Source organism: Candidatus Thiodiazotropha sp. CDECU1 (genome assembly GCF_963455295.1).
In the GTDB taxonomy this organism is placed as follows: Bacteria; Pseudomonadota; Gammaproteobacteria; order Chromatiales; family Chromatiaceae; genus Thiodiazotropha.
This window is the reverse complement of record NZ_OY734020.1, coordinates 807,037-864,707: the sequence shown is the minus strand read 5'-3', so window position 1 is coordinate 864,707 and position 57,671 is coordinate 807,037. Positions and strand designations below refer to the sequence as shown.

Annotated in this window: 52 protein-coding genes and 3 tRNA genes (2 of these 55 only partly in view); 24 read left to right on the top strand and 31 right to left on the bottom strand. The window is 52.6% G+C overall.

Annotated features, from left to right (window positions below; translation table 11 throughout):
- On the top strand, positions 1 to 361 hold the 3' portion of the coding sequence (locus tag R2K28_RS03985) for a hypothetical protein (protein ID WP_316368103.1). It extends 161 nt beyond the left edge of the window; the window shows 361 of its 522 coding nt (coding positions 162-522); its start codon lies beyond the left edge, outside the window; its stop codon occupies positions 359 to 361.
- Positions 362 to 413: 52 nt separating this feature from the next.
- Here R2K28_RS03985 and R2K28_RS03980 read toward each other — a convergent pair whose 3' ends face one another.
- On the bottom strand, positions 414 to 2,390 hold the full coding sequence (locus tag R2K28_RS03980; RefSeq protein WP_316368102.1) for an alpha-amylase family glycosyl hydrolase: 1,977 nt from the start codon (positions 2,388 to 2,390) through the stop codon (positions 414 to 416).
- Positions 2,391 to 2,637: 247 nt separating this feature from the next.
- Between R2K28_RS03980 and R2K28_RS03975 the strand changes: the two genes are divergently transcribed.
- Positions 2,638 to 2,763, top strand: coding sequence for a GIY-YIG nuclease family protein (locus tag R2K28_RS03975; protein WP_442871419.1), 126 nt, complete (start codon positions 2,638 to 2,640; stop codon positions 2,761 to 2,763).
- A 197-nt stretch (positions 2,764 to 2,960) separates the two neighbouring features.
- On the opposite strand, the gene R2K28_RS03970 is transcribed toward R2K28_RS03975, so the two are convergent.
- From R2K28_RS03970 to R2K28_RS03950, 5 genes are all read right to left on the bottom strand, one after another.
- Entirely contained in the window at positions 2,961 to 3,230 is a 270-nt protein-coding gene (locus tag R2K28_RS03970; RefSeq protein WP_316368101.1) for an anti-sigma factor family protein, read from the bottom strand.
- A complete protein-coding gene (locus R2K28_RS03965) occupies positions 3,227 to 3,850 on the bottom strand; it encodes a sigma-70 family RNA polymerase sigma factor (RefSeq protein ID WP_316368100.1) in 624 nt (207 codons plus the stop codon). The genes R2K28_RS03970 and R2K28_RS03965 overlap by 4 nt, the downstream gene beginning before the upstream one ends.
- Positions 3,851 to 3,901: 51 nt before the next feature.
- Positions 3,902 to 4,270 carry a DsrE family protein gene (locus R2K28_RS03960; protein WP_116475990.1) on the bottom strand — a complete coding sequence of 123 codons (369 nt, stop codon included), beginning with the start codon at positions 4,268 to 4,270 and terminating at the stop codon, positions 3,902 to 3,904.
- A gap of 463 nt (positions 4,271 to 4,733) precedes the next feature.
- Positions 4,734 to 7,733, bottom strand: a complete 3,000-nt coding sequence (locus R2K28_RS03955) for an nSTAND1 domain-containing NTPase (protein WP_316368099.1) — start codon at positions 7,731 to 7,733, stop codon at positions 4,734 to 4,736.
- Positions 7,734 to 7,764: 31 nt separating this feature from the next.
- Positions 7,765 to 10,476: a patatin-like phospholipase family protein gene (locus tag R2K28_RS03950; protein WP_316368098.1), complete on the bottom strand. Its 2,712-nt coding sequence runs from the start codon at positions 10,474 to 10,476 to the stop codon at positions 7,765 to 7,767.
- A 776-nt stretch (positions 10,477 to 11,252) separates the two neighbouring features.
- Between R2K28_RS03950 and R2K28_RS03945 the strand changes: the two genes are divergently transcribed.
- Together R2K28_RS03945 and R2K28_RS03940 are read left to right on the top strand one after the other, a co-directional pair.
- On the top strand, positions 11,253 to 12,026 hold the full coding sequence (locus R2K28_RS03945; RefSeq protein WP_316368096.1) for a hypothetical protein: 774 nt from the start codon (positions 11,253 to 11,255) through the stop codon (positions 12,024 to 12,026).
- Positions 12,027 to 12,102: 76 nt separating this feature from the next.
- The gene (locus tag R2K28_RS03940) at positions 12,103 to 12,918 is read left to right on the top strand and encodes an alpha/beta fold hydrolase (RefSeq protein ID WP_316368095.1); all 816 of its coding nucleotides are present in this window, start codon (positions 12,103 to 12,105) and stop codon (positions 12,916 to 12,918) included.
- Between the two features lie 113 nt (positions 12,919 to 13,031).
- On the opposite strand, the gene R2K28_RS03935 is transcribed toward R2K28_RS03940, so the two are convergent.
- The 8 genes from R2K28_RS03935 to R2K28_RS03890 all read right to left on the bottom strand — a co-directional run bounded on the left by R2K28_RS03935 (position 13,032) and on the right by R2K28_RS03890 (position 20,724).
- On the bottom strand, positions 13,032 to 14,006 hold the full coding sequence (locus R2K28_RS03935) for a toll/interleukin-1 receptor domain-containing protein (protein ID WP_316368094.1): 975 nt from the start codon (positions 14,004 to 14,006) through the stop codon (positions 13,032 to 13,034).
- A 1,273-nt stretch (positions 14,007 to 15,279) separates the two neighbouring features.
- Complete coding sequence (locus R2K28_RS03920) at positions 15,280 to 16,389, bottom strand: zonular occludens toxin domain-containing protein (RefSeq protein ID WP_316368093.1); 1,110 nt, start codon at positions 16,387 to 16,389, stop codon at positions 15,280 to 15,282.
- A gap of 275 nt (positions 16,390 to 16,664) precedes the next feature.
- The gene (locus R2K28_RS03915; protein ID WP_316368092.1) at positions 16,665 to 18,077 is read right to left on the bottom strand and encodes a hypothetical protein; all 1,413 of its coding nucleotides are present in this window, start codon (positions 18,075 to 18,077) and stop codon (positions 16,665 to 16,667) included.
- A gap of 84 nt (positions 18,078 to 18,161) precedes the next feature.
- Entirely contained in the window at positions 18,162 to 18,311 is a 150-nt protein-coding gene (locus R2K28_RS03910) for a hypothetical protein (RefSeq protein WP_316368091.1), read from the bottom strand.
- Between the two features lie 2 nt (positions 18,312 to 18,313).
- Positions 18,314 to 18,538, bottom strand: coding sequence for a hypothetical protein (locus tag R2K28_RS03905; protein ID WP_316368089.1), 225 nt, complete (start codon positions 18,536 to 18,538; stop codon positions 18,314 to 18,316).
- Between the two features lie 2 nt (positions 18,539 to 18,540).
- Positions 18,541 to 18,861, bottom strand: coding sequence for a single-stranded DNA-binding protein (locus R2K28_RS03900; RefSeq protein WP_316368088.1), 321 nt, complete (start codon positions 18,859 to 18,861; stop codon positions 18,541 to 18,543).
- Positions 18,862 to 18,878: 17 nt separating this feature from the next.
- Positions 18,879 to 19,910, bottom strand: a complete 1,032-nt coding sequence (locus tag R2K28_RS03895; protein WP_316368086.1) for a replication initiation factor domain-containing protein — start codon at positions 19,908 to 19,910, stop codon at positions 18,879 to 18,881.
- Between the two features lie 484 nt (positions 19,911 to 20,394).
- A complete protein-coding gene (locus tag R2K28_RS03890) occupies positions 20,395 to 20,724 on the bottom strand; it encodes a helix-turn-helix domain-containing protein (RefSeq protein WP_316368085.1) in 330 nt (109 codons plus the stop codon).
- A gap of 412 nt (positions 20,725 to 21,136) precedes the next feature.
- On the opposite strand from R2K28_RS03890, the gene R2K28_RS03885 reads away from it, so the two are divergent.
- Positions 21,137 to 22,111: a phage integrase gene (locus R2K28_RS03885; protein ID WP_316368084.1), complete on the top strand. Its 975-nt coding sequence runs from the start codon at positions 21,137 to 21,139 to the stop codon at positions 22,109 to 22,111.
- A 36-nt stretch (positions 22,112 to 22,147) separates the two neighbouring features.
- Here R2K28_RS03885 and R2K28_RS03880 read toward each other — a convergent pair whose 3' ends face one another.
- From R2K28_RS03880 to R2K28_RS03860, 5 genes are all read right to left on the bottom strand, one after another.
- Positions 22,148 to 22,720: a hypothetical protein gene (locus R2K28_RS03880; RefSeq protein WP_316368083.1), complete on the bottom strand. Its 573-nt coding sequence runs from the start codon at positions 22,718 to 22,720 to the stop codon at positions 22,148 to 22,150.
- 41 nt (positions 22,721 to 22,761) lie between these two features.
- Positions 22,762 to 23,202 carry a hypothetical protein gene (locus R2K28_RS03875; protein ID WP_316368082.1) on the bottom strand — a complete coding sequence of 147 codons (441 nt, stop codon included), beginning with the start codon at positions 23,200 to 23,202 and terminating at the stop codon, positions 22,762 to 22,764.
- A gap of 240 nt (positions 23,203 to 23,442) precedes the next feature.
- Positions 23,443 to 23,518, bottom strand: a tRNA-Lys gene (locus R2K28_RS03870).
- Positions 23,519 to 23,559: 41 nt separating this feature from the next.
- Positions 23,560 to 23,635, bottom strand: a tRNA-His gene (locus tag R2K28_RS03865).
- A 402-nt stretch (positions 23,636 to 24,037) separates the two neighbouring features.
- Positions 24,038 to 24,114: transfer RNA gene (locus R2K28_RS03860), tRNA-Pro, on the bottom strand.
- A 165-nt stretch (positions 24,115 to 24,279) separates the two neighbouring features.
- Between R2K28_RS03860 and folD the strand changes: the two genes are divergently transcribed.
- Positions 24,280 to 25,140 carry a bifunctional methylenetetrahydrofolate dehydrogenase/methenyltetrahydrofolate cyclohydrolase FolD gene (gene folD, locus R2K28_RS03855; protein WP_316368081.1) on the top strand — a complete coding sequence of 287 codons (861 nt, stop codon included), beginning with the start codon at positions 24,280 to 24,282 and terminating at the stop codon, positions 25,138 to 25,140.
- Between the two features lie 86 nt (positions 25,141 to 25,226).
- Here folD and cysS read toward each other — a convergent pair whose 3' ends face one another.
- A complete protein-coding gene (gene cysS / locus R2K28_RS03850) occupies positions 25,227 to 26,615 on the bottom strand; it encodes a cysteine--tRNA ligase (protein ID WP_316368080.1) in 1,389 nt (462 codons plus the stop codon).
- Positions 26,616 to 26,970: 355 nt separating this feature from the next.
- Here cysS and R2K28_RS03845 point away from each other — a divergent pair, with 355 nt between their 5' ends.
- From R2K28_RS03845 to hybE, 7 genes are all read left to right on the top strand, one after another.
- Entirely contained in the window at positions 26,971 to 28,092 is a 1,122-nt protein-coding gene (locus R2K28_RS03845; RefSeq protein WP_316368079.1) for a hydrogenase small subunit, read from the top strand.
- Positions 28,093 to 28,101: 9 nt separating this feature from the next.
- A complete protein-coding gene (hybA, locus tag R2K28_RS03840) occupies positions 28,102 to 29,073 on the top strand; it encodes a hydrogenase 2 operon protein HybA (RefSeq protein WP_316368078.1) in 972 nt (323 codons plus the stop codon).
- Entirely contained in the window at positions 29,070 to 30,209 is a 1,140-nt protein-coding gene (gene hybB / locus R2K28_RS03835) for a Ni/Fe-hydrogenase cytochrome b subunit (RefSeq protein ID WP_316368077.1), read from the top strand. Before hybA ends, hybB begins: the two co-directional genes overlap by 4 nt.
- Before the next feature lie 286 nt (positions 30,210 to 30,495).
- Positions 30,496 to 32,199, top strand: coding sequence for a nickel-dependent hydrogenase large subunit (locus R2K28_RS03830; protein ID WP_316368076.1), 1,704 nt, complete (start codon positions 30,496 to 30,498; stop codon positions 32,197 to 32,199).
- A gap of 24 nt (positions 32,200 to 32,223) precedes the next feature.
- Entirely contained in the window at positions 32,224 to 32,781 is a 558-nt protein-coding gene (locus R2K28_RS03825; protein WP_316368075.1) for a HyaD/HybD family hydrogenase maturation endopeptidase, read from the top strand.
- A 207-nt stretch (positions 32,782 to 32,988) separates the two neighbouring features.
- The gene (locus tag R2K28_RS03820; protein ID WP_316368074.1) at positions 32,989 to 33,261 is read left to right on the top strand and encodes a HypC/HybG/HupF family hydrogenase formation chaperone; all 273 of its coding nucleotides are present in this window, start codon (positions 32,989 to 32,991) and stop codon (positions 33,259 to 33,261) included.
- A gap of 195 nt (positions 33,262 to 33,456) precedes the next feature.
- The gene (gene hybE / locus R2K28_RS03815; protein WP_316368073.1) at positions 33,457 to 34,044 is read left to right on the top strand and encodes a [NiFe]-hydrogenase assembly chaperone HybE; all 588 of its coding nucleotides are present in this window, start codon (positions 33,457 to 33,459) and stop codon (positions 34,042 to 34,044) included.
- Between the two features lie 35 nt (positions 34,045 to 34,079).
- On the opposite strand, the gene R2K28_RS03810 is transcribed toward hybE, so the two are convergent.
- Positions 34,080 to 35,687 carry a methyl-accepting chemotaxis protein gene (locus R2K28_RS03810; RefSeq protein ID WP_316368072.1) on the bottom strand — a complete coding sequence of 536 codons (1,608 nt, stop codon included), beginning with the start codon at positions 35,685 to 35,687 and terminating at the stop codon, positions 34,080 to 34,082.
- A 355-nt stretch (positions 35,688 to 36,042) separates the two neighbouring features.
- Between R2K28_RS03810 and R2K28_RS03805 the strand changes: the two genes are divergently transcribed.
- The 5 genes from R2K28_RS03805 (at position 36,043) to R2K28_RS03785 (ending at position 38,894) form a co-directional block, all read left to right on the top strand.
- Entirely contained in the window at positions 36,043 to 36,360 is a 318-nt protein-coding gene (locus tag R2K28_RS03805; RefSeq protein WP_116444717.1) for a c-type cytochrome, read from the top strand.
- Positions 36,361 to 36,523: 163 nt separating this feature from the next.
- Positions 36,524 to 36,904, top strand: a complete 381-nt coding sequence (locus R2K28_RS03800; RefSeq protein ID WP_316368071.1) for a c-type cytochrome domain-containing protein — start codon at positions 36,524 to 36,526, stop codon at positions 36,902 to 36,904.
- Positions 36,905 to 37,075: 171 nt separating this feature from the next.
- Positions 37,076 to 37,645 (top strand): peptidylprolyl isomerase, encoded by a 570-nt coding sequence (locus R2K28_RS03795; protein ID WP_442871418.1) that lies wholly within the window; start codon positions 37,076 to 37,078, stop codon positions 37,643 to 37,645.
- A 38-nt stretch (positions 37,646 to 37,683) separates the two neighbouring features.
- Complete coding sequence (locus tag R2K28_RS03790; protein WP_116444714.1) at positions 37,684 to 38,172, top strand: peptidylprolyl isomerase; 489 nt, start codon at positions 37,684 to 37,686, stop codon at positions 38,170 to 38,172.
- Positions 38,169 to 38,894, top strand: a complete 726-nt coding sequence (locus R2K28_RS03785; protein WP_316368070.1) for a UDP-2,3-diacylglucosamine diphosphatase — start codon at positions 38,169 to 38,171, stop codon at positions 38,892 to 38,894. The genes R2K28_RS03790 and R2K28_RS03785 overlap by 4 nt, the downstream gene beginning before the upstream one ends.
- Before the next feature lie 33 nt (positions 38,895 to 38,927).
- On the opposite strand, the gene R2K28_RS03780 is transcribed toward R2K28_RS03785, so the two are convergent.
- From R2K28_RS03780 to R2K28_RS03770, 3 genes are read right to left on the bottom strand one after another with little or no spacing between them, the layout of a single operon-like run.
- On the bottom strand, positions 38,928 to 39,650 hold the full coding sequence (locus tag R2K28_RS03780) for a hypothetical protein (protein WP_316368069.1): 723 nt from the start codon (positions 39,648 to 39,650) through the stop codon (positions 38,928 to 38,930).
- Positions 39,635 to 40,453, bottom strand: a complete 819-nt coding sequence (locus R2K28_RS03775) for a ferritin-like domain-containing protein (protein WP_316368068.1) — start codon at positions 40,451 to 40,453, stop codon at positions 39,635 to 39,637. Before R2K28_RS03775 ends, R2K28_RS03780 begins: the two co-directional genes overlap by 16 nt.
- Before the next feature lies 1 nt (position 40,454).
- Complete coding sequence (locus R2K28_RS03770) at positions 40,455 to 41,699, bottom strand: glycerate kinase type-2 family protein (protein ID WP_316368067.1); 1,245 nt, start codon at positions 41,697 to 41,699, stop codon at positions 40,455 to 40,457.
- Between the two features lie 272 nt (positions 41,700 to 41,971).
- On the opposite strand from R2K28_RS03770, the gene R2K28_RS03765 reads away from it, so the two are divergent.
- The 4 genes from R2K28_RS03765 to R2K28_RS03750 all read left to right on the top strand — a co-directional run bounded on the left by R2K28_RS03765 (position 41,972) and on the right by R2K28_RS03750 (position 45,097).
- Positions 41,972 to 42,901, top strand: a complete 930-nt coding sequence (locus R2K28_RS03765; protein WP_316368066.1) for a hypothetical protein — start codon at positions 41,972 to 41,974, stop codon at positions 42,899 to 42,901.
- Between the two features lie 5 nt (positions 42,902 to 42,906).
- On the top strand, positions 42,907 to 43,908 hold the full coding sequence (locus R2K28_RS03760) for a hypothetical protein (RefSeq protein ID WP_316368065.1): 1,002 nt from the start codon (positions 42,907 to 42,909) through the stop codon (positions 43,906 to 43,908).
- A 122-nt stretch (positions 43,909 to 44,030) separates the two neighbouring features.
- On the top strand, positions 44,031 to 44,579 hold the full coding sequence (locus tag R2K28_RS03755) for a Slp family lipoprotein (protein ID WP_316368064.1): 549 nt from the start codon (positions 44,031 to 44,033) through the stop codon (positions 44,577 to 44,579).
- A gap of 8 nt (positions 44,580 to 44,587) precedes the next feature.
- Positions 44,588 to 45,097, top strand: a complete 510-nt coding sequence (locus tag R2K28_RS03750) for a Slp family lipoprotein (protein ID WP_316368063.1) — start codon at positions 44,588 to 44,590, stop codon at positions 45,095 to 45,097.
- 45 nt (positions 45,098 to 45,142) lie between these two features.
- Here R2K28_RS03750 and tsaB read toward each other — a convergent pair whose 3' ends face one another.
- Positions 45,143 to 45,820 (bottom strand): tRNA (adenosine(37)-N6)-threonylcarbamoyltransferase complex dimerization subunit type 1 TsaB, encoded by a 678-nt coding sequence (gene tsaB / locus R2K28_RS03745; RefSeq protein ID WP_316368062.1) that lies wholly within the window; start codon positions 45,818 to 45,820, stop codon positions 45,143 to 45,145.
- 267 nt (positions 45,821 to 46,087) lie between these two features.
- On the opposite strand from tsaB, the gene R2K28_RS03740 reads away from it, so the two are divergent.
- Entirely contained in the window at positions 46,088 to 46,846 is a 759-nt protein-coding gene (locus tag R2K28_RS03740; RefSeq protein WP_316368061.1) for a PEP-CTERM sorting domain-containing protein, read from the top strand.
- Positions 46,847 to 46,901: 55 nt separating this feature from the next.
- On the opposite strand, the gene R2K28_RS03735 is transcribed toward R2K28_RS03740, so the two are convergent.
- A complete protein-coding gene (locus R2K28_RS03735; RefSeq protein WP_316368060.1) occupies positions 46,902 to 50,051 on the bottom strand; it encodes an efflux RND transporter permease subunit in 3,150 nt (1,049 codons plus the stop codon).
- 518 nt (positions 50,052 to 50,569) lie between these two features.
- Here R2K28_RS03735 and R2K28_RS03730 point away from each other — a divergent pair.
- The gene (locus R2K28_RS03730) at positions 50,570 to 50,968 is read left to right on the top strand and encodes a hypothetical protein (RefSeq protein ID WP_116448723.1); all 399 of its coding nucleotides are present in this window, start codon (positions 50,570 to 50,572) and stop codon (positions 50,966 to 50,968) included.
- A 37-nt stretch (positions 50,969 to 51,005) separates the two neighbouring features.
- Here the strand turns inward: R2K28_RS03730 and R2K28_RS03725 are convergent, their stop codons facing one another.
- From R2K28_RS03725 to R2K28_RS03705, 5 genes are all read right to left on the bottom strand, one after another.
- A complete protein-coding gene (locus R2K28_RS03725) occupies positions 51,006 to 51,803 on the bottom strand; it encodes an esterase/lipase family protein (protein ID WP_316368059.1) in 798 nt (265 codons plus the stop codon).
- 25 nt (positions 51,804 to 51,828) lie between these two features.
- Positions 51,829 to 52,806, bottom strand: a complete 978-nt coding sequence (soeC, locus tag R2K28_RS03720) for a sulfite dehydrogenase subunit SoeC (protein ID WP_316368057.1) — start codon at positions 52,804 to 52,806, stop codon at positions 51,829 to 51,831.
- Positions 52,807 to 53,164: 358 nt separating this feature from the next.
- A complete protein-coding gene (gene soeB, locus R2K28_RS03715) occupies positions 53,165 to 53,887 on the bottom strand; it encodes a sulfite dehydrogenase subunit SoeB (RefSeq protein WP_116446742.1) in 723 nt (240 codons plus the stop codon).
- 368 nt (positions 53,888 to 54,255) lie between these two features.
- Complete coding sequence (gene soeA / locus R2K28_RS03710) at positions 54,256 to 57,168, bottom strand: sulfite dehydrogenase subunit SoeA (RefSeq protein WP_316368056.1); 2,913 nt, start codon at positions 57,166 to 57,168, stop codon at positions 54,256 to 54,258.
- 160 nt (positions 57,169 to 57,328) lie between these two features.
- Positions 57,329 to 57,671 carry the 3' portion of a glutathione S-transferase family protein gene (locus R2K28_RS03705; RefSeq protein ID WP_316368055.1) on the bottom strand. The gene runs 260 nt beyond the window's last position, so the window shows 343 of its 603 coding nt (coding positions 261-603); the start codon falls outside the window, past its right edge; its stop codon occupies positions 57,329 to 57,331.

Here is a 57,671-nt window from a genome sequence, read left to right as displayed (position 1 = left end):
AAAGCAAGCAACAGCACCCAAGAAAAAGGCCGTATCGAAAAAAGCCATCCCACGAGTAAAAAAACAGGCCCCCAATCAGTGGCTGCTAAAAGGGATATCCGAAGAAGCGAAGCAGTATGCCCTAAATGAGGCCAACCGCCAGGGCGTCACCATCGGCGAATGGATCGAGCAGTTGATTTTTGACTCCCAGGAGCCAGCAGCCAGTGAACAAGATGAACCTGCAGAAACCTATATTGCAGAAGAGCAGGATGAGATCACCGGGGCTTTATATGCCATTGAGCAACGCCTGGACCGGATAGAGGATCAACGGGGTTTCTGGGCCCGTTTTTGGGAACAGGTCATGAAACAGTCTGAGCGCTGATAATGTCGGAAGTCCAAGTTGGATAGCAATCCCTGCAAAATCCCCCAGCCGATCAGGTAGTAAACACCCTGACTTGAAAAGGGGCCAATGACAACCGCACTGAGCCCGCATCATTCTGTTCCAAGCGTGCACCCTGTTGTGGCGGCGCGATCTCCTTCACCGAGTCCAGATCCATCCAATACCAAGAGAGGTTATAACCCGTAAAATCGTGCGGCCCGATGTTGCCGACCACAACAATCTGGTTGTCAGCGCCCAATGGGACACCCCGGGTGCGGCAGTAGACAAACACCTTGGCTCCCTGATTGCGATCGAAATCGTTATGGAAATGGATAAACGCCGTTTCGTTGCGGGTGAGTGCCGGGTGTTCGGTGCGCAGCGCGATCAACTCTGCGACCTTGTTCCACAAATCCCGGTTATTGGGAGAGGCATCGAGGCGCTGCCAATCCACCGGATCGGACATCTTCAGGCGCCAGTTGTGATGGTCGAGGTCGTGCACATCCCCAAACTCATCACCGGCCAGGATCATCGGTATCCCCACCGAAGTCAGCAACAGGCAGAAGGCGCTGCGCAGGCGCTCCAGGGCCAGGCCATGGAGGAAACGCTGCTGATCGTCGGCGCCTGTCTCCAGATGATCGGTGACCCAACGGATATCGTCCACCGTACCGCGATAACCCCGCTCATCCAAAAGCGGCGCTAATAGATAATTCATGATGCGCTTTTCGTCATCGTTCTCCACGTCGTGGGATGTCAGGTAGTTGACCGCCTGGGAGAGATCATAAAAACCGGGCTCGGCCTGACGGGTCCAGTCATTCCAGGTCTGGTCGCCGGCTACCATCCAGCGCATGCGCTCCCGCCGCGAGGGCTCTCCCCATGCCGTATGCAGATCACCGGAAAAGGTGCGCCGCAACTCATCGCGAAAGGCGAAATTCCACATGGAGTCGGTGACCTTGCGGCCGTTGGGATTGTGCGGCCGCTGATGGGTGATCACCGCCCGTCGCCAGGAGTCCTCGGCGATGATGAGAAAGGGGCGTCCGGGAAAGGCCTGCTGATGGACATGCCAGGCATGATCGCGAAACCGCTGGGTGAACTCCCAGTGGTTGATACCCTTGAACTCATCGATCCTGAAACCGTCGGCATGGTACTCGGTGATCAGGTACTCCGCCATGCGCAGCTGAAAATCCCAGGTCGGCCTTAGACCCTGTTGATCAGGCCAGTAGCGGAACAGCTTGGCGCCATAGTCATCGCCCCGATGGGAGCGCTCCTCATCCTCGTTGGATAGGAAAAAACGATTATAGTCGAGCTGCGCCAGGGGGCAGTTGCGGGCGTGGTTCATCACCACATCGAAGATCACCCTAATCCCCCGCCGATGGCACTGCTTGACGAAGAACTTGAGCTCCACCGGCAACCCCATGTCGATATCGGGGGCAAAGAAGAAGCGGGTGCCATAGCCCCAGTTGAGGGTATCCGGCGAGTCCTGCACCGGCAGCAGCTCGATGGCATTGATGCCCAGGGCCTTGAGCCGGTCGAGATGGGCGAACACCACCTTCTCGAAGGTGCCGAGCCCCACCTGGCGCGCCTTCTCCGGCGCGCTCTCCATCCAGCGCATGGGCATCTCGTAGATCACCATCTGGTGGTTGTTCTTCAGTTCGTTTCCCGGGATGAACTCATCCTCCCAGCTGAACGGCTGCTGCCAACGCCGGCCGTCGCGGATCTGGAAGATTCCCCGGTAACCGCCGAAGCGGGTGATATGGACCGCATAGGGGTCGGCGATGGGGCTGTCGACCGCGCCGTCCTTGATGAACTCATACTCGTAGTCGCCGTCCACCAGGCCCAGGGCGTCGAGATCGATCTCGAACCAGCCCGGCTCATTCGCCACCGCGGTCAGCGTCTCACGGCGCCAGCCATCAGGGTCGTAACAGTCCCGCTGCAGGATATCGGCGAAACGCAGCTCGAGCTGGCTGCCGGGTGGTGCAGGTATGCGCAGTTGAGTGACTATTCCAGCGTCGTTACGGTCGTTATAATTAGGCATGTTGTCCATTCATCCCTTGTTCAAAAAGTTGGCTGTTCAGAAAAATATGCGGGTGGCTGTGAATGATAAAATAGCACCAACCTGTTTAAAGTACATACACAATGTTGGATACCTTTGTAATATCTTTTTCAAATAAGCCATCTCTCAAATAACTGAAGCTACCAAAACAACAACCAAGCTGATCTCTTAATTATGATTCCGTCATTCCGGCGCATGCCGGAATCCAGGAAACAGCCAGGGAGCTGGCATGAAAAGACAACCGTGCGTGTATCTATTGGCCAGCAAACAGAATGGAACCCTATACATAGGTGTGACATCAAATCTAAAAAAGCGGGTTTGGAAGCGTAAGAACAATCTAGGGCCTGGAAGATAAAGACAATTGAAGAGCTAAATCCACACTGGCGAGATTTATATCCAGACCTGATCTGAAGAGAAGTACTCTTCGCTGAAATATAAACGATCGACAATCCTTTGGCAGATCTGGATTCCGGCATGCGCCGGAATGACGGTATCAGGAAAGTCCGTCTAAAAACTCTACGAAGGAGCCTAAATTAAAATACAATGATCTTTTTAAAATCCGTCAATCAGATCCTTCAATCGCTTTTTCATCTGTTCTGGCGGTGACGGCTCTTGCTTCGCCCTCAGGCGTTCATTGATCTTGCGCTCCATCTCCGCCCTGGAATAACAGCTCTTGCAGTGACTCAGGTGGTGCTCGATCTTCGCCCGGGTTTCCTCGTCATGCAATTCACCGTTGATATAGGCGTAGACGTGATCAAAGGCCTCGAGGCAATCGCTGTCGATGATCCCGGATTCGTGGTCGGTATGGTCATGTTTTGTCATCTCGTGGACTCCATGAGTGAATCTTGGCTGACCAATCCCGCGTCGATCGCATGCAGCCATAGTTGTTTTTGTAACAGGGTGCGGCCCCGGTTCATCCGTGAGCGGATGGTGCCCGGGGAGACCCCCAGAACCTCCGCCGCCTCATCGTAGGCGAGCCCCTCCAGGTTCACCAGGATCACTGTTTCACGGAACGTCTCCGGCAGTGCTTCCAGGGCCTTGATGATCTCCTCGCCCAGCAGGTCGTTGATGAACGCCTGCTCGGGATTGGCCCACCAGGTGAGAAATTCATCCGGCTGCTCCATCAACAGGGAGGCAATCTCCCCGTCGCCGCAGCCTTCGGAGAGAGCGTCATAACTCGCTGTATCGGGACCTGCTTTCTTTTTTCGATATTGGCTGATGTAGAGGTTGCGCTGTATGGCGTAGATCCAGGGACGGAAGCGGTCACGCTGCTGCAGCAGGTGTAGCGACTTCCAGGCCTTGGTCACCGCCTCGGCGACCAGGTCCTCCGCATCGGCGCGGTTGTTGGTCAATCGCAGCGCCATGGCGTAGAGCGAGGACATGCAGTCGTCGACAGCCTGGCTGAACCAGGCCTTGGTTTGGTTTTTTTCGTTGTCGCTCATCTGTCTATGGGTTCCAGTGCCAGCTACCCTGGCACTGGAACAAAGCATAGCCTAAAAGGTCAGGGTGGAAGCCCCTTCACTGACCACACCCAGCATCGCGGTGGAGCCCGCCAATTCCGCACCGGGGATCAGATTCTCGGGCTCATAGCCACGCACCTTCGCGCAGGGTGGGCAGACCATAATGGCCCCATCATGATCAAGCACATTCTGCATCATCTCCGTCACCGGCGGATCGAGGGGATTGGGACGGGCATGCTCCGCTGCCCCCTTGCGCGCCCAGTCCGCCCCGGCGCTGACCAGAAACATGGTCACCTTATAGCCGGAGGCGATACCACCGTTCGCCACACTCCAGGCCACGGATGCGCGTTCATCGTCACATCCACGGGTTACTATTACCACGAGTTGTTTTTGTTCGGTCATTTTAATGTCCTCTTCTTTGGTCTTAACGGTTGGTGGATAGTCACACCCTTTCCATGTTGGTTTGTTTGCTTTCCTGCCGGTGTTACAGGTCAAGACGCGGGGAGAGTGGAAATAGGTCCCGAGAAAATGAAATAAAATTAAATCGGTTTGAGACCTTTTTACAAACAAACAGTTATCGTTAATGACGGTTTGTGTGGAGAGTCTCTCAAGTACATTGCAGTGACCAACAAAATTAGTCCATTGATGCTTATTCACCTTTAGGTTCCCAACCCCCCAGGCCCCACATCCGGGCTGGCAAGATGGATCGGGATGACGGTGGATTCATCGGGGAAATACCTGATAACGATTGCTGTGTGGCGTGTTTGACATGCCCTTTTGGAAGCAGATTGGACGGCCTGATTTTGCGACCAGGGGGCTTCGCCCCCTGAACCCCCCAAAGGGTAAAAGAAAAGAGTATAAAGGGTTATGGGTCCTGGGCGAGACGAAATCCCAGGAAGTCGAACCGTACGACTGGGTTGAACCTGACGCGGTAGGCGGACCGCAGGCTCCTCGGAACGCCGTTCCAGGAACCGCCACGGACCACACGCCGGCCACAAATTACCTGCTCACTCTCAAGCCAGGCCGAGCCATCGGACGGCGCATTCTGGTAATCATCATGCCAACAATCCTGGGTCCACTCCCAGACATTGCCCGCCATATCGTAAAGGCTAAAGGCATTCGGTTCGAAGGAACCCACTGGCGCTGTCTGTTTGCCATCCCATTGGCTGCCGCAGCCATCGCAGTTGGCCCAGACCTTATTATCCTGACGGATATCATCACCCCAACTGTAATTCGTGGTGCTGCCTGCCCTGGCCGCGTATTCCCACTCCGCCTCGGTGGGCAGCCGGTAGCGCTTGCCGGTCTGTTGCGAGAGCCACTCGGCATAGGCCACCGCATCCGCCCAGGTTACATTGATCACCGACCGCCGATCACGACCCCAACCTTCATCATCGGGAAGCTCACGACCGGTGGCATTGGCAAAGACTGTATAGTCCGCAAAAGTCACTTCGTATTTTCCCAGGTAAAAAGGCTTGATCTCAACGTGATGTTGGGGCTGCTCATCACTGCCAGCATCGCTATCATTTTCGGGATCAGAACCCATGTCAAATTCACCCTCCTCAATCTCGACCATTTCTGGCGCTACCTGTGGATAGAGCGTCAATTCCAGCTCTTTTGTACTCCCGGCATGGCCGGTTAGGGTTTCGCGCTCCGACTGAAAATAGCCATCCCTCTCAATGCGTAACCAGTAATTCTGATTGGGTTCCACGAAAATTGATCGGAACCACCGAACTGAACCGTCAGCCAACGTCGAACGCTCCTTACTGACAAACAGTCGATAATCGTCAATGGCCTTTCCCTCCGTATCGACAACAGATATTTGCAACTCGTTATGGGTCAGCTTTACATAGCTGAACGACACCAACAGGACAACTATCATCAAACCCAGAAGGGCCAAACCGCCCCGCTTCCAGCTCCGCGCTTTCTGCTCTTGTGAATAGGTCCGACAGCGATCGATGAACCTCACCGCCAACTGACTTGGCGAGACCGGATTACCCTCAAGCCAATGCGCCATTTCGACCCAGCGCTTGTTTTTCATTAAAAACTCCGGCTCTATCTGCCGCCATTTCTCGGGCTTATCCTGGTACTGCTCCTGTTCGTTGGCATATCGGGCCGCCTCCTGCTCCAGGCGCTGGCGGATTTGATCGTCCTCCTGTTTATCTTTCAACCAATCCTTGAGTTTGGGCCAGTTTTCGATCAGGGCTTCGTGGGTCAGTTCGAAGTAGGTTTTGTCACTCGCTTTGTCGTGGGATTTGAGCAACAGACGGGCGTTGACGAAGGCGTCCAGGATTTCGTCCATTTCGGTATCGTCCGGTAGTTCACTGCGATCCCGACGGCGGCTGGTCGGGACACCGCTGCCCTGGTCGACCAGATCGAGAAACAGTTGTCGGATAAGCGACTCTCTTCGTTGCCGTAATTCGGTAGCGAGCCTGGATTGGTCTGTCAAGCCGCCATAGGTGTGATCCGCCTTGCTCTTCAGCGAACCTTTGATGCCACCCACCTCTTCGGTATAGACACGGCTTGTGAGTGTCTTTCCGCATCTGTCCCACAGCTGTTCCAGGGCATCCTGCAGCAGCGGCATGGCACCCGGCCGGTTGTGCATGTCGCTTTGTATCAGGGCCAGAAGCGCAGGCTCTACCGCCTTACCGTTTAACCTGGCTGGCTGCTCTACGGATTCACGCAACTCGTCGGGGGTCATGGGGGTAAGGAGTTTGTGATTCTCACTGACCAGTGCCGCCAGCCTTTGGTCGAAGGCGCACTGGCCGTAAAAATCGTCACGCATGGTGACGATGAAGAGCAGGCGGCCGGGGGTTTGCCTTGCAGCGAAGAAGAGATTGCCGACAAAGGGCAGCAACTGATTTTGATGGTACTTTTCAAGGTTACGCTGGGCCTCCTCATCACCGCTTGCCGACATTGTCAGCGGCTTCAGCAGCTCCTCGAACTGATCGACAAGCACCGGCAGGTAGGCATCTCCCTGCAGGGCCGCAGCGACTTCGTCACTGAGAAATCTGTGCTCGCCATCCACCGGTTCCCGCAATTTGGACTCAATTTCTGCCACACTCCATGGTGAGAAGCGCTGTCTGGTGGCATCATGCTTGATCAATTCCAGCGCAAGGGCATGGAGGGGACGAGTACCGGGCTTGAATATCAATGGAGGATGAACCCATCGGCCGCAATCATCCAACATCCCTTTTTTGACGATGCCGGCCATAACACCGGCTCTTGCCAAAGAGGATTTGCCGGTACCCGAGGGACCGATGATGGCAAAAAAGCGGGGATGACCCGGTTGAGTGACCCGCTCCCGCAGGCGAGCGAGTATTGAGTCGGTGATCGATCTCCGCCCGTAGAAATTATCGGCATCATCCACATTGAAGACACCGATACCCCTATAGGGACAGGGACCAGTCTCACCCTCGAGAGGCAAACCGGGTTCCCTACCCTGCAGACCACTGATCAAACGGCGCCAGGCATCCTCTTCATCCACCGATGTTTTGAATTGAACCCAGTGACGATTCATTATCCCTTCGGGTAACTCACTTTCACCCGGCTGGGTTTTCACCCCAGGCAAAAGCACGGGTATAAGCCGAAACTCACTTCTCTCTCTGACAGCCCGGTTTATGGCTGTACGAACCTCTTCATGTTGCCAGGGATTTAATCTATCAGAACCGACGAAAACCAGGCAGTGGGAACTGCCACGCAATCCTTTATCCAGGGCATCGGACCAACTCTCCCCAGGCACCAGGCTGGCATTGTCATACCAGACCTTGTAGCCCTCCCTGTCGAGCCGCCTTGCGATCTGCTCGACCTGATCCTGATCGGGGCTGCTGTAGCTTAGGAAGATTTGCTTTACATTTATATCAACCATTTTTTATGTGTATCGTCTTCTTCAAGCCCAGTCACTCTATTTTACCAAGCTTCAAAAACATCCGATCAAATATGTGTAGATGAATCAACGCGAATATCGCAAGAACCGGGCTGGCAATAAGCGTTATACCCAAGCGACGCAGGGTGTCTTTGTAGTTGAATAATGCGATCACCCGTTTTCCCTTGCGCGCCCCCAACAGGGCAGTCGCCAGATATGCCACAACCATTCCACCGACCAGCATAAGGATCTTGGAACGGGTCAAGCTCTCAGACACCGAACCAAACAGGCTTTCAAGCGGTTTACACTCAAGACAGGTGAGCAGCCAGTAAAGCACGCCCAAAACAAGACCAATGATTGCAACCCATGAGATGACATTTAATACCGGATGCAACTGCCAGACCTTGAGAAACAATTTGGATGATACCTTCAAGTGCTTCATCAGCTTCTCATACATCGGATGCTTGTTCTGAATCATACCCTGCTCTACTTTGAGGAAGTCCCAGTCACTTGGCGGGCTGTTATCCTGAGAAATCCCTGTTAGACAATGCGCCTCATGTCCCATTGCCCTGTAACCGCTGGTCATCAATGCATAGGCCTCGATATCCGAAAAAGAGTCAAGATCGGTACGCATACCAGCCAGCAGGTTCTGTATATCCTTGCGTATTCCATGTTCAGTCACCGGCGTTTCTCTCTGCAGTGGTTTATCCGCCAGCTTTTCGCAAGTCTCCCAATCCATGTTAACGCCATCCAGTCCCTGCTTGAGATGGAAGTAGGCGAAACTGCGAAGCAATGAAGAGCGTTTTCTTGCCTTTATATCATCGTATTGCGCATTTCGAACCCTGTGCATAAGGGTACTGTTGGTGCGCAACAGGGGCCCCAGTATGCCGCCACTTGGATCCTCTTCGGTATTCAGCTGCCCACTCGCGTCACTGACGATGAGTACATTGCAGTCCTGTTCGAGAAGCCCGGCTATGCCCTGATTGTCATAGACGCCGCCATCCACCAAACGAATCACTGTATCCGGGTAGAGTCCGTCCATGGTGATCGGTTCAAACAAACCCGGCACACAGGAAGAAGCGCCCACTGCATCGCCCAATCTGACCTGTCGGTATTCCGGTGGTGCATCACTACTGTAATGTAGGCGACGGTAACGGGTATTCTTGTCAACTTCCTGACTTACCTGAACTGGCGACTCCCCCATCCAGGTGACAGTAAACTGCCAGTTATGTCCCGAGTTCAAGGTTGTTGCGTTAAGAATCAGTTCGGGAATTTTGCTGTCACGCTTCCAGTTATGTTTTTTGGGTACAAATGTACCCGGACTGTTTTCAGGGGGATCAACACGATAGTCATTGATATGGAGGTCTCGCTTGTCCTCTATTTCCTCCTCCTTGGCATAGAAATACTTTTCATATAACTCCCCCAACCTGGTTGTACGCGAGTAGGTGGGAGACCAAATCATTTTAAAGTTGGGAAAGGGATTTGCCAGGATACGTATACGTGGATTTTTTTGTACTCCAGCCAGAAAGTCAGCGGCAATCTTCTTTACCAGTATGATGTAGTCATCCCGCGACACCCGATCATGGGGAGTATTTCCCTCATTTCTATCGAAAAGGCGTCTCAACTCCAGATAGTAGTGCGCCCCGATAATCGATCCCCCCGACACGCAGGAGATGACCTCGACATGACGCAGCAGATCGAGCTCCGCCAACTTCGCCAACACACCGATGTGGTACAGTGAAGCCCGGAAACCGCCACCCGATAGCGCGAGACCTATCTTACCCTGAAAGATGGAGCGAAGACCTGTAGCATTGTTCCCAAGGAAGTCGATCAAGGCCTTCCAGCCGTCTGTCCGCTCCAATTCCGGACCGTGAGGACTGGCGCCAGTCTTTATCTGAACCAGATGCACCAGCTGTTTGGCGGTTGTAAAATATTCCCACTCAGAGATCTCAGGCACTTTTCGCGCCTTGGCCAGCCAATTTTTAGTCTCAGCGTACTCCTCGAGTCCCAGCGATGCCTCCGCCAATGTCACCAACGGCCAGTAATCATACTTTCCAAACTGCTCTTTTGTCTTGAATTTAGCTGACAGAGCATCGATGATGTCGTGCCTGATCTTGTCCGCCAACTCTCTGTTAACTGTTGCAATGGGCGAGGTAATCCCAATCTCGTTGGCCTGCTCCTGCTCGAGGGTGGCAAGCAGTCCCAGTGCAAAGGCAGCGTTGATTGCCGGATAGTAACCGTTGTTTGCATTCTCTGCCTCGGCCTCAGTGAGTTCATCTCCACTTTTTTCCTTCTTTAGGGCTGCCTGCCAGGCCACGTAACCCGCTCGATAATAGTTAGCAGACATGGAGAGATGCTTCCTGGCACCTTCCACTTCCCACATGCGTTTGTAGATAGCCCCGGCCAGCCCAAGCACCTCGGTATCTTGAGTTTCTGATAGATCGAATGCTCCCTTCAATATATCAATTGCCTCGTTAAGCGCCGTTTCCCGATTGAGGTGAAGATCCTTATAGGTTGCCAGCGCCCTTTTCCTTGCCACCTGCTGCTTCTGCTTGTGATCGCCAAGTCCGTTCTCCACCATACGGTCAAGCAAACGTCTCGCAAGACCAAATTCGCTATCCTTGATAAGTTTACCGGCAAGATCAAAACTAAAAGCGTAAGGTCTGTCTTCACCTTTAAGAATGGTAGTTACATCTTTTATTCGTGATTCTTTTTCATCCTCGCACTTCTCTTGCCGTTCTTCCATTATCCTCTCCTGATGATGACTACCATGTTTCACAATTTAGATTATTGTATTTCTTCTCAACATATCGGGTATTTATGCAGCCTGAATTTTTTCCCGATCCTTGTCTTCAACCTTAAAACAGACAGAAGGCTCAGCTAAGAAACATGACAAATCTGTGCAATTGAATGCAATCCCGGATATATTCCCAGCCACTGTTGACAAAACGCCCTTGCAGAAGCAGCAATAACCTAGACCACAAGTTGGCAGCGTTATCAGTTGGCAAGGAAATTGGTGATCTGTTCTGACATCTCCGGTGTGCGCAAATATCAGTATTAATAGAATAGACACAATTCTGAAAACCGGAAGGCATCTGATCGTTGCCAGTTCCAGGCTCATAACATGATCAAACAAATCCGTCTCTGGGGTAAGCTACCCATCTATCTTGAATATCACTGATTTTGCACTGTAAAACCGATGCCTGGAAAGGTCATTTGCACCTTTTTGCAACTCCATCCAAATTGCATACAGCCTGATAAACCGAGCTCTTCCTATCACTTCCATATGCAGGATATCCTGCTATTCTGATAGTGGGTCGTTAAATATTCAAAGCAATACCCAAGTCAGATGAAATCGTATTCTTTCTCAACGGACACCATCTGATCAACATCCGCAATCAACCATTTCTGCTGTCGTTTGATGGAATTTAATAAAAACAAGGGGGATAGATCATGTCTTCTAGAGCGCAATCGCTTACTGCCGTTTGCCTATTAGCTATCATCATTAGTGGCTGCAGCTCGATGACGCTGCCAGGGTTTCTCAAAAGCGAACTCATATTCGACAAGCGCTGTGCAGAACAACAGTTTACCGACAAGGATGGTAATCAACACACGGTGACCGATAATGAAGGCGAGGTATCAACCGGCTATATCAAGGCGCTGCTCAGCGGCCATGCGAAGATCGACTCTTTCCTCGATTGTGCACTCGCAAAAGCCCCCGAGTATGAAACCAGGCTCTACCGTGGTCATGTACTGCTCTCCCTGCTCGCAAGCTATGGCGCCTACAACCTCGCCGTGGGCCAGTACGAAGAGAGCATAGGTGATGCCATCACCCTTCTTACCCATATCAGGGAGGCCGAAAGATCCCTGCGCGTCGCCAGCAGCGAGGTCAAACCTGACGACTCCACCCTACCCTATCAAGGCAGCCCCATACGCTTAAAACGCATTTCGAACCTGCTTGAAGTGGCGCTTTACGCGGAACGTCCAAGCCTAAGGCGAGCCAGAAAAGATGTCAGGAGCCTGCTCGGTGGCATCGCATCCGGCGCAGCACCCTCAGTATTGCAATCCGGTGTAGAAGGCGCCATGAAGGGAATAAGCAAATCGATCCATCTCCGGTTGTATGGCAAGGCCTATCTGGAAGACGCTCGAGAAGATCTGAACAGGTTTGAGGATGGGTCTGTATTACCTGAAGAGGAGGATTGGCAGAACAGGTCGGAGATGATCCAGGATGCCTGTAACCGGATTCTGGTGTTTGCCCAGCTGGATAGATTCGACTGCATAGCTGATCCCGGCTGATATACACTCAGTGGCGTCAAAAGAGGTTCTCGGGATATATCAATTCAATAATTTGTAATCTTCATCGCTACTGACCATGCCCTATGCAAGATCATCCCAGTTCCAACTCTACTACCAACAACAGGGTAGGGGCTGCCCGGTACTTTTTCTGCCGGGTACCGGCAGCGACCTGCGCTGCAAAGCAAACATATTCAACACCTGCCTGGCAGATAGATTCGATATCCTTGCCATCGATCACCGTGGAACGGGACAGAGCGACAAACCGGATATCCCCTATAGCATGGAGCAGTATGCCCTGGATGCAGCAGCCGTCATGGACGCTGTGGGCTGGCAAAGCGCGCATGTCATAGGTGTCTCTTTCGGTGGCATGGTTGCTCAGGAACTGGCCCTCCGAAGTCCGCAGCGGATCCGCAGTCTGGTATTGTGTTGTACCACCAGCGGTGGCGCCGGGGGATCATCCTATCCGTTGCATGAACTCACCCGGTTTTCACCCGATGAACGATCACGCAAGATGCTCGGGATAAGGGATACACGCTATAACCAAGCCTGGCAGGCCGACCACCCCGAGGAGACAAAACTCAAGTTGGCTGAAGAGGCGGCAGACGCCACCCCTTTCATGAAAGAGCCCGACGGAATCATTGGGGTCACCCGCCAGATTGAAGCGCGCAGTCATCACGATACCTATGAGCGTTTACCTGCCATTCGGATACCCACCCTTGTATGCGGTGGGACATACGACGGACAGGCCAAACCTGAAGCAGTCAAAAAAATGCACCAGCAAATACCCGGGGCGGAATTGCATTTTTTTGACGGTGGACACAACTTCCTTGCCGAAGATCCGAATGCCTATCAACTTATCGCTGCAACCCTTGAGCGTATCTGCTCGGAATAAAGACAGCGATCAGCCAAACCGAAACAACCGGGCAAGAGAGCGTTAATTAGGTAACAAAGAAACATAAATGCCAGGGTCGCCAGCTTGGGTGCAGTGTCAGGCTTGGATGAATACTATTTCAGACGGGTCAATGTCTCGTAGACTTTGTCACCCGAATCGGATTCCACGAACCAGCCCATCACCTTGTCGTTGGTCTTGGAGAGAGAATATTCACCGTAACCGACACCTTCCATGGTGATCCTGAATTTTCGCGGCATACCTGGAATGAATTCGCCTTCTCCGTTGCCGTAGCCCGGACTGCTGATATAGAAACGCTGACTGTCTATCGACTCAACCACATACAGAGTACCATCATTTACACTAACCCATTTGCCAGCGATCGGAGGTGGCGAATACTCCCTGTCCGCCTGCGCGGCTGTGCCAACCTCAATCTCCTTATCCTCAGACACTTGTATTTCATTTACGGATTTGGAATCGTCTGCGCGACGATCCTCATCGCCCGCCACCTGCGGTGCTTTATTACCGGGCATCAAGCCGAAGACGATGACTCCCATCACCAGACCGGCCAGGATGAACCAGGGCCAGGCTTTCGACTTTATGGGCTCGGGGGGCAGTGGACCCGGCCGATTCAGACCAGGCTCGCGCTCTAGTAATGCTACCAGTCCACGCAGGTCATGTTGCCAGCGTCCCTGGCGGTCTGAAATATCGTACATTTGCTTGCCACGCAGCCAGGCAACGTCTCCCAGGTCTAGCCCGGGGTCCAGGGTTCCACCGTTCATGGTTATCGGGATAATAGTAACGCCAAGCTCGTGCGCACGCTGCAATTCAAGCGCCACGTGATTAACCGGATCATCCTGCCGTTCTTTCCAGATGCGGCTCCAGTGTTGACCGATCACCAGAACCAGAACAGCGGAGGACTTAAGATTGGAATCGATGGCTTCCTTCCATTCGGTACCACCGGCGATATCTTCCACATCCCGGAACACAGTATGTTCGCCAAATTCCTTTTCCAGATCATCCTCCAGTCTCGCGACATAGCCTGGAACATCATCCCGACGATAACTGATAAAGATTCTTTTTTCTGACATGACGTTCGTCAACCGTCTGCTACGATACTGATATACGAGTATAGAGCATCAATGCAGGCACACCTGGAGAACTGAACAGCCGGAAGAAGTAGACCGACCATCACGCTTATCTGAAATAGTTGCACCATGACCTGCTTGTCTATAGCCCCAAGGACGAGCGCCACGGAGGTGGATACAAAAACAATTCAAACAATGTGAAGGCTTTTTAACGCAGAAGAAAGAAGTCGGTATTTTATTTGAAACGGCCACACCTTTCGATACTTCCCGCCTGATGACGGAACTCGTCGCCTGAGCCAGCGAGTCGCAAGGGTAAAAGCAACTTCACCCGTTACCGCTTATCAAGGCCTCCCCTGGATTCTGCTGTTAACCCATTGAGAAACTGGTGGGCCATGTAGGATTGCTTTGCTCGACTGTCGAACCTGGCTTGTTTGAAGTCGTAGGTTCGAATCTCCCCTGTAGAAACAGAAAACCCGAACGCTTAGGTTCGGGCTTCGATATATGTGATTGGTGGGCCATGTAGGATTACTCGGCTGCGCCTCGCCCTTCGGGTCGTATTCGCTAAGCTCATACGTTCAGCCTCGCTTTGCTCGGCTGTCGAACCTGGCTTGTTTGAAGTCGTAGGTTCGAATCTCCCCTGTAGAAACAGAAAACCCGAACGCTTAGGTTCGGGCTTCGATATATGTGATTGGTGGGCCATGTAGGATTACTCGGCTGCGCCTCGCCCTTCGGGTCGTATTCGCTAAGCTCATACGTTCAGCCTCGCTTTGCTCGGCTGTCGAACCTGGCTTGTTTGAAGTCGTAGGTTCGAATCTCCCCTGTAGAAACAGAAAACCCGAACGCTTAGGTTCGGGCTTCGATATATGTGATTGGTGGGCCATGTAGGATTCGAACCTACGACCAATGGATTAAGAGTCCTATTTTTTACTACTCACTATTCTTCATTGTTAATCAAAACAATAGTTTATTAATATTTACTATTCATGATTGTTCACTATTACTCACTTCTGTCGTCGTTCCGTCGTCATCGAGACATGGATGGAGAGAGATCGTATTTCCTTTTGTCAATACGATCTCTCTCGACCCATTAAGAAAATGTATACTAATAACCATAGTGATCTTTTATTGTAAATGATAATCAGTACTTATTTGTTATATGGTAGGTGAAAGAATGCTTTTTTGGATATATACGATAACTATTTGGATTATCACTTTTTTTGCTATCGTGGTGATTAGATTCGACTTGAAAGAATGGTCTAAACGAAAAGATTGTAATCTACAGCACAGGGATTGAATCCTTAACAAAACCACTTATCATTCCTTCTTCTTCATCATCTCGTTGGCACATAATATATCCATCGTAATTATTTCCAGTTATTTTTATTAGGCACTGATCGAGCGGTGTAACGGAATAACCTAACGCATACAATTCGAGTGGATTAATAGTTACTTCTGATCTTCCATATACGATTTTTATCAAATACTGAATTTTAGGGTATATACCGTTATTAAATGATATATATATACTACTCGCACTTGATAGAAGCGTTTCAATATTTTTTATTTGTTTATTAGATTGTCTTGGCACATCATTTGTTACCTTCTCATCTTTTTTGTTAATGTTCACTACTTTTGCTTCTGATCCTTCATTTATATTATATTGTTTCGCAACTTTCCCTATTGCAAATATCACAATGGGTATAGCAAGAATGACGAACAATATCATTGCCTTTATTCTCCACCCACTTAGAATACTGAACCGTTTATCTGTTCTTGTTTCGTCACCTGCCTGGCCTGTTAATGACTTTGTGTGACTCGTATACAACGAATACACATCCTCTTTGAACGAACCATATAACTCATTATCTCTTTTATTGGCTGGATAAGGATACTTAACTGGCCCAAAGAACACATCCACCCTATATTTTTTATTTGCACCAATCTTTGAAAGTTTAACGACCCTGTAGGTTGTTTCTATTAATGCGCGAGGAAACGTGGCCATTTGGCCTATATCCTGCGTGATAAGTACGATTTCTGTACTATGACCATCATTTCCCACTTGATGCCTGTGCTCTGATAGAAAGTTTCGTTCTTGTTCAGGAATAACATTTGCCTTCAGTCCTGCCGGCCAAAGCTTTTGCACCTCATCCAGAACTATAATAGAGCCAGGCTCAAATACTTCAGCCCACCAATTAATATTCTGCTTAATGTCTTCGATATCAAAACAAACAGGTGAAATACTAAATTGCCTTTTACATTCCGCTTCATTCATCGGAATGTTCGTATATACTTTTCTCGCTTTTTTTAAGGCCGGTATTATTACATGCTTCACAACACCGTATGATTTGCCATGACCTGGCATCCCCACATACGCAGATATGCTCATTTTACAAAATCCTTCTTAATACAAATCGTGAAACGTATGCTGTAGTAAATATTGTAAAACCGTGTTGGAACTGTAGCATTTCCAGCCAATACGAGACCTCTGCCGGTATAGTATATACAGTCTGGAAATCGAGAAATGTTGGATATGGTATATAGTCTATTAAATCTGCTATACCAGTTGTTATAAAATTAAATACAATTCTTGCAAGATTCTCTAGGCCCTCTAGCAACCAAGTAAGTCCACATGTAATATCGTTCCAATTACATTCATTCATATTACGCACTCACGAATATCTTAAATCCTACAACAGTCCATACTACAAGCATAATAACTGTAAAAATCGGCCTGATCATCTCACCTAACTGACAATGTATATCAGTAGATAGATACTCTCCATTCAGCGGAAATATAAATCCAAAATCTACACATTGGCTTGGTGATAATTGAACTATATTTGTTATTGACATTAATCCAGATATTAGTTGTGAATTATAAATCCGCTCATATAACTCTGATAATGACTCTGAAAATGTAGGTGTTGATTCATGCTCTGGTAATACTTGAATATTTGATGACAAACAATCCAAGTAGTCCGGTTGCGTGGGATCACATGGCCCTGTAACTGAATTCATCGATTGTTGGAACGTTTGGTCCTCAATCGCTCCTGTTGTTTGTTGCTGTTCTTGAATTAATTGATCTAATCGTTGCGTAATCTGGTTTGCATTTGAATTATTATTGTTAGTCAAATCAGATGTTTGTTCGTTTACCTGGTTGATTATTTGATTTGTACCATCACGAACAGCTCTCTCGACCTGTGAGAAATTATCCTGGAGCGCCGTATCTATGGCACCTGCCAGTTCGATAGGATCTGTTTGTTCAACTGTTGGTATGGTTCCATCTTCATTCGGCGTTATTCCTGGATCATCGTACGGGTTACCGTTTTCATTTCCTCCATTTTCGACCAAATCAGGTGATGTTGGTGGTTGTTGAACACAACTTGTAGAAAAATTTAGTGGATCTACATATGTATACTCGATTTCATATCCTGTAGAACATGAAGTATTTGCTACAGCAAAATCAAGGCAGGTTTGATAATCTGAACAATCCGGGCCAGTTTGTGTATATCCAGGGCATATAGCTGTAACCTCAATCCAGCTTCCATCCTCACATTGTTGTAGTTCTGGCCTGTCACAATTATCTGGCCACCCGTCTAGTACAATTGGTGAACCGTCAGAACATACCTGATCTGCTATACATTGCTCAGGATAAATCAAAACACAAATATCATTATTTCGATCGTATGAGTAGTACTGTGGGCACTCGATCACATATGTCTCGCTGAATACTACTCGTATTTCGTATGGCTCTATTACATCTGGAGTTTCTGGATCATCTCCACCGCCCGTAATTGTACAATATCGCCTCGGATATTCGTCATCAGCAGTTTGACAGGTTGTACCATCGGCATATTCGTGGACATGAACATCTACCCAAACACCATCAATTGCGGGTGTTGCGTAGGATCCGCCTGTTGTGACATCTGCCCAACTACCAGGGAGTGCTTGCGCGGGATTGTTTGAATCTGCGAACGGCTCGCATGCAAAAACCAAGGAGGGCACTATCATTAATATTATAAATAATATTTTCATAGCCTGTGCACAAAAAGATACCCAATCGTTATTCCACACATGAGGAATGTCCAGTGATATAGATCTAACATCTCTCTGATATCCCTAAATAAGTTAATGGGGGCCAACGGCCCCCGTTTTTTTCTAGGCTGTGCGAATCGCCTGCAGAAGCATTTTTGCACCGCGGTATGCGATGTAAAAAGTTGCGACTGCAACAGCGACGGCTGCGAGCCCTGTGATGATGGTGGCGTAATCAACTGCTCCCGTAATTGTTGCTACTGTTGCTGCGTCCATAATTAGGACCTCCTGATAAAATGTAATAGTTGAGATAATCCCCAGGCCATTCCCCATGGAACAATGAAGACGACAAACCCAGAGACGAAATACGCAGTTGCGATCGCTGGATCGATCTGCGCAATGTCAAACGGAATGGTTGCAATTTGCTGTTGCCATCCCGTCGAACATGCTGGCGAACCGTCGGCGAGTTGTGTAATTGTTCCCTCGCAGACGATCATGTTCATCGTTATGCTGCCTTTTTGTCCGCGACGATCAATTCACGAGCTGCCTTAATTGCTTGTTCCCAGGGAATCAGCCTGGTGAAAACATCAAATCGTGAATATCGTACCGAGAGACTATCGGGAGCGAGCGTATACTCTCCTACTGCGTAGGGATTAACTGCATTTCCATTTTTTGGAGGAAACAGTTCAATTCTCTGAGGATGTGGATGTGGACCATTTGGACCATGACAGTAAGCCCAGCCCTCCTGGACCTGATAGGTTCCGCTCTTGTCTCGTTTCGTTTTGGTTATCAATTGATCCGACTCTACACTGATTTTGATAAACATAGTTTTTACCTCTGACGTTATGCCGCGACCATCGCGGATTGATTTAATCTTCGTGGAAACCCTTCCACACACAGCTGTTGTATTATTTTTTCTGGGTCACCTATAACCTGACTCATCACATGGAATAATTTGCCATAGCACAAACGCGCATAATGGACGAGCGTTTCAAACGTAATTTTGGTTTCTAGTTTGACTCTATCAACCCGTGCTGGTGTTACGTCTGCGATCCATTCCAGTGGTGTGTATGAACCAGTTAAATATTCAACAGGATTACGTATCATGTCTGTGGTTAGAGGCTTTTCTCGTGTGCGACGAAACTCAACCTCATGTCTGACCCATTTCGATTTGGAATCACCTAGTTGACGCCCCTTTTCATATGACCGGAGCATTTTTCCGTTTTGACGTTTACCAACATAGAGGGTAAGACCGTTTTCCCATAGGTCTCGATTTAACCATGGTCCTATCTGAGATACGTTCGGATTTTGACCGCGATTCTTAAACTCTCCATCTATATACTGTTGTTTCATCCAATGAACAGAATGACTACCCTCGTAGTCATCATACGCAAGGTCGACGCGAGAGATTCGTGCATTGACCTGATCAAGCCACGTTGCCCATTTTTCTCTGTCGATCCATGCACATGCCTTACCTGTGAATTCAACAAATGTTCGGCCGTTGTTTCCACCTGTAGCTATTTTTCCTACCGTTTCACCAGCAATTGTTAAATCACCACTGTGAGTGAATCCGTACAAACCCCGGTCTGATTCTGAAAAACCAAGTTCTGGAATCGCATCTACGAATAATTGCGCTACATTTCGAAGTCTCGTATCTCCGTAACCCTCAACTATTCCCTCCACCAGGGTGAAACTAAGATAGTCAACAAAAACTGTTTCCCCTCTGCGCCTCTCGAGTTGCCGAGAGAGTTTCAGGCGCGGCACTCTGATCGGAACGACTACGTCCCGTATTACCGTACGGGACAACATTTCCGCCCCCTCAATTGCATGGGGGGGAGTGAATTCATTAGTACACTCTGAAAATTCTGATTTCATGAGTGAATCATCAATGGGGAAAACACTATCGCAATGGTCACAGTATTCGAATGGTTCTACACTCGTACGTAGATGAGTTGAGCCACAGGATGGACATTCAACTATTTTCATTTATGTATTCCTCGCATAATCGGCTTACTATGGGATGGGATAGGAAATGCTGAGACAATCTAATATTTATATTTGTATCCGGCGTAATACCTACCAACCCAGAACTACAGCGAGACGCCATCATCGTGTTCGCAATTTCGATAGCGAGGATTTTGGATCTACACAGGCGGATGTCAGGATTTCGACGAATCATCAGGAATCACAATCGATGCTATATATTTGACGGGAACGTTGAGGTTGGTCGATGTGCCGTCAACATTTGATAGCTGATACCACCGGTCTCCGTTTAGCTCGTACTCGCCATCAACGACGAATTTCTGTCCGCCCAGTGGTTCTATCGCTACAACATCACCAACCTGATATCGTGGTTTCATCACTGTCCCTGCTCCCGTATCTGTTCAAGATACGCTGCTACGTCGACAAGACGGCGACGCCCCACCCTTAATGTTGGTATGTGACCCCGTGCGACCCAGGCACGTACTGTTGCCAAACTTACACCTGTCGTTTCTGCGAATTTTGCTTGAGTCATTGGAAAAAATTTGATGTCCTTCACCTGTTTCTCCTGGAGTAAATTTTTTATCAACACTACTCCAGAATGACACACATTTTTATAAGTCAAGCCCTGACCGAAACCCCCGTCTATATTTTTTTGCCTCCCCATTTTTGTTGTGAAAACTGGACTAATTTCCATCAGATCAAACATGCTATAGTTACCTGTGCGCTTTCATAATAGACAAGGAAAGATATATATTAATTACTATAGGTAATATTTATTACATACTGTTAATAATTACCAATCCATTATACTTATATCCACATAATTATGACTAATGAATATATAACTAGAGCTGGTTTCCGCATTAAAGCATTTAGAGGAATGACTGGAATGAACAGGCCAGATTTTGCGAACCTTACCGGTACTACAACATCAGCTTTGACTTACTTCGAAACCGGTAGGCAGAGAATCACGGAAGAGTATTTCGAGAATCTTTGTATGAAATGGCCTGAACTCTGTTTGTGGTTTGTAACTGGAAGGACACGTGAGGATCTTGGTCAAACAAAACCAGATATTGATAAAATATCTGCTTTAATTAAGGCGTCAATGAGCAAGAAGGATGATCAATAAATCAGCTAATGGATGGCTAGTAGACATACAGCCAGGTGGTCGATCGGGAAAGCGCATACGGAAGAAATTCAAAACAAAGGCTGAAGCAAACAGATTTGAGATCTATATAAAAGGCAAACACCTGGAGTCAAAGGAATGGAATCCTGCAAAAGACAAGCGTAAATTAAGCGAACTCATTGATATCTGGTGGAAAACTCACGGACACAATCTCAAAGACACTAAAAATCGGAAGAGATGGTTACTCCAGATCTGCAACGAAATGAAGGATCCTAAAGCCTACGAATTATATGCAAGTAATTTTCTTACTTGGCGATCTCAGAGAATCCAGGAAGGTAACAGTGCAGCGACTGTTAATAATGCCCTCGCTTATTTGCGGGCAATGATAAATGAACTTAAAAGAATCAATGAATGGAAAGAAGAAAACCCATTCGCAAATGTTAGAAGAATCAAAATCGATGATACCGAACTTAGTTTTCTAACAGATGACCAAATTATTGTCCTCCTTGAAGAACTAGACAAATCCACTAACAGTAGTGCTCGAATAGTAGCAGAGATCTGTCTTTCAACAGGCGCCAGGTGGAGCGAAGCAGAAAATCTGAAGAAATCCCAAATTGGCTTTTTGAAAGTTACTTTCAACAAAACTAAGAATGGAAAAAGTAGGACACTTCCAATATCCGATTGCCTCTATAAAAAACTTTCGACTATTGACAATAATCACAGACTCTTTGAAAGCTGTTACTCTGCTTTCAGGAATGCCGTTGAGCGAGCTCGTATTGAGCTACCGCCTGGTCAACTCTCCCATGTCCTCAGACACACATTTGCTAGTCGTTTTATGATGAATGGTGGGAATATTCTGGTTCTACAACGAGCTTTAGGTCATTCAACTTTACAGATGACTATGCGTTACGCTCATTTATCACCTGATCACCTTGAAGAGGTTGCTAAGCTGAATCCGTTGACCTAATTATTTTTGATTAAAAGATTAACTGTTTCTAAAGCACTATGCCGCACAGGTCTTTTTTTCAAACTGGTCTTTATAGTCGTCTAGATCTTCGTCCATCTCATTAATTTGCTCTTGCTTCTTTTCAACCTTCTCAATCAGTTTAGTAATCTTAACGATTTTTAATAAGAAGCCAACAGCAAGTAGACCCGGTAATAAGAAATACCTAAGTGCCCTGGTATCTGAACGAAGTATATCGTGTAAAACCTCAAATACATCACTTGCTATTCTGCAATATTCTTTATGATCTGCCTGATCAATTTTTTCTATTATAGATTTAAATCTAGCTTTACGTTCTTCGTCTTTGTGAAAATTGAATATAAACTTCAAATAATCGATTACTTGAAATGAACCAGTAGCACGAATTGCATTGTTTATCAATTTAATAAGTGTCAAATACTCATCAGAGTTTTCATCTAATTCACCACGCATTGCCAACAAAGACAATTCATCCCTTAATTTATATAATTTGAATCTTTGTTGATTTTTTAAAGCTGGTTGCAAGAAGTGATAATTAATAAGCATAATCAACCACAGCGACAAACACGCGATAATGAAATTAATCGCTAGCATGATTATCTCCTTTCTTCTGACTACACAGTGAGCTTTCGTATTTAGTCATTTTCACTACTATGATGAGTTTCTAGATGACTCAATTCCCCGCTCTCTAATCCATGTATGAGTAGTTGTCTATGCTCAGCAAGATCTTTGATATGAGTTCTATAAACGCGCTTCTGAATGAGGTTCGTATAGCCACAATACGCAATTACAGCAGTGAATGGAACAATATAGAATGATTCACTTGCTAAAAAGTTCCCAATGCCATACAACAAACCTTCCACAGATTCTGCAGGTAATTTGTACGTTATATAAAATATCCAACATACAACACCAAAGAGCACCAAGCCTACAAGATTACCGGTTTGAGCAAGATCATATAGCGCATCTATAAACCTTATAGCGACATCTGCCCAACCTTTTTTACTACTTTCTTGTGTCGGCTCTTGGATCCTAGAATCCTTTCTGCCCCGATTTGACGCCTTTTTCTTTCCCACAAATCATCCTATCCCTTTCATAACTTGATAACAATTATTTTTAATCAAGTCAATAATTTAGACTATAGCAAAGATCATAAATAGCATTTTGAATCTCGTCTAAAAGTTGTTTTTTGTAACACAAATATGATTCTGACGATATAATTATTATTTCGTTGTCAATCCGTCGTCTTTTTTTAATTCGCCATCTATCGCTATCCAGATAAATGTTTATTATTTTTATTTAAATCAGTTATTTAATGGTGGGCCATGAAGGATTCGAACCTTCGACCAATGGATTAAGAGTCCACTGCTCTACCAACTGAGCTAATGGCCCATTAGCTGATGAGACACCCGGTTATCGGGTGCTTGCATAAATGGGGTGGACGATGGGTCTCGAACCCACGACCGCCGGAATCACAATCCGGAGCTCTACCAACTGAGCTACGTCCACCATTAAACTTTTCAACCCGGCTGTGAAACCACAACCGATCCTGCAGACTTGGCACGCCCGGCAGGACTCGAACCTGCTACCCTCGGCTTAGCTTACCAACTACGTCTTTCGACGCCCCCTGTTCGGGGTTTGTGGTCTGGACTATCTCTTCACCGTCTCAGGTGTCGCACGTATAGTCTCTACGGATCCCTCGGCTGCAGACTCGCCCATCCATTCTTCCGGGTTGGCCTAACCAGAGGTTTCCTCGGGATTGCCATCAGCACCACCTGTTAAGGTTTCCCCGATACAGTGCGATCCACTTTATGGGTTCGTTTCCCCATAAAGGCTCCTAATCTGCACACCTCTCCCGGTGTGCGCTCAAAGGCCGATGCTCTATCCAAATGAGCTACGGGCGCAGAAAACTGGTCGGGGTAGAGAGATTCGAACTCCCGACATCCTGCTCCCAAAGCAGGCGCGCTACCAGACTGCGCTATACCCCGAAAAATCATCCCAAAAGTATATCCCTACACCCTGGGTGAGCAAAGGGGGGGAATAATACTGGCGAAGCCCCGCGAGGTCAATGGCGACGGGCACTTTGCACTGACAGTGGGGCCGGCTTTCTGTATCATCCGATCCCTAGTTTTATTGAGACCCCGGGAATCCCGATGAGTGCGCAGATTTTAGACGGCAAGGCCATTGCGGCCGATCTCAGGCAACAGATCAAGCAGGGTGTGGATGAACGCGTGACCGCGGGCTTGCGCCGACCCGGTCTCGCGGTGGTGTTGGTGGGGGACAACCCCGCCTCTCAGGTCTATGTCAGGAATAAAAGAAAGTCCTGTGACGAGGTGGGATTCCACTCCGTCTCCCATGATCTCCCGGCTACCACCACCCAGGATGAACTATTGGCACTGATCGACCAATTGAACGGGGATGAAGCCATCGACGGCATCCTGGTGCAGCTGCCCCTTCCCGAGCAGATCGACGAGGAGGCGGTTATCGAGCGCATCCTGCCCACCAAGGACGTGGACGGTTTCCACCCCTACAACGTGGGTCGCCTGGTATTGCGCATGCCGCTGCTGCGTTCCTGTACCCCCAAGGGGATCATGACCCTGCTGGCGAAAACCGGGCAGAAACTGGAGGGACTGGATGCGGTCATCATCGGTCAGTCCAACATCGTCGGCCGCCCCATGGCCCTGGAACTGCTGGCGGCCCGCTGCACCATCACGGTCTGTCACAGCCGCACCAAGGATCTGGCGGAGAAGGCGCGTAACGCGGACATCCTGGTGGTTGCCATCGGCCGCGGGGAGTTTGTACCCGGCGACTGGATCAAAGAGGGAGCCATCGTCATCGATGTGGGTATGAATCGGAATGACGAGGGCAAACTGGTGGGGGACGTGGATTTCGCCGCGGCCAGCCAGCGGGCGAGCTGGATCACCCCGGTGCCCGGTGGAGTCGGACCCATGACCATCGTCACCCTGCTGGAGAACACCCTGCAGGCGGCGGAGTTGCATAGCTCAGCAAAGTAGCGACATCATGGTCAAACGGCGCGGCAAGCCGCACCCTACGATCCTGGCTAACGTGTAGGGTGCGCCCTTGGGGTGCACCGATAAGCTTATCCCCTGCGCCATGTGGTGCCTTGTGGTCCGTCTTCCAGGATGATGCCGGCTGCTTGAAGTTCATCGCGAATACGATCGGCCTCACCCCAGTTCTTCTCTGTACGGGCATCGATGCGTGCCTGGATCATGGCTTCGATTTTCGTGTCTGATAGGGTGTCATCCCCGGCTTGCACACCACCCCGTAAGTAGTCCTCAGGGTCTTCCTGCAAAATACCCAACATCTCGCCCAGTTGTCTCAGCACGGCGGCCAGGGCCGCGGCGGCATCCGCATCACTCTCTTTCAAACGATTGATCTCGCGCACCAGATCGAACAGCACCGCCAGCGCCTCCGGGGTGTTGAAATCATCATCCATGGCGTCACGGAAACGACCGACATAGTTTTCACCACCGCTCGCTGCCTTTTGCGGCAACCCCCTGAGTGCGGTATAGAAGCGGGTCAATGCGGCACGGGCATTGTCGAGGTGCTCGGTGTCGTAGTTGAGGGGTGAACGATATTGGCTGGTGAGGATAAAGTAGCGCACCTCCTCGGCTCGGTAGTGTTCCAGGATCTCTCTGACGGTAAAGAAGTTGCCCAGTGATTTGGACATCTTCTCGTCATTGATACGCACGAAGCCATTGTGCATCCAGTACTTGACGAAGGGATGGCCGGTCGCCCCCTCGGATTGGGCGATCTCGTTCTCGTGATGGGGAAAGGTGAGGTCCGCACCCCCGCCGTGGATATCGAAGCTGTCACCCAGGGCCTTGGTGGACATGGCCGAACACTCGATGTGCCAGCCGGGGCGTCCGCGACCCCAGGGTGAATCCCAGGCCGGCTCGTCGGGTTTCGCGGCCTTCCACAGGGCGAAGTCGAGAGGGTCCCGCTTGGCATCACCCGGCTCCACCCGGGCGCCGGCCCGCAGATCCTCGATGGATTTGCCGGAGAGCTTGCCGTAGTCGCTGAAACTGCGCACATCATAGTAGACATCACCCTTGTCCACGGCGTAGGCATGGCCATTTTCGATCAAGCGGGAGATCATCGCCAGGATCTCATCCATGTGCTGGGTCGCCTTGGGCTCGTCCGTGGGCCGCAGCACATCCAAGGCATCGGCATCCTCATGCATCGCCTGTATGAACTCCTCGGTGAGCTCGGTGAAAGGCACCCCCCTCTCATTCGCCCGGTTGATGATCTTGTCATCGATATCGGTGATATTCCGGATGTAGCTGACATCGTATCCACTTGCCTGCAGATAGCGATAGACCACATCGAACACCACCATTACCCGCGCATGCCCCAGGTGACAAAGATCGTAGACCGTCATACCACACACGTACATGCGAACCTTACCGGCCTGCAAAGGCTGAAAGGTCTCCTTGCGGTTGCTGAGATCGTTATAGAGCTTGAGCATAGTGGGTCACATCAACTGGAGAATAAGTGCCGCGCATCTTAGCGAAAAGCGGCCCCTACCACAAAGCGTGGCAGTCAGTCCGTTCAGCAACCACAATGGTGCAAAAATCCCGGCACATAACATACTAAATCACTTGGATAATAACCCTAACAAGTGTAAACCTTCTTTCCAGTACGGAAATAATATTGTAATTACCGCTGCCACATTTTCATGTGTGTTCAATTCTCCGAACCTACTAAGCCAATGAAAACATAAAACAAAATAATTCCGGCACAAAAATTGCGGATTTTATTGACTTGTCTCTTACAGACTGCAGTACCCAGATCGCCTCATCAATATAACCGGAGACTGACAGATGGCAGCCCATGATTTCGACTTTTCAGCAGTGGAGAAACGTCTCGGCGTCTCTCGCAGGACCTTTCTCAAGTTCTGTACCGGTGTGGCAGCCTCTCTCGGTCTGTCATCCAATGCTGCTATGGCCATGGCGCAAGCGGTAGCCGACCCGAAAAGGCGCCCGCCGGTCATCTGGCTTCACGGCCAAGAGTGCACGGGGCCCAGCGAAGCCCTGTTACGCTCCGAGCAACCCTCCCTCGAACACCTCATCCTCGATCTCATCTCCCTCGACTATCACCAGACCCTCGATACCGGGGCAGGCCATCAGGTTGAGGAAATTAAAAAGAAGGTGATGGCGGAGAACAAAGGCAAATACTTGCTGGTGGTGGAAGGGGCCATCCCCACCGCCAACGACGGTATCTTCTGCAAGATCGGCGGCGAGACCATGGTCGACATCACCCATGAGGCGGCGGAACACGCCGCTGCTATTGTCGCCTTCGGCTCCTGTGCCAGCTGGGGCGGGGTGCAGTCGGCCTCACCCAACCCCACCGGCGCGGTGGGCGCACCCCAACTCCTGGCCGGCAAGACCGTGGTGACCATCCCCGGCTGTCCGCCCAACCCGGCCAACTTCATCGGCACCGTGCTCTATTTTGTCACCTACGGCAAGCTGCCCCCCATCGATGAGAAGGGGCGGCCGAAGTGGGCCTACGGCCGGCTCATCCACGAGAACTGCTACCGCCGCCCCCACTTCGACGCCGGCCGTTTCGCCAAGGAGTTCGGCGACGAGGGCCATCGCAAGGGCTGGTGTCTCTACAAGCTCGGCTGCAAGGGTCCCGAGACCTACAACAACTGTCCCAGCCTGGAGTTCAACAACGTGGGTGGCGGTGTCTGGCCCATCGGTGTCGGTCACCCCTGCTTCGGCTGTTCCGAAGGGGGTGTCGGTTTCAGCAAACCCCTGTTCAGCCTGGCAGACGTGAAGACCCATACCCCACCCAACATGTTCCCCGGCATCGAAGACCGGGAGGGTTCCACAGGCATCTCCTCCGGCGCAGCGGCCATTGCCGGCGTCGCCGTCGGTTTGGCAGTGGGCGCCACGGCGATGGCGTCGAAGAAGCTCGACGGTAAAGAGAAAGACGGGGAGTAAGGGGGTCACATGAAACGCAGAGACTTTCTCAAGGCCTCCCTCGGTAGTGGCGCCGCCCTGCTGGGTGCCGGCAACGCCGAGGCGCGAGGCAACCTGGAGCCGGCGGATGAAGCCATCGGCATGCTCTACGACTCGACCCTATGCATCGGCTGCAAGGCCTGTGTGGCGAAATGCAAAGAGGTCAACGACATGCCGGCGACGCCATTGGGCGATGAGACCGCCTGGGATGCCGCTCACGATCTCTCGGCCGAGACCCTCAACGTAATCAAGGTCTACACCGAGGGTAAGGGCGATCAGAAGGATGCGGTGAAAGACGGCTACGCCTTCGAGAAGCGCAGCTGCATGCACTGTGTCGATCCCGGTTGTGTATCAGTCTGCCCGGTGACCGCCATGCGGCACGATCCGAAGACCGGCATCGTCACCCACCACCCGGACGCCTGCATCGGCTGCCGCACCTGTATGGTGGGCTGCCCCTACAACGTGCCCCAGTTCGACTATGACAACCCCTTCGGTGAGATCCACAAGTGCCAGATGTGTAACCAGGCCGGGGTGGAACGCATCGACAACGGCCAGATGACCGGTTGCGCCGAGGTCTGCCCCACCGGTGCCACTTTGTTTGGCTCGCGCAAGGCGCTGATGGAAGAGGCCAAGCGCCGCATGACCCTGAAGCCGGGTGAGACCTACAACTATCCCCGCGGCGATGTACGCAATCCGGAGAGCCATCACGAGAAGGCGGTGCCTGAATACCAGGACCACATCTGGGGCGAGAAAGAGGCCGGCGGCACCAACGTGCTGCACATCTCCTCCATCCCCTTCGATCAGCTGGGCATGCCACCCCTTGAGGAGCGCTCCTACGCCTCCATCTCGGAGACAGTGCAGCACACCCTCTACAGCTACATGGCCCTACCCGCCATCGCGCTGGCCGGGCTCACCTATGTGGTGCGGCGCAACACCGACGACGGGGAAGGAGACGACTCATGAGTGTATACCAACCGCTGAAACGGCCGATCCTCACCCTGCCCTTCCTGGTGTTGAGCGTCATCGCCGTGATCGGCACCTACTACCTGGCCCAGCGTTTCATCCACGGCATGGGCATAGTCACCAATCTCAACGGCGGCTACGCCTGGGGAGTCTGGGTGGTCTACGATGTGGTGGTGGGCACCGCCCTGGCCTGCGGCGGTTACGCCCTGGCCATCACCGTGTATGTGATGAACAAGGGCAAGTACCATCCCCTGATGCGCCCCGCCCTGCTGGCCAGTCTGCTTGGCTACGGCCTGGGTGGTGTCGGCGCCATGATCGACATGGGCCGCTGGTGGCAGTTCTACAATATCTTCACCCCCTGGCACATGAACTTTAACTCGGTGATGCTGGAGGTCGGCCTCTGTGTCGCCACCTATATCCTGGTGCTCTGCATCGAGTTCGCCCCCACCCTGTTGGAGCGGTTCGGCGCCAAAGGGCTGGTGAAGTCCCTGAACAAGGTGCTGTTCATCTTCATCGCCCTCGGCGTGCTGCTGCCCACCATGCATCAGTCCTCTCTCGGCTCCATGCTGATCGCCATGGGCTACAAGGTGCACCCACTATGGCAATCGCTGCATCTGCAACCGCTGCTGGCGATACTCACCGCCCTGACCATGGGCTTTGCGGTGGTGGTCTTCGAGGCCTCGTTCAGTGCGGTCGGCTTTCGCCGTCCCTCTGAAACGCCGCTGCTGGCCGGCCTGGGCAAGGGGATTGTCGGACTCATCAGCGCCTACCTGATCGTTCGCTTCGGCGAAATCCTCTTGAACGGTAAGCTGGGGCTGATCTTCGCCGGCGACCTGGGTAGCCTGATGTTCCTGCTGGAGACGGTCCTGTTCGTCTTCCCGCTGGTGGTATTGAGTTCAGCCAAATACCGCGGCCATGGCCCGCTGTTGCTCTGGGCATCAGTCTCGATGCTCTTTGCCGGCTCGCTCTACCGCTTCAACGCCTTTCTGATTACCTACGATCCTGGCCCGGGTTACAGCTACTTCCCCTCCACCCCGGAGATCATGGTCACCGCCGGTATGGTGGCCCTGGAGATCATGGCCTTCCTGTTCGTGGTGAAGAAATTCCCCGTGCTACATGACGCAAAACATGCGTAACAGTGTGGTGCGACCCATAAATGATACCTATCAGAGGTCCACAAATGTCCCAAGACAAGGCGCAGTCCGCCATTAATGGCCGCCCCCTTAACAAGGAGTGCAACGCAGTATTGGGACATTTGTGGTCCTCCCTACGGGCGCGACGAGAAGCCGTCATCTACTGCGTTGCGTCTCTTGGAAAGGGCATGCCATTCCCTGCGAGACGCGCCTTGCAGCTAACGGCTTCTCGTTGCGCTGATAGGCATCATTTATGGGTCGCACCACACTTAATTGAGGAGATTCCCAAGTGACGACAAGAATTACTGTTGACCCGATAACCCGTATCGAAGGCCACCTGCGTATCGATGTAGAAGTGGATGACGGCAAGGTGAGTAAGGCCTGGTCATCCGGTCAGATGTGGCGCGGCATCGAGAAGATCCTGGTGGGTCGCGATCCCCGCGAGGCCTGGACCTACACTCAACGCTTCTGCGGCGTCTGCACAACGGTGCATGCCATCACCTCGGTCAGAGCGGTGGAGAACGCCCTCGACCTGGAAGTGCCGGTCAATGCCCAGCTGATTCGCAATATTATCCAGACCGCCCATGCCATCCAGGACCATATCGTACACTTTTATCACCTCTCCGCGGTGGACTGGGTGGATGTGGTCTCGGCCCTGGACGCTGATCCGGTGGCCACCGCCAAGCTGGCGGAGAGCCTCTCCGACTGGCCCCTGAACGGTCCCCATGAAATGAGGGCGGTACAGGAGCGGCTCAAGACCTTTGTCGGCAGCGGCCAGCTCGGTCCCTTCGCCAGCGGTTACTGGGGTCACCCGGCCATGAAGCTGCCACCTGAGGTGAACCTGCTGGCGGTCGCCCACTACCTGCAGGCCCTGGACGTACAGAACCACGCCAACAAGATCGTCGCCATCCTCGGTGGCAAGAGCCCCCATATCCAGAACGTGGCAGTGGGCGGCGTGAGCAACTCCATCGGCCACGATGCCCCCTCGGTGCTCAACATCGAGCGCCTGATGCTGATCAAGGGCTTCATCGACAAGCTGGACCAGTTCGTCAAATCGACCTACCTGGTGGATGTGCCGGCGGTGGGTGCCTTCTACCTGGACTGGGCCGGCATCGGCGGTGGTGTCAACAACTACCTGACGGTACCCGACTGTCCCCAGGACGCCAAGGGCACGGTATTCGATCTGCCCGGCGGCTACATAGAGAATGGCGACATCAACAGCATGAAACCGATCACCACCTTCAGCGACGCCTACTTCCGCGACGGAGTGGCGGAGAGTTCCAAGCACGCCTGGTACACCGGCGGCGACGCCCTGCACCCCTGGGTGGGCGAGACCGAGCCGGAGTACACCGACTTCCAGGATGAAGGTGCCTACTCCTGGGTCAAGGCCCCCACCTTCTACGGCAAACGGGCCGAAGTGGGTCCACTGGCCGATGTGCTGGTGGGTGTGGCCAGCGGTCATGCGGGCTATACCAAGTACCTGGATCAGGCCATGGGCACCCTCAAGGCGGTCTCCCAGAACCCTGATATCCCCCTCTCGGCGGTCAACTCCACAATCGGCCGTCATGCCGCCCGCGCCGTGCGCTGCGCGGTGATGATGGATACCCTGCATGATCAATGGCAGAGGCTGGTGGACAATATCGGCACCGGCGACCTTGACACCTTCAACGCCCCGGTCTTTCCCAAGGGCGAGGTCAAAGGCGTCGGCTTCCACCAGGCGCCCCGTGGCACCCTCTCCCACTGGGTAGTGATTGAGGATGCCAAGATCAAGAACTACCAGGCGGTGGTGCCCAGCACCTGGAACGCCGGTCCTCGGGACGCCAACGACGAGATCGGCCCCTACGAGTCATCCCTGATGGACAACCCGGTGGCAGATCCTGAGAAGCCGTTGGAGGTACTGCGTACCGTCCACTCCTTCGATCCCTGTATCGCCTGCGCCATCCATATGGTCGACACCGAGCAGCAGGAGATCGTGCGGGTCAAGGCACTCTGAAGATTGCAGCCTGGGAGTTCCTGAATGGAAAAAAGTGTAAAAAAGACCCTGGTGATCGGCATGGGCAACGTGTTGATGCAGGATGAAGGTATTGGCGTCCGCGCCGTTGAGGAGCTGGTGAACCGCTATCACATCCCCACTGGTGTGGAGGTCGTCGATGGCGGCACCACGGGCATGGAGTTGTTCGAACCGATGCGCCAGGCGGATAACCTGATCATCGCCGATGCGGTGAATACCGGCGCACCCTATGGCAGCCTGGTACGCATCGCCAACCATGAGATTCCGGCCTTTTTTCAGACCAAGCTATCCAACCATCAGCTCGGTGTCTCAGATCTGCTCGCCCTGCTCACTCTCAAGGGTGAGACACCGGAGCAGGTCACCATCGTCGGCATGGTGCCCCACTCCCTGGAGAACCGGCTGGGTCTGACTCCCGAGGCAGAGGAGGGACTGCAGGCCATGGTGCAGATGCTGGTGGACGAGTTGGCTTCGCTGGGCATAGCACTCGAATCCCGCTCCCAGGCACGCAGTGGGCACTGGAAACGGGAGGCCGAGTTCGAGGCCGCAGCGGGTTTGGCAGGATGAAATGATTCACCGCGAATATTTTATGACAACGTGTAGGGTGGGGCCCTGCCCCACCATTAAACCCGAAATAGGCGTAGGGTGCGGCTTGCCGCACCATTGTGCCCCGATGTTCGGATTTTTCGGTGCGGCAAGCCGCACCCTACGTGTGAACCATTTGCGTTTATTCGCGTTCATTTGCGGACTCATTGAATTAAAGAAGAAACAGCGATGTGCGTAGGCATCCCCGCCCAAGTGATCGAGGCAGGTGATTTCGTCGCCCGCTGCCGCACCCGCAGTGGGGAGGAGCAGATCAATATGATGCTGACCGGATCCCAACCTGTGGGGACCTGGTTGCTGACCTTTCTTGGCTCCGCACGAGAGGTGATCAGCGAAGAGGATGCACGCAATATCGATAAGGCCCTGGATGGACTCAGCGCCATCATGAGCGAGAATAAGGACATCGATGTGGATCACTACTTTCCCGGCCTCGGGCAGCCCTGAACCGGAAGTGTTTATAAGGTACGTAGGGTGCGGCGAGCCGCACCATTGTGCCCCGATGTTCGGATTTTTCGGTGCGGCAAGCCGCACCCTACGCGTGTAGTGTGTAGGGTGGGGCCCTGCCCCACCCTACTTAAGGAATGGACGATTTTTTTTGCAGGGCAGGGAGTGCCTAAACGAGCCACAATGAGCACCGATATGACTGACCTGAAAGCACTAACCCAACAGATCGAAGATGTTTTCCTGCGCATCGAGCAGGAACAGATGCAGGGAATCCCCCTGCTCAATCCCATGCTGAAGGTGAAGAGCGTAGGTTTCCAGGAATTTGAGGGACGTGTTGTCGGCGTCATCATCACCCCCTGGATGATGAATTTGATGATGTTTCCTGGCGAAGACGAGGACTGGAGCGATATGGCACTGGGGCACAAACAGCCCCACCGTTTTCCCGCCAACCAATACAAGTTCATGGTCAACGAGATTGACGGTATCGGTTGCTGTCAGACCCATTCCCTCTACTCCCCCATGCATGAGTTCGTCGATCAGGAGCATGCAGAGGCGGCTGCGAGAAGTTTTATGCAGACCTTGATGGTCGAGGTCGAACAGCCGGACGAAGATCCCTATGACGAAGAGCTGCTCGGGCGAATATTGCGCGGAGAGGAAGAGGCCGATATCGACGTCGACGGTTTTGCCGTTGCCGAACAGACATTAGACAGCGGAGAAGAGAACCAGGAGTCGCCGATATCACGTCGGGAATTATTACGTAGTATCTATCATCGGGAGACCTGACCCGGCTTTCGCCGGGCGGTCCCGATTCTACCCCATCAAACCTTGAACTGATTGACCATCTGATCCAGCTGAGCAGAGATCTGGGCGACCTCTTCACTCTCTTTAAGTGTGCGGCAGGTCCCCTCGGCTGTCTGGTGGGATACCTCATTGATGGCAATGATGTTCTTGTTGATTTCACTGGCCACGGAGGTTTGTTCTGAGGCTGCGGTGGCGATCAGGGAATTCATCTCACTGATAGACTCCACCGCGTTGGCAATCTGCGCCAAGGCATCGCCCGCTCGGTTGGAGTCGGTAACGCTTTGGTCAGCCTCTTTCTTACTGCCATCCATTACCTTAACCGCCTGGTTGGAGGCCGATACCAACTGCTCGATGATATCCTGAATCTCATGGGTCGCTTCCTGGGTGCGTTGCGCCAGGTTGCGTACCTCGTCAGCCACCACGGCGAAACCGCGACCCTGCTCACCGGCCCGCGCCGCCTCGATAGCCGCGTTCAGGGCAAGTAGATTGGTCTGTTCGGCGATCGCGGTGATCGACTCAGAAACCTGGCCGATGCTTTGCGTACCCTCAGCCAGTTGGCGCACAACCACAGCGGCATCGTCGACCCGCTTGGCCAGACGTTTGATGGAGTCGGATACTTGGGCCACCACATCGCTGCCGTCTCCCGCATTGGATCTCGCCTCAACCGCCGCATGTTCCGCGCCGGCCGCATTTTTCGCCACCTCTTCAGCCGCCAGGCTGAGTTCACCGATAGCTACCGTCAGTTGGGTGGTCTCTTTTTCCTGCTGATCCACCCCATCACGGGTGGTCTTCGTGACCGTCGCCAGCTGTTCGGCGGAGTTTGCTAATCCATCCATGGTTTGAGCCAGATCGGTGATCGTCGGTTGAAATTTGTCCAACATGGTATTGACGGCGGTACCAACCTGATGAAACTCATCATTCGCGCCAAGGGTCACCCGCGGACGTAAATCGGCATCGGCGCCGATCTGCTCCATGGTGCTGCGTAGACCATACAACGGCTTGATCACGACCCTGCGCATGATCATATTGATAATGAAAAGTCCGACCAGTAGCACAAGAAAGTTGATCGCGGCGCCGACCAGCAGCTCGTGATCGATCGCCTTATCCCGCTCTCCCAGAGAGAATGTCAGTCTGCCCGCACCAAGGATCGTCCCTTCCGGCAACGCATGGCAAGTCAAACAGTTGGTGCCATTTCGGTCGGATACGGCGGCAAAGGGTTCGATAATGGTGACAATCCGCTCCCCTTTGATCTCCTCCACTTGAACAATCTGCTCACCATTCAAGGCACGCTTATCAAGGTCGTCCAAGGGCTTCTCATGATCGAATCCTGCGCCAAACGTCTTGTTTACCGCCTCTCCACGCAGCATGCGCACTTCCAGTACACCGTCACGTTTTTCGATCTTCTGTTTCAACATCTCCCTGTTGCCCATGGTCCCGGTAAACATCATGGCATTCATACTGTCGAGGTAACCATGCAGCACATCAAATATCTGATTCTCCGTCAGTCTTAGCAAGCGATCCTTTTGCTGGTGTGCAGAATAGATGGTTACAACTGACATGATGAGTATAAAAATCAGGGCCATCGGGGTCAGAATCTTCCACTGCACCGAGATGTACTTACTCATGGTCAAACCTTCTCTCAAATGAAACAAACTGGGTATCTGTCTCTATTTCTCGGCAACATATGGAAACTCTTGAGTAAATTTACTGATTTTCAAGCAAATATCAGGGCGGGACAGAAACTTAGAGGATTGATAGCGGATTTTTTTACGCCATCCGCATAACAGAGTAAAACAGAAGACTATTCATACCCAATAATGGCTCCACATGCTATTTGATATGGGCCTTCACCCTGTCATCAATGAGAGTGCTAAAGAATCCGGGGCGTCTCCCGACACAGTGTATGTGGACTAAATAGGGTCAGCTACCGGTGTTTTTGCACCCGGTATGACCGGTATGAAACTGTTTTGGAGTTTTCTGATGCGCAAAATCGCAATTGCTTCAATGATTCTGGCAACACTCTTCACCCATGGCGTAATAGCTGACCAGACCCTGGCCATGCGCTCGGGTTGCCTTGGCTGCCATAAAGCCGATGCGAAGCTGGTTGGACCGGCCTTCAAGGAAGTCGCTGCTAAATACAGCAGTGAAGCTGGTGCTGTTGACCGACTCGCAGCGAAAGTAAAAGCAGGAAGCACACCCGGTGAACCCCTGGTTTGGGGTAGTGTCGCCATGCCACCTAGCCAGGCGAGTCTAGATGATATAAAGGGTGTAGTTAGCTGGGTAATGACCCTTAAATAGGCGTCGTCTTTGCCCCGATGGACCCTTCTGCATATCAGGGGTATGCAGGCAAAATTATTCTTCCTTATAATGGAAGCAGTACTTTAGGTTGGACATACCAAGTGGATTACTGTGCGGGTTAAAACAGTCAATCCTATAAATAGATTCATTAAGGAGCTCTTCAATGTCTAGTAGCACGACTCTCTTACTTTCATCGACACTCTGCGCCTCCCTTTTGGTGGGCTGCAGTGCCGGGCCGGCGCCGGTAAGTTTCAAGTCAGAGGTCAAACCGTTGGTCGACAAATATTGCACAGAATGTCATCTATCCGGGGGGGCAGGAGCAGAAGCCAGCGGTTTTATCACCGCGAGCTATGCAAGCCTGATGAAAGGCACCAAGTTTGGCCCCGTGGTGGTGGCCGGCGATCCGCTCTCCAGCTCGTTTTACCGCCTGGTTGCCGGCAAGGTCGATCCGTCGATTCGCATGCCCCATGGCAAGGAGGCGTTAAGTGAGGTGGAGATCGCCGTGATCGAAAACTGGATTGCTCAGGGGGCCGAAAACAACTGACCTCATATACCTCCTTACTCAGCACCTAAAAAGCCATGCCGGCGCGCATGGCTTTTTTATTTCCTGTAGTAACCCCCTGACCGGTACTGCAAATAGACCCATCCCCCCTTTTTAAGCCGCCAGCGAACCGTTATGATGCACCGACTGGAAAGTGCTAACCATGAGGATTCCATGAAAAAAACACCACTTACCCTACTCCCATGCCTGTTGTTAATGGCCTTTTTATCCGTCAACGCTTGGGCTGACCAGGTACAGGTATTGATGAAGACATCGATGGGCGAAATCGAAGTGTCACTAAACAAGGAGAAGGCGCCAAAAACCGTCGAGAACTTCGTCCAATATGCCCGGGATGGCTTCTACAACGGCACAATCTTCCACCGCGTCATCAAAGACTTCATGATCCAGGGCGGAGGTTTCACCGAATCCATGGATAAGAAGCAGACCCGGGACCCGGTGGAAAATGAAGCAAACAACGGCTTGAAAAACAGGCGCGGCACCATTGCCATGGCGCGAACCTCCGCACCCCATTCCGCGACAGCCCAATTCTTTATCAACCATAAAGACAATGGCTTTCTCGATTATCCCGGGCAGGACGGCTGGGGTTATGCTGTATTTGGTGAAGTCACCAAGGGCATGGAGATTGTAGACACTATCGCCAAGCAACCTATCGGAGTTACCGGAGGTATGCGCAATGTTCCCAAGTCTCCCATCATCATCGAGAAGGTCACTGTTCTCGAGTAAACCATTTTACACTCAAGCTACTGCAAACAGGATATTTCATGATCACATTGACAACAAATCTCGGCCCCATCGTCATTGAACTGGACGAGGCCAATGCCCCGAAAACCTGTGACAACTTCAAACAATATGTACAGGATGGCTTTTTCGACGGCACAATCTTTCATCGGGTCATCGATAATTTCATGATCCAGGGAGGTGGCTTTCTGCCCGGCATGATCCAGAAACAGACCGGTGAGCCGATTGAGAATGAGGCCAAGAACGGCCTGTCAAATGAGATTGGCACCATTGCCATGGCGCGAACCATGGAACCCCATTCCGCCACTGCGCAATTTTTCATCAATGTGGCGAATAACAAATTCCTTGACCATCCGGGTCAGGATGGCTGGGGCTACTGCGTTTTCGGCAAGGTCACCAGCGGTATGGACGTGATCAACCAGATCAAAGGGACAGCCACCACCACCCAGGCAGGACACCAGGATGTGCCGGTGGAGGATATTGTGATCGAGAAGGCTGAAATCTCTGAGTGACCCAACAGCTGTTTATATCTGATCTGCACCTATCCATCGAGCGGATGGATCAGGTGCAGCTATTCCTTCGTTTCCTCACAGACCGGGCCCCAAAGGCGGACCATCTCTATATCCTGGGTGACCTGTTCGATGCCTGGGTGGGGGATGACTATGAAGCACCACCGATTCCAAGCATAAAGCAGGCTATGCGACGACTCAGCCAATCCGGCACCCGGTTGTGGTTGATGCACGGCAATAGGGATTTTCTCATTGGGGATGACTTTTGCAGGGATACCGGGGCCACCCTGTTGCAGGATCCTACCCTGGTGGATCTGTACGGCAGTCCAACCCTGCTGATGCACGGCGATCTGTTGTGTACCGACGATCAGGCCTATATGGAATTTCGCCGGGAAATACGTGATCCGGAGAATATCAAGCGCCTGCTCAGCCAATCGATTCAACAGCGATTGACCCTGGCAAACAGCTACCGGGCCAAGAGTGGCGAGGCCAAATCACTGAAACCGGAATCGATCATGGATGTCAATCAGGAGACTGTGGCGTCCTATTTCGTGGAATATCAGACGCAACGTCTGATCCATGGCCATACCCATCGTCCTGCGGACCATGTCATCGAGCTCGCGGGCCAGCGCCATTACCGGCATGTATTGGCGGAATGGCACCAGGATCACGGTGAGATGCTTTGCGTCACCGCCGACGGTTTCAGCAGAGAGATATTCGCCTAGCGGCAATCCCTGAGCTGACCCAGGCAAAACCAGTCAACGCACGCCGCTCATCGGCACTTGCTCATAGTCCTCGGGCAAACGAAATAGATTGGAACTGACTCTATGCTGGCTGGAGTAATCCAGCAACCTCTCCTGAGTACCATCTTGATCCCACACCCGGATCGGTAGTCCTTTCTGCAATAACAGGACGGGGGCGAAGACATGAATGGCATCGTCACATACATCCCGATACTCGGCGGGGATGGCGTCCAGGCTCAGGTAGTGCTGATTTGCCAGGAGGGTTAAATAGTCCCCATACACCGCCAGCGCGTCTGTCATCAAACCTGGCGCCAGGATCACGTTGCGGCAGGTAGTATCATTCACAATCAGTCGCCAGTGTTGCGGTTTACTGCCGCCGATGTCAGGGCCATCGAAGTCGACCACCTGTTCGACCCTCAGTCTCATCTGCTGCGGGATTTGCACGCGGTTGGGTTGCGGTTGGATAACCAGAATCGATCGCTCCTCCGGGGTCACGCTATAGATCGTCGCTGCCTCTCTGTCGTAGAGGATGTAACCCCTATCCTGCCCTTGCTGCTCAATACGCAACATGCTCGGTGTGACCAGTAGCCGGCTGGTCACCTCACTCCCGTTCGCATCACGCACAGCAAACTGCAGGAGTCCGGCCTGGCGCTCATCAGCAAGCACCTCCTTTCCCGGTAACAGCACAGATAACAGCGCCATCCAGGCCAGGTAAACCCTGATCAGCCCTCTGTACATAACGCCTCCAGGCGGTTTAGCTCCCGTTTGCTGAAACCTGCCTCCCGCCTCGCCTGGTGATGCAGCGGGCAGCGGATTTCACCGTTCAGAAAATTCTCAAGCAGGTCAAAATAGGCCTGTTCCGGATCCAACTCCCGCTGTTGACAGAGATAGTGGAACCAGCGGCTGCCGAACTGAACATGCCCAACCTCTTCCCGCAGAATGATCTCCAGCACCGCTACCGTTTCATGATCACCAATCGCCTTGAAACGGCGCATGATACCCGGTGTCACGTCCAATCCCCGGGCCTCGAGCATACGCGGCACCAAGGCCATTCTGATCAATGGATCGTGGGCCGTCCTCTGCGCCATCTCCCACAAACCGTTATGACCTGGAAAATCACCATACTCCGCTCCACCGGCATGCAGCCGTTCACGCAGCAGACGAAAATGGTGGACCTCTTCCCGTGCCACCTGGATCCAATCATCATAAAAGGCCCTGGGCATCTCCGGATAGCGTTGTACCGCATCCCAGGCCAGATTGATGGCATTAAACTCAATATGGGCAATCGCGTGAATCAGCGCCAGACGACCCTGCTCACTCCCCAGGCCGCGCCTCGGCAGCCGGCTCGGATGGACCAACTCAGGTGCTTGCGGACGTCCCGCCTGAGTGATTGACTCGCAGGGAGTCCAACCTGCTAGTACCAGTTCGCCGGCCAGCCAGGCATTCGCCGTCAATTCGGTAAGTCGCAGCTTCTCATCCACCGATTCTGACAACAGACAGCCCCTGGCTGACTGAAAAAGACTCTGTGCCTCTATACCCATTTCACTCCCGCAAACCAATTACAAGGTCCATCACATTCGTGCCAGTGGGGCCTGTAGAGATAAGGTCACCACTGACCTCCAGCAGGCTTCCCGAATCGGCATTCGCCAGGGATCGATCGACCTCCATGCCATGCAAAGCCGCACGGGATACCGTACCACCATCCACCAGCGCCCCGGCGTCTTCAGTCGGTCCGTCGCTACCGTCGGTGCCTGCCGCCAATAGATAACAATTCGAGCTGCCAGCCAATTCACGAGCCGCAGCCAGGGCAAGGTGCTGATTCCTTCCACCCCGGCCTGGCTCAGAGGGCAGGTTAACCGTGGTTTCACCCCCCCATATAACAATACCCGATGGCCCCCGCAACAACTCTTGCGCCAGTGACTTACCTGTTGCAGCGGCATCTCCAGCGAGAAACTCATCCCGCAGTGACACCCTATAGCCCAGTTTGGCGGCGTGATCGGCAGCAGCCTCTCGGGCCAACTGCAGATTGGCGACTATCGCAATCTTCGGCGGCTTTGCTGGCATGTCAACCTGCCGCGCCTCCACCCTGTCCAGTCTATCCTGGAGCCAGGATGGCAGGGTCAGGGCGCTCAGACGCCCTGCCAGACCCCCATCCGGGGTGAGCAGTCCTGATCCGATTGCAGCCGGATCGTCACCCGGCACATCTGAAATAGCCAATCCCACCACCCTGGGCTGATCCAGATAAGCGAGTAACCCACCCCCCTTAATCCGCGACAGCGCCTTGCGTATGGTGTTCATCTGCAGGATATCGAGACCGCTGCCCAACAACCAGCCATTCACCCGGGCCAGATCGTCCAGGCCCAGGCCATCGATTACCACTTCTACCAGGCTCGATGCCCCACCGGATATCAGGAACAGCAGTGGCAGCCTGGCATCGCTGGCTATGAAATCCAACAGTTTTTGACCGCCTTGCAGGCTGGTTTCATCCGGAATGGGATGTGCGGATTCATGCATCAAGCAACCCTGTTGACGGCACCATGCCTGGTCGATATGCCCATGCTTGGAGATGAGCAACGTCTGAGCTATCTGTCGATCCAGCACATCGTAAGCACCCCATACCATAGACTGGGCGGCCTTACCGATGGCGATCACCCTCAGCGGACCTGGAAATGGGTTCTGCTTCAACCAGTTCGATACGGATTCCCGGCCCTCCACCCGTTTCAAGGCCGCTTGATAGATCTCTATCAGTGACTCGCGATGGTGTGCCTCGTGTTCCACTGTTGACATTTACAATCCCCTCGGAAGTGGCAGAAAGTTGCAGGATTTATGGCGAGGTCCACTTGGCTGGGTTACACTGTGGCACACAAAAATCGCGGGCTCACAGTGGCCAAATATTGCAAGTGATTGATTCAAATAGCGGAAACGACCTACAGCATTTTTTAGATATGCCATGACCGAGGATCTTTTCGCCAACTGAACAACACCTGTGCAATCCACCCCATTGAGCTCACCGCATTAAGTGACTGATAACGAGAATCTATATTGCCGGGAGCAGAGCGTTGGGAAGCATACAGTTACGTCGAAACTTCAGCCGTAATATCCTGATACGGATGATACTCCTCTCTGCTGTGATTGCAGCACTCATTGTTTGGAAGTACGAATTCATCAATGATGTCTATTTCCGCAATCAACTCACCAGCACCGGGCTGATCATCAATGGCACCATCGTTGGGCTGTTCGCGATCGGTATACTGCGCATGATCACCATCTTCCTCCACTATGCGGCGGAAGAGAATGCCCTGCTCCGTTTCCTGCGCAACCTGCGCGAAGGTGAGCAGGACCCGCTGAACCGGATTCATAAGAAGGCCATCATCGCCAACCGCTACCGGACCATGCTGGGATTGCACAAGGCAAACTGCCCAATCAACCATGGTTCCCTGGCATCCACCTTGGTCGCCAATGAGAGCACCCGCAACAGCCTGCCTAAATTCATCAATAACATCCTTATATTGACCGGCGTCTTCGGCACCATCGTCTCCCTGTCCATTGCCCTGATCGGCGCCTCCGATCAACTCGCCACCTCGATCAATGTGAGCGGCATGGGTATGGTGGTCCACGGCATGTCCACAGCACTATCTACAACCATAACCGCGATTATCTGTTTTATCTTCTTCGGCTATTTCCATCTCAAACTGGGTGATGTGCAAACCAACCTGATCAGCGCGGTAGAGCAGGTTACTGTGAATGAACTGATCCCCCGGTTCCAGGTTCAAACCGACAGCGCCCTGTATGAATTCACCGGTCTGGTGCGTTCCCTGCAGGAACTGGTCAACCAGATGGAGCGGTCCCAGCAGACCTTTGAAAGCGTGGAGCAACGCATCCTTGAGACCCTTCAGGGATATGAAGAGAAGAGTGAGGCGCTGCATAACGACATGGCGGAGATAAAACATGTCTTGAAGGTCGGTTTCCGCCTGCACGAGGATGATTGATACTGATGGATAACGACTTCATCGATCTCCGTTTCAATCAGCAAGGCAATCAGGGGGAAGACAGTTTCTGGCCCTCCTTCACGGATATCATGACCGTTATCGTGATGATTTTCCTGCTCGCGATGGTGATCCTGTTGCTGCGTAACATGGAACTGCTAAGCCAACTCAGGTTGTCCATAGCTTCCGAGCAGGAAGCCATGGAACTTGTACGTACAACAGACCAGGAAAATGAGACCCTGGAAGAGCGATTGATTGCCCGTGAGCATGAAATCACCATGTTGCGCATGCAGCTGATGCAGATGACTGAACGATCTGAAGAACAGGAGGCTGCCATTTCCAGCCAACGCTTTCAGATCACCAATCTCAGTCGCGAGCGAGATGAGATCGATCGTAAGCACAAACTGCTGACACAAGAGCGTGAGCTGTTAACCACTCAAGTGACACGCTTGAACCAGGAGACCAGCCGATTACAAAACCTGATCGCTGAGTCCAATCGTAATATTGAGAATCTCCAGCTCGACTTGGAACAGGCCAATGCCCGCCAGGAAAGTACACAGCAGGACCTGGAACAGCTGCGGTTAAAACTGAGCGAAAAAGACCAGGAGCTACTCGCCGCCCTGACCCGCAACCAGGAAGCGGATGAGCAGCTGGTCGATCTAAAACAGGACTACTCAAAACTCGAGATTCAGTACAATAAACTGTTACGACCGGCTCGCACCGCCAAAGGTAAAACAGTGGTGGAGGTGCGTTATACAAAATCCGGAAAATACTTCCGCATTGATTACAAGGGACCAAGCGACACCAGGTTTTCGTCAATATCCCGCAAACAGCTGGAAAAAAATCTCAAGCGCCTGAAAAAGCAGGACAACAATCTCTACGTCAAGGTCATCATCCCCAAAAACAGCGGATTGTCATATAACGAAGCCTGGTCGTTCACCAATCATATGCACCAAAACTATGACTACTACTATCAGGAAGAGGCAGAGAAGGAGCGTATAGTCGAGTAGACCCACATAGTCATAACCCTATCGGCCTTACCAGGCTCAATCATCAGACCGGCTATTATTTGAAGGAATTTAATCAAATGAATAGAGTCATATTAAGATAGACACTGGATTGCCCTGGACAGATGATTTACACCAACAAAAGATGCGACAGACTCCCAATCCTAAGCATCCTCTGCCTACTTCTGTTCGCAGGGTGCGCCTCCAATGTCCCAAAGGTCATCGGCACCCCCCCGGCGAGTAATATCCAGGTAGACGAAGTACAGCAGCGGCAGCAGCAGTTCATAGACGCCAAAATACGTTGGGGTGGCGATATCATCTCGGTTGAAAATCTGGCAACGGAAACCCGGATTGAAATTCTTTCCCGTCAACTCGACGATGAGGGTAAACCCAAACAGGAGAGTCGCAGCATCGGCCGCTTTATCGCTCGTATCGAGGGTTACCTGGAGCCGGAAGAGTATCCGAAGAACCGGGAACTCACCGTCACCGGCACTATCCAGGAGGTGGTGGAAAAACCGGTCGGAGACTATCCCTACCCCTACCCGGTGGTTGCGGTAGAGGCCTATTACCTCTGGCCGGAGGATAAGGTCTACGCCCATCCCTACTACTACGACCCCTTCTACGACCCCTTCTATTATCCCTACTGGCGTAGATACCCCTACTACTACTGGTAATAGACTCGATGCGCCGGTCTCGAATCCTGATTCTAGCGGCACTGTTGCAGGCCTGCAGCAGCCAGCCGGTGATACCCGTCGCTGACCGTACAGTCACGCCCCAGCAGGCCTCCTCCTCGCAACCGAACCCCGACGCCCCTCTCCTGCAATGGGGGGGTGTCATTATCGAGACCCGAAATCTGCGCGATACCACCGAGATCCAGATTCTGGCCTATCCCCTTGACGAGAATGGACGTCCCGATACGCAAGCGAACTCCATAGGACGTTTCATTGCGCAACAACCAGGTTATCTCGAGTTGGTGGAGTATGGGATTGGCCGACAGGTAACGGCGACCGGTAAATTCTCGGCGATCCGTCAAGGTCTGGTTGCCGATAGTGGCTATCCATTCCCCATATTGCGGTGTGATGAGATTATGCTCTGGCCTGAGCGCAAAGCCAGGTCGAAACCACGTATACACTTCGGTTTTGGCGCCAGCTCGGGAGGCGGGGGTTTTGGTGGTATAGGTATAAGCTTCTGAAATAGAAGGACAAACACCAGTGGATTGCGAGACTTTACCCCGAAATCACAGCTTGTTGGCGACCTGATTGCGTAGATAGACCGGGAGGGCATGCTCTGGAGCAACCGCCAGACCTGCCTGGTAATCCGCAGCCGCCAGCGATGCGATATCCCGGGCGCTGCAGTAGATCTCCGCTTTGAAACCCAGCAGCGTGCCCCGTAGGCGCTGCTCCAGCTGTTCGCTGTAGGCTCCCCACCCGGAACCAACCCCGTACCACTCGTCATCATGAGGAATCTCCACCTGCTGCGGGGATCCGACCTGTTCCGGAATAGCGGGCACGGCAAGCTCCTTTTCTCCTACCCTGTAACCGGCCCAATAGAGCTCCCCCATTCTGGCATCAAAGGCAGTGAGCAGTTTGCGCTCCCCCTTCTCCCGATAGGCCCTTTGCGCCAATGCCGCCAGGGTCGATACTCCCACCACCGGCAAGTCCGCCGCAAAGGCAATTCCCTGAATCACACCCGTCGCAATCCGCACACCGGTAAATGAGCCAGGGCCGCGGCCGAACGCCACAGCATCCAGGGATGCAGGAGTCAGATTTGCCTCCCGCAGAAGATCATCAACCATCTCCAGGATCAATTCACTGTGTCCACGGGGCAAAATTTTGTAACGTATCGATATATCGCCACTGAGATAGAGTGCGGCTGAGCAGGCCTCGGCGGCCGTTTCTATTGCGATCAATTTCATCTTTTCTGGAAACTCTTACACCCCAAAGTTAAATACTGAGAATTTATGTGACTATTATTCCTACAGTGGTCCGCACATACCCCATAACTCATTATAATTAATGGAATTAATTCAGAATCGCGCAGGTGTCGGAATAGTTTACAGCCTGGTTTCACTGAAGCAATAAAAATGCGTAACTATCTGAATAATAAATATAATAAATTTTTGGCACGGAATCTGTATTAATACAGGGCAGGAGCATTAAATTTATATTTTCGAGGATTCATCATGAACATCAAGCAGACTTTACTCAAGACCAGTGCCATCTTAGCACTCTGCGCCTTCAGTAGCACATCAAGCGCCACCATCCTGAGTATTGGGGACATGGCTTCCTTCAGCTTCAGCAGCCAAGATCTCTTCGATTATTCTGCTGATACCGGTGTTCAAACCGAACGTAGAGATGTACAGACGGTCTCCATGGATCGATTCGACGCTTCTCTGGGTCAGTTATTGGACGTGAATATCTGGTTCGAGAGTGACTGGAGCCTTGGTTCAGTGGTTCAATCCTATGACACCAGGTTCAGAGCTTCTGCCTCAGGTGCTGGCCGTTCCATCAGCCGCCAAGCAGTTCGTCTGGTCGACCCTAACCGGGAAGTTGAGATCAACCGCGAGGTTACCCGGGACAACTGCCGGGATCTTCTGAGTTGCTCAGACAGCAGCCTCGCAACAGGGTCTTTTAGCGAGGCATTTGATCTGTCGAGTTTCGGTCTAGACGATTTTGTCGGGAACAACCCCCTGGATTTGAGACTCGTACGTACTTTGGTTGCAGACCTGACCCGTTGCGGCCCATATGACAACTGTGTACAACGCACCAAATTCAACGCCTGGAGCGGCAACGTGTATGTCAGCTATACCTATGATGACTCACCGGAACCGGTGGATCAGGAAGTGGAAGTGAATGTACCCGAGCCCTCAACACTCGTACTGTTGGGCATGGGCCTTCTGGGCATAGGCGCCTCACGTCTCTACAGAAAGAAGAACGCTTAAACTATTTACTCTCCTCGAAAAGGGACGCCCGCTATATGCGGGCGTTTTTTTATTCCTATACTTGCGCCCCCGCCATTCTGCGTTTTTGCAGCCACTCCTGAAAACCCAGCAAAAGATCCCATAACACCGGAATAATAAACAAGGTCAACGCCGTGGCCGTGGCCAGACCCGTGACAAAAGTGGACGCCATGGTTCCCCAGATCAGTGAGTAGCTGGGAAATCCGATTGCCATCGGCAACAGCCCCAGGGATGTGGTCAATGTGGTCAACAGAATCGGACGCAGACGTATATGGACCCCTTCGATAATCGCTTCACGCCGGGAAAGTCCCTTGCGATAACGCTTGTTGATAAAGTCGATCAGCACCAGGGCGTCATTGACCACAACCCCCGCCACACCGATCACGGCGATGAAACTGTTCACAGTGAAGAGTGATTGAGTTACCAATTTGCCGAATACGACCCCGATCAGGGCAAAAACGACGGCGGACAGAATAATCAGCGGCTGTAGATAAGACTGAAACTGGGTCGCCAGAATCACGTACATCACCAAAACAGCGATGATAAAGGCATATGCCAGGGACTCGAAAGATCGCTGGGTATCCTCGTGTTCGCCACCGAAGGTCACTGTTGCCCCCGGATAGCGATCGCGAATCGTTTCGAAATGGTCCCTGACCCGGCTCACCACAGCGGGAGTCGAGGTGGGAGCCCCTTCACGAATATCCGCCTTTAAACTGATCGCCCGCTGCCCCTGGTAGCGCTTGATCTCACCAGGTTCATTATATGCCTGCACAGTCACCAGGTCCGCCAGATAGACAGGGTGTTGCGCATCCTCCACTACTGGAATATAGAGCGCATTTTCCGGGTCCTGCAGGGCCTGCGAATCGATCCGCAGTTTCAGATCGACCTCTTCGTCGATATGCCGGTACTTACCCAGATAACGGCCGTCCAATACACTCGCCGCCAGCCTTGCCACCTGATTGTTGTCCAGTCCGAACTCGGCGACCCTCTCCTGCTCGACCGAGAGTCGGAACAACCTTTTGGGGACGCCGCGATCATCATCCAGGCCGATTAGATGCGGACCGATATCAGATGATGCTTGCATAAAGGTCAACAACTCTGCGGCAAGTCCGGAGACTGCATCCACGTTCGCTCCCACAACCCGCACATTGATATCCTTGCCACTTGGTGGACCGTCATTTTGTGGATGGATATGCAGAGTATAACCATCCGTCTCATAGATCGGTTTTAATTTCTCCCGCATGCGGTCGAGATGGGCCAATGGGTCATCGAAACTCTGCGCCGAAGCACTCGGCATGGTGACCATGACAGAACCATGATTATTCCCATATATAGGTTCGTAGTCTTCGTTGAAATAGAGACCGGATAGCCCCGCTGCTGCACTGGCCATTCCCGGCCCATCCTCCATAACCGTCTCTGCAATGCGTTTAACCCGCTCATCCACCTCCTCGATCGCGATATTACTCGGACCCACGATATCCACATAGTAGAGCTTGTAGTCGTCAGGAAAAAACTGAATTCTGATCAAAGGAACCTTACCGCTCGCGGAAAGCGCAAGAATCATTACCGAAACAGCAAACAGCAGGCTGACCGCCAGAACCGACAACAGTCGAAACCGCAGAGTCAAGGATAACAGCCAATCGGTGAATCTCCGCGCAACCCTCATCATTGCATTGTCCCGCTGCAGCAGATCGACGGCACTCTGCTGACGTGGACCGAAATCCAAATAGTGAATCGGCAGGATCAACAGGCACTCGATGAGAGAAGCGATAATGGCGAAGCTAACCGCTTTCGGTACCAATGCAAAGAACTGTCCGGTAGAACCCGACATGATCAACATCGGCAAAAACGCGGCCACCGTGGTCATGGTGGCCGAGATCACCGGTAACGCCACTTCAGCCGTACCGTTGATTATCGCATCTCGCAGAGGCTCTCCTTCTTGTACGTGACGATAGATATTCTCCGTCACCACAATCGCATCATCCACCACGATGCCTGTTACCAATACGAAGGAGAACAGGGTAATCTCGTTCAGGCTGTTACCGGTAAGGTACATGATCAGCATGGTGATCATGAATGAGAAAGGGATACCGATAGTGACCAGGCCGGCATTCCGTACACCCATGAAATACCAAATGATCAGCGATACCAGGATAATTCCAACCAACATGTTCATACCCAGTGTGGTCAAACCATCCTTGATGTAGATGGTTGAATCCTGGGTCAACACCACATCCACACCCTGGGCCTTCAGCAAGGGACGGAATTCATCGATCACGGCTACAATCTGATCGCGAATCTCCATTGCATTGCCTTGATCGGATTTGATCACCTTCAGTCCCAGAGCGGGTTTGCCATTCACAGATGCAATCACGATGGGGTCGCGATAATCCATCCCCATGCGGCTGATGAGATCCTGAATCCGTACAAGGCTTCCGTCCGCATCTCTTCGAACCACGGTTGCTTGCACCTGTTCAAGGGAATGGAATCGCTCGTCCAGTTTTATCAGGTATTCACCGCTTTGATTGGTGTACTTGCCAGCCGGTATGCTGAGGTTGGCCGAACTCAAAACCTGTGCAACCTGATCAAAGCCTATACCCACATCACGTAACTTCTGTGGATCGAGATAGATATGAAACTCTTGCGTCTGCCTGCCTGAGAAATCGACCTGTTGTACATGTGGGATCTTCAACAGGCGCGTCTTGATCTCTTCCCCCATCAGTGCCAAGGCACGATTGCTATGCTCACCCACCAGGTTTATAGCGATAACCGGTAGCCAATCCTGCACCTTAGCATTCAGTAATGACGGTGGATCCACACCCTGTGGCAGTTCGCTGATTATATTCAGTACTTCGAAGCGTACTTCGTTGTAGAGTTCATCGTAGGCAGAATCATCGACGAACTTGAGACGAATATTCGAGCGTCCGTTGAATGATGTGGAACTGATCCACTCCACATCATCCACCTTTTCCAAGGCATCTTCGATTTTTCGTGTAACCAGACTCTCAACTTCCACTGAAGAGGCGCCCGGATAAACAGTGGAAATAATGACCTCGCCAAAACCGAAATTAGGATAGCGTTCGGCGGGAAGGGCGAACAGGGAGATGAAACCGACGACGATCAACACCACAAACATCAGGTTGTAGAAAACCCGTTGCTTAAGGGAAAAGGCGACAATCTGGTGCATGGCTCATTCCGGAATCAGTTCAATCCCCATTTCACCCCAGGTGCTGGACGACCATCATTACTACACTTTAACCACATCCAATTGGGGAGATATACAGGGTCTATATCAATGGTGAACAAAGGAAAGCATAAGATACATCCATACTGAACAGGAAATAAAATACCAACTATAGTACCCAATATTGGGTAGTTATCATATTTAAGACAATTACCATAAATTGAATAAGTTATAACCTTTTTACAATCAGGGGGGGGTGGTTTACAACTAAATCCATTAATATGGCTCTCACGCTTACGCAAAATTTGTAGCTATACTGTTACAGCCAACAACAAAATTAACAACCATACATGGTCTCTGCAATATTGTGGCACTAAAATCGCAGTCTCCTGCCACTGTTGATAAGTAACGACTTCATAACATCAAGGATTTTGGAGGATCAGAGTTTCACGGGACGAACAAGATGATCCTTCGATCATTGCGGAAGAGACCAGCATGTACAGGTTAAGTAAGGAGAACACATGTGGATCTTTTTTAAACACCTCCCACGGGGTGTATCTTCCAAGGAGATCTGGAAAGCGACAATGAGGGGCACCCGATCCGGTTGGTCATTGATACCGGTGACAAAGAAAAATGCCATCAAACGCTCAAAAATAATCCAGATCATGGATTTAAATACAGATTTAGTGGAGTACCACGGAATCGTGCAGGTAGAGTCGCCTAAAATGGCCAATACCATCATCGAAAACCTGGATGGTAAAACTGTGAATGGGTTGTTCCTCAAACCTCACCGCTACTTCCGCAGGTTTCCAAACCGTGATAGACGCATAAAACCACAGCACTGGAATCAGGGTGATGAGCGGCGGGCAAATGACCGACGCAGAAGCAAGCTCATCACACGCGTGATTGAGATCATATAGCAGTTTGCAACACCACTGTAACGTTAAACCGATAGTGTTACATTTCTGCTAAAAGCTCCACCAAGACTCTGCCATCCAAGGGCTGCAAGGCGTGACTGACAGAGTACAGACGTATCTCGGATTGCCCGCTTAAGGCGTGAATATTATTCATGTCCTGACTGAATGCGGGAACCAGTTCATCACCCATACCAATCGGCCCGGTGCGTACGATCGAGACATAGCGGATTGGGGGATGGGGTTGCCGGTTCAACCAAAACAGCAGATTGCCGGGACGTTCAGGTACCAGATCCAGCAGCACAGCCCATGAGTCGCGTACCACGTCATACAGTTCACCGCTAAAGAACTCCTTGATGGTGCTTATGGGGAAAGGATCGTCAGTCTCATCCAGTGCCTCAACAGCTCGCAGCGTCCCTAGATGAGGGGAGGCTATGGTAATCAATGCCTTTGGAGGATTGATACCTCCCTGCACCAATGCCATCCTCGCCACCACGCCACCTGCGGAGTGTCCGATCAGGACCACTGATTCGCCAGGATGTCGTTGTGACACCAGATCCAGCATGCCTCGAAGCACATCAGCCTGTAATCCCACCGGCCCCATGGAAGGCAACTCAACGCTATAGAACTTATTCGCCGCCGCGTCGACCGGGGCAGGCAGTAATCCCCTTGGGGTGATAATACCCGCCGGCTGCCAACCTTGACCCACCAGCGCCGCATTCACACCACTCTGCTGCCAGGAGTGTGCACTACCCAGATAACCGTGTATCAACACCGCCACATCAGCAAAGAGTTGTAGACTTGTCAGACTTAAAACCAATGACAGGATCAATCGTTTCATATCAACCTCCCTAGGGAATATCCCATTAAGCCATACTCTGGTAGTAGAGATTCTGCGGATGTCTGGCTTCGGTGAAGAAATGGTAACGCTCTAAAACCAACCCGGCATATTGAATACCAAAGGCGGCAATGGGTAAGCTTGATGACTCCAGCATATAGGCGAGCAGAATCAATATAATGGGCAACACGAAAACCATCAACAGAAACAGATAGCGAAGCGAGAGAAGAAAGGCATCAGATTTTCCATGAAAGAATTCTCGGGTATTGAATGAACCTCCCATGAATCCCTGGGCCTTCTGATGCAGCTGGGTATGGTGAACACCCACCGCAGACTGCAACGCCACTTTACATCTAAAGCGACTGTTCCGATACAGGGATGAGCCTCGACTCACCGCGCCCAGCAGGGTCGCCACCACCGCCCAGGTACCATAAAAGGTCACCAGTTCAGTACCTTTGTATGCCGACAGTGCAGCAGCCAGCATAAAGCCCGAGGCGATACCAAGAAAAAGAAAGTTGGCCACGGTGAGTGGTGAATGCCAGGCTTTTATAAAGCGCAGGCTGGCATAGATCATCGCCGTGCAGAGAAAGAGTACAAAGGTCGCCAGCGTACCCAGGGCACCGATGATCAGAGTGATGTCCACCGGCAGCGTATCGGAAACGACAAACAGGGGATCGGTCCAGTGCAGATAGTGGAACAGACCGTAGAGAAAGGTCAGACCCATGGCGGCGGGCAGGGCAATCACCTCCCGCGAAAGCCAGGAGGTACGCCATTGGGTGGCTGCCCGCCAGGCACGTTCGGGCCGGCCCAGGTGGAAGATCGAGGCGACCAGGCCACCGATAAGCAGCAGCAGAGCGATCAGACTGCCCATGGCATAAAAATTATCGCTTTGCGCCGGCAACAGATTGGCCAGGGAGTATAGCTGGCCGGTGTAAAGGGCCAGGAAGAGGCCCTGACCGGCACCGATCAGGGTGGTTAGAAATATTACCGAGAATGCGGGATGCATCTATTTTTTTTCTCCGAAAAAAATCATTTTGAGTTTTAGGGTTCGCTTTGCTCACGCTTGTTTTACCCCCTCTCCCTGGCCCTCTCCCGCGAGGGGAGAGGGAAAGTACTCGGCGGGCCAGGTGCCTCCTCTAAAGCCTCTCTCCCGCGAGGGGAGAGGGGATCTCCTGGAGAGCCGGGTGCCTCCGAAAGTCCCTCCTCCGCGAGGGGAGAGGGAAAGTACTCGGCGGGCTTGGTGCCTCCGAAAGCCCCTCTCCCCTCGCGGGAGAGGGGTTGGGGAGAGGGGGACCCAATCACCCCGCACAAAGCGCACTCATCAATTCAAAATTCACCATTCAAAATTCATAATTAATAAAAAATCACCAAGCCACATCGTCCAGCGTCTCGCCGCTTTCCGGTGTCGGCAAGTGCTCCTTCTTCAACGGATTGTCTGCCCGCACCAGTTCATCCTCGTGGATCTGGATGCGTGTTTTGCGCCGCGGCAGGTAGTGGTTGGCTGGTTTGGTGCCCCACTCCGGTTGCAGTTGATAACCACCCTCTTCACGGATCGCCACCGAGACCGTTGAGTTGGGATCGTGTACATCACCAAACAGGCGTGCGCTGGTGGGGCAGGCCAGCACGCAGGCGGGCTTGCGCTGGGAGTCGGGCAGGCTCATGTCGGTGATGCGGTCGATACAGAGGGTGCACTTCTTCATCACCCGCTGCTTCTCATCGATCTCCCGGGCGCCGTAGGGGCAGGCCCAGGAGCAGTATTTGCAGCCGATACACTTGTCATAGTCCACCAGCACCACACCATTGTCCTCCCGCTTGTATGAGGCCCCGGTGGGGCAGACCGGCACACAGGGAGGATCCTCGCAGTGCAGGCACGACTTGGGAAAGTGGTAGGTCTCCGTATGGGGGAAGACCCCAGCCTCGTAGGTCTGCACCCGGTTGAAGAAGGTCCCGGTTGGATCCTCGCCATAGGGCCGCAGATCGGTCATGGGTCCGGCCCAGCCGGAGGTGTTCCACTCCTTGCAGCTGGTCACGCAGGCATGGCAGCCGACGCAGACGTTCAGGTCGATTACTAGCGCTAATTGTGTCATCTATTTTGTTCCAATTTTGAATTTCTAATTGTTAATTTTGAATTGGGGTGTTCGCGTTGCTCACGGTTTTGATCTCCCCCTCTCCCTGGCCCTCTCCCGCGAGGGGAGAGGGGATCTGCCTGGAGAGGTTGGTGCCTCCGAAAACCCTTCTCCCCTCGCGGGAGAGGGACAGCACTTGGCGAGATCGGAGCCTCCGAAAGCCCTTCTCCTCCCGCGGGAGAGGGAAAGCACTTAGCGAGATCGAAGCCTCCGAAAGCCCCTCTCCCCTCGCGGGAGAGGGGTTGGGGAGAGGGGGCCAAATCACCCCGCGCAAAGCGCGCACATCAATTCAAAATTCAACATTCAAAATTCAACATTCAAAATTTACCTTAACTCTCAATTTTGCTTTTCCGCCGAAAGCTCCCGGCAAAAAACGCCTGCCACTTCCCGCGCTTCTGATCCTGCCCCGGCAGCCGCTTCATGGGCTCGAACTGGGGCGAGGTCTGCTTCGGTTCCTGCGGTCCCGCCGGATAGACACGCACCCGCACATCGAACCAGGCGGCCTGGCCGGTGACCGGATCGGAGTTGGACATATGGTCCCCCGCCTCGCAGGGAGGCAGCTCCTCGGAGATCAGGTGATTCAACAGAAAGCCCTTCTGGGACTCGTTGGCCTTGGGCGACAGTCCCCAGGCACCGGCGGCCTTGCCGATGGCGTTCCAGGTCCAGACCGTGCCCGGTTCCACCGCTTGTGAGAATCTGGCCATGCAGCGCACCTTGTTGGTGGGGGACTCGACCCAGATCCAGTCCCCGTCGCCAAAGCCGTTGGCCTCCCCCAGCTTGGGATTGACGAACAGGTAGTTGTGGGTATGGATCTGCCGCAGCCAGGCGTTCTGGGAGTCCCAGGAGTGATACATGGCCATGGGACGCTGGGTCAGGGCGTTGATCGGGTACTGGTGGGTATCGACCAGTTTGTGTTCCAGAGGCGCGGTGTAGAAGGGCAGCGGATCGAAATGCTCCGCCACCCGTTTGCGCAGACGCTGCGGCGGCTGCTTGCCTGGCAGCTTGCCCTGGGCCGCCAAGCGGAAACGCTGCAGCACCTCGGAGTAGAGATGCAGGGTGATCGGCTCCACATAGCGGGTCATGCCGTGGTAGCGGGCCCACTCCAGGTATCCCTGGTTCCAGTTACGCATGTACTGATAGGACTTGGGCAGCTCATGATGGTAGACACAGCCGTTCTCCCTGTACATCTCCCACTGGCGCGGGTTGGGCTCTCCCTTGAGAAACTTCTCGCCCCCTTTGCCGCGCCAGCCGGCGAGAAAGCCGATGCCGGAGCCCGGCGAGGTCTCGTAGTTGGTGACGAAATCGGGGTAGTTGCGGAACTTGCGGCTGCCGTCCTCCTTGACGAAGGCGGGCAGACCGAGCCGGCTGCCCATCTCGATCAACACCTCCTGGAAGGGCTTGCAGTCACCCCGGGGCTCTACCACCGGGATACGCACCGAATCGACCGGACCGTCGAACTCGGAGATCGGCCGGTCGAGCATCGACATAGCGTCGTGGCGCTCCAGGTAGGTGGTGTCGGGCAGTACCAGGTCAGCGAAGGCCACGGTCTCCGACTGGAAGGCGTCGGCGACTATGAGGAAGGGTATCTTGTACTCCCCGTTGTCGTCCTTGTCCCGCAGCATGTCGCGCACATTCTCCGTGTTCATGGAGGAGTTCCAGGCCATATTGGCCATGAACAGCAGCAGGGTGTCGATCATGTAGGGGTCACCGCGCCAGGCGTTGGTGATGGCGTTGTGCATCAGGCCGTGGACCGAGAGGGGGTACTCCCAGGAGAAGGCCTTGTCGAGGCGCACCGCCTCGCCCTCCTCGTCCACGAAGAGATCGTCCGGCTTGGCCGGCCAGCCCAGGGGCATGCCGTCCAGGGGGGTGTTGGGCTTGACCCCTTGGGGTCCTTTGGGCGGCTTGGGACAAGGCGGGATCGGACGCGGGAAAGGCGCCTTGTGGCGAAAGCCGCCGGGCCTGTCGATGGTACCCAGAATGGTCATCAGGATGCCCAGGGCACGGATCGTCTGAAAGCCGTTGGAGTGGGCCGCCAGGCCGCGCATGGCGTGGAAGGAGACCGGGTTGCCGGTGACGCTGTCGTGCTCGTTGCCCCAGCTGTCGGTCCACTGGATCGGCAGCTCGATCTTCTGGTCCCGGGCTACCACGCCCATCTCGTGGGCCAGGCGGCGGATGGTCTCGGCGGGGATGCCGGTGATGTCCTCGGCCCACTCGACGCTGTACTCCTCGACCCGCTCCTTGAGCAGTTGCATGGCGGGCTTCACCGGGGTGCCGTCCTCCAGGGTGAAGCTGCCGAGCAGGCGCGGATCGGTGCCCGGGGTGTGGGTGGAGATCTCACGGTTCAGATCCCGATCCCACCAGAGCTTGTTCTCCGGATCGAAACAGCCCTCCTCCACATGCATCTCAAAACGGCGGAAGAGGCCATGATCGTCCCGCTGCGGATCATCCACCACCAGCTCCGCGGCATTGGTGTATTTGATCAGGAACTCCCGGTCATAGAGACCGGTATGGATCAGCTCGCGGATGATGGCCAGCAGCAGGGCGCCGTCGGTACCGGGCTTGATCGGTACCCATTCGTCGGCAATCGCCGAGTAGCCGGTGCGGATCGGGTTGATCGAAATAAAACGCCCGCCCCGCCGCTTGAAGTCGGCCAGCGCGATCTTCATCGGGTTGGAGTGGTGATCCTCCGCGGTACCGATCATGATGAAGAGCTTGGAACGCTCCAGGTCTGGGCCGCCGAACTCCCAGAAGGAGCCGCCGATGGTGTAGATCAGCCCGGCCGCCATGTTGACCGAGCAGAAGCCGCCGTGGGCCGCGTAGTTCGGGGTGCCGAACTGCTTGGCGAACATGCCGGTGAGGGCCTGCATCTGGTCGCGGCCGGTGAACAGGGCGAACCGCTTCGGATCCTCGGCGCGGATGCGGCCCAGGCGCTCCTGCATGATCTCGAAGGCCTTGTCCCAGGAGATCTCCTCGAAATCGGAGGCACCCCGCTCCGCCCCCTGCTTGCGTAACAGGGGCTTGGTCAGGCGGGCCGGTGAATACTGCTTCATGATCCCTGAGGAGCCCTTGGCGCAGATCACTCCCTTGTTCAAAGGGTGGTCGGGATTGCCTTCGATATAGCGTACTTCACCGTCACGCAGGGTGACGCGTATACCACAGCGACAGGCACACATGTAGCACGTGGTCTCCTTGACCTCGACGCGCCCCATGTCGTTGTCGGAGTGTGTGGTGGGATCCTGCATTAATTAATAGCCCTGGCAAAACTGCAACTTAAATACGGATTTCACTAATCTTCTTATATTAGACTTTTCTGATTTACTCTACCAGACCTGGGCTATCATAATCCTTTGGGGGTGGACTATCTGGGCTAATGGAAATCGATGCCTTTCCTGCCGCAGAATTTCAATCTGCCAGCATTGGCAACCAGTCCGGCAACGCCTCAATCCGCTCAAGCCAACTGCATACGGCTGGATAGGGCTGCACGGAGACCTCACCCTCTGCCGCCAATGACACATAGGGATAACAGGCGATATCCGCAATGCTGACTTCAGCACCCGTCAACCAATCTCCACGCGACAGCTGCAGTTCCATCACCGACAGACCGGCGCGTCCATCCTGCTGACACATTTCCAGATCAAAAGGTCGGCCCAACACCAGTGTGGCACGGGCGCGTGCTAGACCGTAGAGCAGTTCGTTCTCCGATACCGCCAGCCATTGCATAACCTGGGCCTCTGCCGGCGGATCG

Excerpts from the sequence above, each read along its gene's own strand:
- R2K28_RS03810 (WP_316368072.1), bottom strand. The coding sequence starts at position 35,687 with ATGAGTAAGTACATCTCGGTGCAGTGGAAGATTCTGACCCCGATGGCC.
- R2K28_RS03740 (WP_316368061.1), top strand. The coding sequence starts at position 46,088 with ATGAACATCAAGCAGACTTTACTCAAGACCAGTGCCATCTTAGCACTC.
- hybB (WP_316368077.1), top strand. The coding sequence starts at position 29,070 with ATGAGTGTATACCAACCGCTGAAACGGCCGATCCTCACCCTGCCCTTC.
- R2K28_RS03755 (WP_316368064.1), top strand. The coding sequence starts at position 44,031 with ATGATTTACACCAACAAAAGATGCGACAGACTCCCAATCCTAAGCATC.
- R2K28_RS03845 (WP_316368079.1), top strand. The coding sequence starts at position 26,971 with ATGGCAGCCCATGATTTCGACTTTTCAGCAGTGGAGAAACGTCTCGGC.
- R2K28_RS03970 (WP_316368101.1), bottom strand. The coding sequence starts at position 3,230 with ATGACAAAACATGACCATACCGACCACGAATCCGGGATCATCGACAGC.
- R2K28_RS03890 (WP_316368085.1), bottom strand. The coding sequence starts at position 20,724 with ATGTTTGATCTGATGGAAATTAGTCCAGTTTTCACAACAAAAATGGGG.
- R2K28_RS03735 (WP_316368060.1), bottom strand. The coding sequence starts at position 50,051 with ATGCACCAGATTGTCGCCTTTTCCCTTAAGCAACGGGTTTTCTACAAC.
- R2K28_RS03725 (WP_316368059.1), bottom strand. The coding sequence starts at position 51,803 with ATGAAACGATTGATCCTGTCATTGGTTTTAAGTCTGACAAGTCTACAA.
- R2K28_RS03800 (WP_316368071.1), top strand. The coding sequence starts at position 36,524 with ATGTCTAGTAGCACGACTCTCTTACTTTCATCGACACTCTGCGCCTCC.
- R2K28_RS03980 (WP_316368102.1), bottom strand. The coding sequence starts at position 2,390 with ATGCCTAATTATAACGACCGTAACGACGCTGGAATAGTCACTCAACTG.
- R2K28_RS03825 (WP_316368075.1), top strand. The coding sequence starts at position 32,224 with ATGGAAAAAAGTGTAAAAAAGACCCTGGTGATCGGCATGGGCAACGTG.
- R2K28_RS03900 (WP_316368088.1), bottom strand. The coding sequence starts at position 18,861 with ATGTTTATCAAAATCAGTGTAGAGTCGGATCAATTGATAACCAAAACG.
- R2K28_RS03885 (WP_316368084.1), top strand. The coding sequence starts at position 21,137 with ATGATCAATAAATCAGCTAATGGATGGCTAGTAGACATACAGCCAGGT.
- R2K28_RS03775 (WP_316368068.1), bottom strand. The coding sequence starts at position 40,453 with ATGGGTATAGAGGCACAGAGTCTTTTTCAGTCAGCCAGGGGCTGTCTG.
- R2K28_RS03920 (WP_316368093.1), bottom strand. The coding sequence starts at position 16,389 with ATGAGCATATCTGCGTATGTGGGGATGCCAGGTCATGGCAAATCATAC.
- soeB (WP_116446742.1), bottom strand. The coding sequence starts at position 53,887 with ATGACACAATTAGCGCTAGTAATCGACCTGAACGTCTGCGTCGGCTGC.
- R2K28_RS03780 (WP_316368069.1), bottom strand. The coding sequence starts at position 39,650 with ATGTACAGAGGGCTGATCAGGGTTTACCTGGCCTGGATGGCGCTGTTA.
- R2K28_RS03760 (WP_316368065.1), top strand. The coding sequence starts at position 42,907 with ATGGATAACGACTTCATCGATCTCCGTTTCAATCAGCAAGGCAATCAG.
- R2K28_RS03950 (WP_316368098.1), bottom strand. The coding sequence starts at position 10,476 with ATGGAAGAACGGCAAGAGAAGTGCGAGGATGAAAAAGAATCACGAATA.
- R2K28_RS03910 (WP_316368091.1), bottom strand. The coding sequence starts at position 18,311 with ATGGACGCAGCAACAGTAGCAACAATTACGGGAGCAGTTGATTACGCC.
- R2K28_RS03955 (WP_316368099.1), bottom strand. The coding sequence starts at position 7,733 with ATGGTTGATATAAATGTAAAGCAAATCTTCCTAAGCTACAGCAGCCCC.
- R2K28_RS03820 (WP_316368074.1), top strand. The coding sequence starts at position 32,989 with ATGTGCGTAGGCATCCCCGCCCAAGTGATCGAGGCAGGTGATTTCGTC.
- folD (WP_316368081.1), top strand. The coding sequence starts at position 24,280 with ATGAGTGCGCAGATTTTAGACGGCAAGGCCATTGCGGCCGATCTCAGG.
- R2K28_RS03750 (WP_316368063.1), top strand. The coding sequence starts at position 44,588 with ATGCGCCGGTCTCGAATCCTGATTCTAGCGGCACTGTTGCAGGCCTGC.
- R2K28_RS03935 (WP_316368094.1), bottom strand. The coding sequence starts at position 14,006 with ATGTCAGAAAAAAGAATCTTTATCAGTTATCGTCGGGATGATGTTCCA.
- R2K28_RS03965 (WP_316368100.1), bottom strand. The coding sequence starts at position 3,850 with ATGAGCGACAACGAAAAAAACCAAACCAAGGCCTGGTTCAGCCAGGCT.
- R2K28_RS03975 (WP_442871419.1), top strand. The coding sequence starts at position 2,638 with ATGAAAAGACAACCGTGCGTGTATCTATTGGCCAGCAAACAGAATGGA.
- R2K28_RS03945 (WP_316368096.1), top strand. The coding sequence starts at position 11,253 with ATGACGCTGCCAGGGTTTCTCAAAAGCGAACTCATATTCGACAAGCGC.
- cysS (WP_316368080.1), bottom strand. The coding sequence starts at position 26,615 with ATGCTCAAGCTCTATAACGATCTCAGCAACCGCAAGGAGACCTTTCAG.
- hybA (WP_316368078.1), top strand. The coding sequence starts at position 28,102 with ATGAAACGCAGAGACTTTCTCAAGGCCTCCCTCGGTAGTGGCGCCGCC.
- R2K28_RS03795 (WP_442871418.1), top strand. The coding sequence starts at position 37,076 with ATGAAAAAAACACCACTTACCCTACTCCCATGCCTGTTGTTAATGGCC.
- R2K28_RS03805 (WP_116444717.1), top strand. The coding sequence starts at position 36,043 with ATGCGCAAAATCGCAATTGCTTCAATGATTCTGGCAACACTCTTCACC.
- R2K28_RS03730 (WP_116448723.1), top strand. The coding sequence starts at position 50,570 with ATGTGGATCTTTTTTAAACACCTCCCACGGGGTGTATCTTCCAAGGAG.
- R2K28_RS03770 (WP_316368067.1), bottom strand. The coding sequence starts at position 41,699 with ATGTCAACAGTGGAACACGAGGCACACCATCGCGAGTCACTGATAGAG.
- soeA (WP_316368056.1), bottom strand. The coding sequence starts at position 57,168 with ATGCAGGATCCCACCACACACTCCGACAACGACATGGGGCGCGTCGAG.
- R2K28_RS03940 (WP_316368095.1), top strand. The coding sequence starts at position 12,103 with ATGCCCTATGCAAGATCATCCCAGTTCCAACTCTACTACCAACAACAG.
- R2K28_RS03960 (WP_116475990.1), bottom strand. The coding sequence starts at position 4,270 with ATGACCGAACAAAAACAACTCGTGGTAATAGTAACCCGTGGATGTGAC.
- R2K28_RS03880 (WP_316368083.1), bottom strand. The coding sequence starts at position 22,720 with ATGCTAGCGATTAATTTCATTATCGCGTGTTTGTCGCTGTGGTTGATT.
- tsaB (WP_316368062.1), bottom strand. The coding sequence starts at position 45,820 with ATGAAATTGATCGCAATAGAAACGGCCGCCGAGGCCTGCTCAGCCGCA.
- R2K28_RS03895 (WP_316368086.1), bottom strand. The coding sequence starts at position 19,910 with ATGAAATCAGAATTTTCAGAGTGTACTAATGAATTCACTCCCCCCCAT.
- soeC (WP_316368057.1), bottom strand. The coding sequence starts at position 52,806 with ATGCATCCCGCATTCTCGGTAATATTTCTAACCACCCTGATCGGTGCC.
- R2K28_RS03790 (WP_116444714.1), top strand. The coding sequence starts at position 37,684 with ATGATCACATTGACAACAAATCTCGGCCCCATCGTCATTGAACTGGAC.
- hybE (WP_316368073.1), top strand. The coding sequence starts at position 33,457 with ATGACTGACCTGAAAGCACTAACCCAACAGATCGAAGATGTTTTCCTG.
- R2K28_RS03905 (WP_316368089.1), bottom strand. The coding sequence starts at position 18,538 with ATGAACATGATCGTCTGCGAGGGAACAATTACACAACTCGCCGACGGT.